The sequence below is a fragment of the Natrinema salaciae genome (genome assembly GCF_900110865.1).
GTDB lineage: Archaea > Halobacteriota > Halobacteria > Halobacteriales > Natrialbaceae > Natrinema > Natrinema salaciae.
The window spans coordinates 1,007,700-1,064,348 of record NZ_FOFD01000001.1; the positions used below are offsets into that span (position 1 = coordinate 1,007,700).

General features: G+C 58.7%; 59 protein-coding genes, 1 tRNA gene and 2 pseudogenes (2 of these 62 running past the window's edge). 24 read left to right on the forward strand and 38 right to left on the reverse strand.

The features are described from left to right. Together BMX07_RS04860 and BMX07_RS24195 are read right to left on the reverse strand one after the other, a co-directional pair. Positions 1-524, reverse strand: partial view of a DEAD/DEAH box helicase gene (locus tag BMX07_RS04860; RefSeq protein ID WP_090614444.1) — the 5' portion only. 4,132 nt of this gene lie to the left of the window's left edge; 524 of the gene's 4,656 nt are visible here — the first part of the coding sequence; it begins with the start codon at positions 522-524; the stop codon falls past the left edge of the window. 155 nt (positions 525-679) lie between these two features. Then, positions 680-2,239, reverse strand: a complete 1,560-nt coding sequence (locus tag BMX07_RS24195) for an AAA family ATPase (RefSeq protein ID WP_175480039.1) — start codon at positions 2,237-2,239, stop codon at positions 680-682. A gap of 81 nt (positions 2,240-2,320) precedes the next feature. Here BMX07_RS24195 and BMX07_RS24200 point away from each other — a divergent pair, with 81 nt between their 5' ends. The 4 genes from BMX07_RS24200 (at position 2,321) to BMX07_RS24215 (ending at position 5,110) form a co-directional block, all read left to right on the forward strand. Then, complete coding sequence (locus BMX07_RS24200) at positions 2,321-2,842, forward strand: hypothetical protein (RefSeq protein WP_175480040.1); 522 nt, start codon at positions 2,321-2,323, stop codon at positions 2,840-2,842. Positions 2,843-2,902: 60 nt separating this feature from the next. Then, positions 2,903-3,586, forward strand: a complete 684-nt coding sequence (locus BMX07_RS24205; RefSeq protein WP_175480041.1) for a hypothetical protein — start codon at positions 2,903-2,905, stop codon at positions 3,584-3,586. Positions 3,587-3,601: 15 nt separating this feature from the next. Continuing rightward, on the forward strand, positions 3,602-3,802 hold the full coding sequence (locus tag BMX07_RS24210; protein WP_175480042.1) for a hypothetical protein: 201 nt from the start codon (positions 3,602-3,604) through the stop codon (positions 3,800-3,802). Positions 3,803-4,666: 864 nt separating this feature from the next. Beyond that, positions 4,667-5,110, forward strand: a complete 444-nt coding sequence (locus BMX07_RS24215; RefSeq protein WP_175480043.1) for a hypothetical protein — start codon at positions 4,667-4,669, stop codon at positions 5,108-5,110. Between the two features lie 79 nt (positions 5,111-5,189). Here the strand turns inward: BMX07_RS24215 and BMX07_RS24220 are convergent, their stop codons facing one another. After that, the gene (locus BMX07_RS24220) at positions 5,190-5,495 is read right to left on the reverse strand and encodes a DUF8122 domain-containing protein (protein WP_175480044.1); all 306 of its coding nucleotides are present in this window, start codon (positions 5,493-5,495) and stop codon (positions 5,190-5,192) included. A gap of 1,731 nt (positions 5,496-7,226) precedes the next feature. On the opposite strand from BMX07_RS24220, the gene BMX07_RS23580 reads away from it, so the two are divergent. Next, complete coding sequence (locus BMX07_RS23580) at positions 7,227-7,571, forward strand: hypothetical protein (protein WP_139210811.1); 345 nt, start codon at positions 7,227-7,229, stop codon at positions 7,569-7,571. 34 nt (positions 7,572-7,605) lie between these two features. On the opposite strand, the gene BMX07_RS04875 is transcribed toward BMX07_RS23580, so the two are convergent. Further along, positions 7,606-9,603: a DUF5591 domain-containing protein gene (locus BMX07_RS04875; RefSeq protein WP_175480045.1), complete on the reverse strand. Its 1,998-nt coding sequence runs from the start codon at positions 9,601-9,603 to the stop codon at positions 7,606-7,608. 206 nt (positions 9,604-9,809) lie between these two features. On the opposite strand from BMX07_RS04875, the gene BMX07_RS23585 reads away from it, so the two are divergent. Next, a complete protein-coding gene (locus tag BMX07_RS23585) occupies positions 9,810-10,121 on the forward strand; it encodes a hypothetical protein (protein ID WP_139210812.1) in 312 nt (103 codons plus the stop codon). A gap of 151 nt (positions 10,122-10,272) precedes the next feature. Here the strand turns inward: BMX07_RS23585 and BMX07_RS24225 are convergent. Beyond that, positions 10,273-10,452: pseudogene (locus tag BMX07_RS24225) on the reverse strand (hypothetical protein). Positions 10,453-10,784: 332 nt separating this feature from the next. On the opposite strand from BMX07_RS24225, the pseudogene BMX07_RS04885 reads away from it, so the two are divergent. Then, a pseudogene (locus BMX07_RS04885) lies at positions 10,785-11,102 on the forward strand (hypothetical protein); the annotation flags it as partial. Positions 11,103-11,416: 314 nt separating this feature from the next. Here BMX07_RS04885 and BMX07_RS25615 read toward each other — a convergent pair. Further along, entirely contained in the window at positions 11,417-11,608 is a 192-nt protein-coding gene (locus BMX07_RS25615) for a hypothetical protein (protein WP_175480046.1), read from the reverse strand. Between the two features lie 410 nt (positions 11,609-12,018). Between BMX07_RS25615 and BMX07_RS23590 the strand changes: the two genes are divergently transcribed. After that, on the forward strand, positions 12,019-12,285 hold the full coding sequence (locus tag BMX07_RS23590) for a hypothetical protein (protein ID WP_139210813.1): 267 nt from the start codon (positions 12,019-12,021) through the stop codon (positions 12,283-12,285). A gap of 77 nt (positions 12,286-12,362) precedes the next feature. Here BMX07_RS23590 and BMX07_RS23595 read toward each other — a convergent pair whose 3' ends face one another. Beyond that, positions 12,363-12,614, reverse strand: a complete 252-nt coding sequence (locus BMX07_RS23595; protein WP_139210814.1) for a hypothetical protein — start codon at positions 12,612-12,614, stop codon at positions 12,363-12,365. Positions 12,615-13,063: 449 nt separating this feature from the next. Beyond that, positions 13,064-13,312: a hypothetical protein gene (locus tag BMX07_RS23600; RefSeq protein ID WP_139210815.1), complete on the reverse strand. Its 249-nt coding sequence runs from the start codon at positions 13,310-13,312 to the stop codon at positions 13,064-13,066. A 238-nt stretch (positions 13,313-13,550) separates the two neighbouring features. Here BMX07_RS23600 and BMX07_RS04895 point away from each other — a divergent pair, with 238 nt between their 5' ends. Continuing rightward, a complete protein-coding gene (locus BMX07_RS04895) occupies positions 13,551-14,255 on the forward strand; it encodes a site-specific integrase (RefSeq protein WP_090614462.1) in 705 nt (234 codons plus the stop codon). Positions 14,256-14,614: 359 nt separating this feature from the next. Here BMX07_RS04895 and BMX07_RS04900 read toward each other — a convergent pair whose 3' ends face one another. The 5 genes from BMX07_RS04900 to BMX07_RS04920 all read right to left on the reverse strand — a co-directional run bounded on the left by BMX07_RS04900 (position 14,615) and on the right by BMX07_RS04920 (position 19,393). Continuing rightward, a complete protein-coding gene (locus BMX07_RS04900) occupies positions 14,615-16,630 on the reverse strand; it encodes a helix-turn-helix transcriptional regulator (RefSeq protein WP_090614466.1) in 2,016 nt (671 codons plus the stop codon). A 725-nt stretch (positions 16,631-17,355) separates the two neighbouring features. Continuing rightward, positions 17,356-18,384 (reverse strand): tyrosine-type recombinase/integrase, encoded by a 1,029-nt coding sequence (locus BMX07_RS04905; RefSeq protein WP_090614469.1) that lies wholly within the window; start codon positions 18,382-18,384, stop codon positions 17,356-17,358. After that, a complete protein-coding gene (locus BMX07_RS04910; protein WP_139210816.1) occupies positions 18,381-18,659 on the reverse strand; it encodes a hypothetical protein in 279 nt (92 codons plus the stop codon). Before BMX07_RS04910 ends, BMX07_RS04905 begins: the two co-directional genes overlap by 4 nt. Then, on the reverse strand, positions 18,652-18,987 hold the full coding sequence (locus tag BMX07_RS04915) for a hypothetical protein (protein WP_090614476.1): 336 nt from the start codon (positions 18,985-18,987) through the stop codon (positions 18,652-18,654). Before BMX07_RS04915 ends, BMX07_RS04910 begins: the two co-directional genes overlap by 8 nt. After that, a complete protein-coding gene (locus BMX07_RS04920; RefSeq protein ID WP_090614480.1) occupies positions 18,980-19,393 on the reverse strand; it encodes a PadR family transcriptional regulator in 414 nt (137 codons plus the stop codon). Before BMX07_RS04920 ends, BMX07_RS04915 begins: the two co-directional genes overlap by 8 nt. Positions 19,394-19,627: 234 nt before the next feature. Here BMX07_RS04920 and BMX07_RS04925 point away from each other — a divergent pair, with 234 nt between their 5' ends. After that, complete coding sequence (locus BMX07_RS04925) at positions 19,628-19,891, forward strand: winged helix-turn-helix domain-containing protein (protein ID WP_090614483.1); 264 nt, start codon at positions 19,628-19,630, stop codon at positions 19,889-19,891. A 428-nt stretch (positions 19,892-20,319) separates the two neighbouring features. Here the strand turns inward: BMX07_RS04925 and BMX07_RS04935 are convergent, their stop codons facing one another. Next, complete coding sequence (locus tag BMX07_RS04935) at positions 20,320-21,330, reverse strand: Cdc6/Cdc18 family protein (RefSeq protein WP_090614489.1); 1,011 nt, start codon at positions 21,328-21,330, stop codon at positions 20,320-20,322. 142 nt (positions 21,331-21,472) lie between these two features. Here BMX07_RS04935 and BMX07_RS23605 point away from each other — a divergent pair, with 142 nt between their 5' ends. Beyond that, positions 21,473-21,970, forward strand: a complete 498-nt coding sequence (locus tag BMX07_RS23605; RefSeq protein WP_139210817.1) for a hypothetical protein — start codon at positions 21,473-21,475, stop codon at positions 21,968-21,970. 260 nt (positions 21,971-22,230) lie between these two features. Further along, positions 22,231-22,887, forward strand: coding sequence for a hypothetical protein (locus tag BMX07_RS23610; protein ID WP_139210818.1), 657 nt, complete (start codon positions 22,231-22,233; stop codon positions 22,885-22,887). 48 nt (positions 22,888-22,935) lie between these two features. Here the strand turns inward: BMX07_RS23610 and BMX07_RS04945 are convergent, their stop codons facing one another. Next, complete coding sequence (locus tag BMX07_RS04945) at positions 22,936-23,121, reverse strand: DUF8053 family protein (RefSeq protein WP_090614495.1); 186 nt, start codon at positions 23,119-23,121, stop codon at positions 22,936-22,938. Positions 23,122-23,210: 89 nt separating this feature from the next. Between BMX07_RS04945 and BMX07_RS04950 the strand changes: the two genes are divergently transcribed. From BMX07_RS04950 to BMX07_RS23615, 8 genes are all read left to right on the forward strand, one after another. Beyond that, positions 23,211-23,645 (forward strand): DUF8023 family protein, encoded by a 435-nt coding sequence (locus tag BMX07_RS04950; RefSeq protein WP_090614498.1) that lies wholly within the window; start codon positions 23,211-23,213, stop codon positions 23,643-23,645. 12 nt (positions 23,646-23,657) lie between these two features. After that, positions 23,658-24,191 carry a hypothetical protein gene (locus tag BMX07_RS04955; protein WP_090614908.1) on the forward strand — a complete coding sequence of 178 codons (534 nt, stop codon included), beginning with the start codon at positions 23,658-23,660 and terminating at the stop codon, positions 24,189-24,191. An 86-nt stretch (positions 24,192-24,277) separates the two neighbouring features. Then, positions 24,278-25,984, forward strand: coding sequence for an Env/VP5 family phage fusion protein (locus BMX07_RS04960; protein ID WP_090614501.1), 1,707 nt, complete (start codon positions 24,278-24,280; stop codon positions 25,982-25,984). A 2-nt stretch (positions 25,985-25,986) separates the two neighbouring features. Beyond that, positions 25,987-26,529, forward strand: coding sequence for a DUF8063 family protein (locus tag BMX07_RS04965; protein ID WP_090614504.1), 543 nt, complete (start codon positions 25,987-25,989; stop codon positions 26,527-26,529). Further along, positions 26,526-27,329 (forward strand): hypothetical protein, encoded by an 804-nt coding sequence (locus tag BMX07_RS04970; protein ID WP_090614506.1) that lies wholly within the window; start codon positions 26,526-26,528, stop codon positions 27,327-27,329. Before BMX07_RS04965 ends, BMX07_RS04970 begins: the two co-directional genes overlap by 4 nt. Continuing rightward, positions 27,326-28,498, forward strand: coding sequence for a P-loop NTPase family protein (locus BMX07_RS04975; RefSeq protein ID WP_090614510.1), 1,173 nt, complete (start codon positions 27,326-27,328; stop codon positions 28,496-28,498). The genes BMX07_RS04970 and BMX07_RS04975 overlap by 4 nt, the downstream gene beginning before the upstream one ends. Before the next feature lie 163 nt (positions 28,499-28,661). Continuing rightward, positions 28,662-29,045 (forward strand): PD-(D/E)XK family putative nuclease, encoded by a 384-nt coding sequence (locus tag BMX07_RS04980; protein ID WP_090614911.1) that lies wholly within the window; start codon positions 28,662-28,664, stop codon positions 29,043-29,045. Between the two features lie 231 nt (positions 29,046-29,276). Then, complete coding sequence (locus BMX07_RS23615; protein ID WP_139210819.1) at positions 29,277-30,257, forward strand: hypothetical protein; 981 nt, start codon at positions 29,277-29,279, stop codon at positions 30,255-30,257. 141 nt (positions 30,258-30,398) lie between these two features. Here the strand turns inward: BMX07_RS23615 and BMX07_RS04985 are convergent, their stop codons facing one another. Next, positions 30,399-30,689, reverse strand: a complete 291-nt coding sequence (locus tag BMX07_RS04985) for a DUF7692 domain-containing protein (protein ID WP_090614513.1) — start codon at positions 30,687-30,689, stop codon at positions 30,399-30,401. A 309-nt stretch (positions 30,690-30,998) separates the two neighbouring features. On the opposite strand from BMX07_RS04985, the gene BMX07_RS23620 reads away from it, so the two are divergent. Beyond that, positions 30,999-32,954 (forward strand): pentapeptide repeat-containing protein, encoded by a 1,956-nt coding sequence (locus tag BMX07_RS23620; RefSeq protein WP_139210820.1) that lies wholly within the window; start codon positions 30,999-31,001, stop codon positions 32,952-32,954. Between the two features lie 259 nt (positions 32,955-33,213). Here BMX07_RS23620 and BMX07_RS04990 read toward each other — a convergent pair whose 3' ends face one another. Beyond that, on the reverse strand, positions 33,214-33,792 hold the full coding sequence (locus BMX07_RS04990; RefSeq protein ID WP_090614516.1) for a metal-dependent hydrolase: 579 nt from the start codon (positions 33,790-33,792) through the stop codon (positions 33,214-33,216). Between the two features lie 726 nt (positions 33,793-34,518). Beyond that, positions 34,519-34,695 carry a hypothetical protein gene (locus BMX07_RS24235; RefSeq protein ID WP_175480047.1) on the reverse strand — a complete coding sequence of 59 codons (177 nt, stop codon included), beginning with the start codon at positions 34,693-34,695 and terminating at the stop codon, positions 34,519-34,521. Positions 34,696-34,834: 139 nt separating this feature from the next. Here BMX07_RS24235 and BMX07_RS04995 point away from each other — a divergent pair, with 139 nt between their 5' ends. Then, on the forward strand, positions 34,835-35,440 hold the full coding sequence (locus tag BMX07_RS04995; RefSeq protein WP_245742049.1) for a DUF8102 family protein: 606 nt from the start codon (positions 34,835-34,837) through the stop codon (positions 35,438-35,440). Positions 35,441-35,497: 57 nt separating this feature from the next. Here the strand turns inward: BMX07_RS04995 and BMX07_RS05000 are convergent, their stop codons facing one another. From BMX07_RS05000 to BMX07_RS05030, 9 genes are all read right to left on the reverse strand, one after another. Beyond that, complete coding sequence (locus BMX07_RS05000) at positions 35,498-36,553, reverse strand: hypothetical protein (RefSeq protein WP_090614523.1); 1,056 nt, start codon at positions 36,551-36,553, stop codon at positions 35,498-35,500. Between the two features lie 444 nt (positions 36,554-36,997). Beyond that, a complete protein-coding gene (locus tag BMX07_RS05005) occupies positions 36,998-38,617 on the reverse strand; it encodes a DUF7845 domain-containing protein (protein ID WP_090614525.1) in 1,620 nt (539 codons plus the stop codon). Continuing rightward, positions 38,617-39,141, reverse strand: coding sequence for a DUF488 family protein, N3 subclade (locus BMX07_RS05010; RefSeq protein WP_090614914.1), 525 nt, complete (start codon positions 39,139-39,141; stop codon positions 38,617-38,619). Before BMX07_RS05010 ends, BMX07_RS05005 begins: the two co-directional genes overlap by 1 nt. Continuing rightward, on the reverse strand, positions 39,138-39,659 hold the full coding sequence (locus BMX07_RS05015; RefSeq protein WP_090614528.1) for a PD-(D/E)XK family putative nuclease: 522 nt from the start codon (positions 39,657-39,659) through the stop codon (positions 39,138-39,140). Before BMX07_RS05015 ends, BMX07_RS05010 begins: the two co-directional genes overlap by 4 nt. Before the next feature lie 112 nt (positions 39,660-39,771). Continuing rightward, entirely contained in the window at positions 39,772-40,617 is an 846-nt protein-coding gene (locus BMX07_RS05020) for a DNA adenine methylase (RefSeq protein WP_090614531.1), read from the reverse strand. Further along, on the reverse strand, positions 40,614-40,748 hold the full coding sequence (locus BMX07_RS25405; RefSeq protein ID WP_281246927.1) for a hypothetical protein: 135 nt from the start codon (positions 40,746-40,748) through the stop codon (positions 40,614-40,616). Before BMX07_RS25405 ends, BMX07_RS05020 begins: the two co-directional genes overlap by 4 nt. After that, on the reverse strand, positions 40,741-40,980 hold the full coding sequence (locus BMX07_RS05025) for a DUF7563 family protein (protein ID WP_090614534.1): 240 nt from the start codon (positions 40,978-40,980) through the stop codon (positions 40,741-40,743). Before BMX07_RS05025 ends, BMX07_RS25405 begins: the two co-directional genes overlap by 8 nt. A gap of 59 nt (positions 40,981-41,039) precedes the next feature. Continuing rightward, positions 41,040-41,214 (reverse strand) — tRNA-Trp (locus BMX07_RS24240). Positions 41,215-41,266: 52 nt separating this feature from the next. Further along, entirely contained in the window at positions 41,267-42,184 is a 918-nt protein-coding gene (locus BMX07_RS05030) for a DUF5794 domain-containing protein (RefSeq protein ID WP_090614536.1), read from the reverse strand. A gap of 515 nt (positions 42,185-42,699) precedes the next feature. Between BMX07_RS05030 and guaB the strand changes: the two genes are divergently transcribed. Beyond that, positions 42,700-44,202, forward strand: a complete 1,503-nt coding sequence (guaB, locus tag BMX07_RS05035) for an IMP dehydrogenase (protein WP_090614538.1) — start codon at positions 42,700-42,702, stop codon at positions 44,200-44,202. A 26-nt stretch (positions 44,203-44,228) separates the two neighbouring features. On the opposite strand, the gene BMX07_RS05040 is transcribed toward guaB, so the two are convergent. The 6 genes from BMX07_RS05040 to BMX07_RS05065 all read right to left on the reverse strand — a co-directional run bounded on the left by BMX07_RS05040 (position 44,229) and on the right by BMX07_RS05065 (position 50,023). After that, positions 44,229-45,872: an AMP-binding protein gene (locus BMX07_RS05040; protein ID WP_090614541.1), complete on the reverse strand. Its 1,644-nt coding sequence runs from the start codon at positions 45,870-45,872 to the stop codon at positions 44,229-44,231. Between the two features lie 64 nt (positions 45,873-45,936). Continuing rightward, a complete protein-coding gene (locus BMX07_RS05045) occupies positions 45,937-46,449 on the reverse strand; it encodes a hypothetical protein (protein WP_394328375.1) in 513 nt (170 codons plus the stop codon). 6 nt (positions 46,450-46,455) lie between these two features. Next, positions 46,456-48,033, reverse strand: a complete 1,578-nt coding sequence (locus BMX07_RS05050) for a sodium/proline symporter (RefSeq protein ID WP_090614544.1) — start codon at positions 48,031-48,033, stop codon at positions 46,456-46,458. Next, the gene (locus BMX07_RS05055) at positions 48,026-48,535 is read right to left on the reverse strand and encodes a hypothetical protein (RefSeq protein ID WP_090614547.1); all 510 of its coding nucleotides are present in this window, start codon (positions 48,533-48,535) and stop codon (positions 48,026-48,028) included. Before BMX07_RS05055 ends, BMX07_RS05050 begins: the two co-directional genes overlap by 8 nt. Before the next feature lie 316 nt (positions 48,536-48,851). Next, complete coding sequence (gene cmk, locus BMX07_RS05060) at positions 48,852-49,463, reverse strand: (d)CMP kinase (protein WP_090614550.1); 612 nt, start codon at positions 49,461-49,463, stop codon at positions 48,852-48,854. Positions 49,464-49,543: 80 nt separating this feature from the next. Next, positions 49,544-50,023, reverse strand: coding sequence for a cupin domain-containing protein (locus BMX07_RS05065; protein ID WP_090614553.1), 480 nt, complete (start codon positions 50,021-50,023; stop codon positions 49,544-49,546). 132 nt (positions 50,024-50,155) lie between these two features. Here BMX07_RS05065 and BMX07_RS05070 point away from each other — a divergent pair, with 132 nt between their 5' ends. Then, positions 50,156-50,626, forward strand: coding sequence for a hypothetical protein (locus tag BMX07_RS05070; protein ID WP_245742050.1), 471 nt, complete (start codon positions 50,156-50,158; stop codon positions 50,624-50,626). 66 nt (positions 50,627-50,692) lie between these two features. On the opposite strand, the gene BMX07_RS05075 is transcribed toward BMX07_RS05070, so the two are convergent. The 5 genes from BMX07_RS05075 to BMX07_RS05095 all read right to left on the reverse strand — a co-directional run. Then, on the reverse strand, positions 50,693-52,456 hold the full coding sequence (locus BMX07_RS05075; RefSeq protein ID WP_090614559.1) for a YcaO-like family protein: 1,764 nt from the start codon (positions 52,454-52,456) through the stop codon (positions 50,693-50,695). A gap of 84 nt (positions 52,457-52,540) precedes the next feature. Next, entirely contained in the window at positions 52,541-53,779 is a 1,239-nt protein-coding gene (locus BMX07_RS05080; protein ID WP_090614563.1) for a cation:proton antiporter, read from the reverse strand. A gap of 169 nt (positions 53,780-53,948) precedes the next feature. After that, the gene (locus tag BMX07_RS05085) at positions 53,949-55,430 is read right to left on the reverse strand and encodes an MATE family efflux transporter (RefSeq protein ID WP_090614567.1); all 1,482 of its coding nucleotides are present in this window, start codon (positions 55,428-55,430) and stop codon (positions 53,949-53,951) included. After that, positions 55,427-56,062: a TetR/AcrR family transcriptional regulator gene (locus BMX07_RS05090; protein WP_245742051.1), complete on the reverse strand. Its 636-nt coding sequence runs from the start codon at positions 56,060-56,062 to the stop codon at positions 55,427-55,429. The genes BMX07_RS05085 and BMX07_RS05090 overlap by 4 nt, the downstream gene beginning before the upstream one ends. A gap of 187 nt (positions 56,063-56,249) precedes the next feature. Further along, positions 56,250-56,649, reverse strand: partial view of an RNA-binding protein gene (locus tag BMX07_RS05095; RefSeq protein ID WP_090614571.1) — the 3' portion only. Its footprint extends 53 nt past the window's final position; only the last 400 of its 453 coding nucleotides appear in the window; its start codon lies beyond the right edge, outside the window; the stop codon is at positions 56,250-56,252.

Consider the following 56,649-nt stretch of genomic DNA (forward strand, 5'->3'; position numbering starts at 1 on the left):
TCGTGGTCTCGAGTACCCACACGCGTTGGCGTGTCGGAGTCCCAGATACCGATTGTGATCCGGTCTTCAGGGTCGCGATACCGGTTGATATGATCGAGATACGTCAGAAACCGGTTGAGTTGGTCGACACCGAGGGTTTTCATCGGGTAGACAACTATTGATTTTAAACCCTCTTCGTCCGTTGACAGGCAGTCGTTGAGAATGGGCAGAAAGAACGACTCCGTCTTTCCAGAGGCCGTTGGAACCGCCAAGATGGTATCCTGGTTGGTCGTCTCGATAGCCTCAATCGTTTCAGCCTGATGCTGGTAGAGCGATCCCGCGGTGTCCCCACCGAACAGCTCCTCTACGATTGCGTTGTTGATTGCCTCGTCATACCCCAAATCGGCGAGAAAATCCATCGCAGGTTGATCGTGGAACTGGGGTGCGTCGACGAACTCAACGAAGGGACCCTTTTGCTCAATCAGATCTTCTGTGACGAACGACGTAGCATTGTCAACGCCATCTACGTCGTTGAGCTTGGTCATCCCACGGTTCCACCAAGTAATCTCTGCGGCACGGTCTTTCGCGCTCTCGAGGGTGTCGTGTGGTGTGTGCATCGTGTGAAATGTCGTCTATGATCAGTTGCTTCGCCCTTGTGTGTCAGTTCCTATAAGATGTTCCGCTTGGATATCACTCGACGTCACTCATCGCGATACCCATTGTATATTTCCACAGAGACGGATCGTCCCGGTGTCAGCTCCGAAGCGTCTTGATGAGTGACCGTCAGGTTCGCATCTGCATCGCGTTCACCGACCCCAAGTGCCCGATACAGCTGCTTCCACGCCTTCTGGTTTTCGTACTCCTCGACGTCGGGGCTCACTGCGCGGAACAGGGATTTCGAGGCGACGATGAACAGTTTGCGCTTCATCCGTGAGGCACCGACGTTGAAGCGATTTGCATCGAGCAAGAACTCCGAAACCGTATTGACGTACCCCTGGTTGCCTGCTGTCATCGACAGCACCATCACATCTTTTTCGTCGCCTTGGAATCGCTCGACCGTGTCTACAGGCGCGTTTAGTTCGTCACTCAGGCGTCGGCGCATCAGCCGGAACGGGACGACGACGCCTGCGGTCACTTCCTCGCTGGACGGCTCTTCATCAGCTGACACCGTCGGCAATGAGTCGAGAAGCTGCTCGGCGAGATACGCCTCGAGTGGACTGTCCTTCGTGAATTCGTCGTCGTCGTGTAGCAACAGCGTTACTCTGGCCTCAGGGTCGAGCGCAGCGTGCATCCACTCGGGCATCGACGAGTCGCGGACATCCGGCATCAGTTCGGCCGACGCTTCAGAGGTGAGTTCGATCCCGTCTTTGTGGTAGAACAGATCAGTTTCCATCTCCGCGACCGACTGCGGCAGTCGGTAAGTGGTTGTCAGCCGATCCATCGGCAGCACGTCGTCTGGGTCAGACCAGTCGGGGGCTTCTCGCTCAAGGTGAGCCAGCGTGTCTTCGGCAGTTCCGCGCAAGAATCGGAGGAAATCGAGCGCCGACACTGCAGGGGTGTGCGCTTCGATCGTTTCGCGATCCTCAGATACCCAGTCGTGCTGTTGGATCGGCTGCATCTGCCGGTGATCGCCAACGAGCAGCAGCTGCCGACTCTCGCGAAGAAACGCACCGAGGAGGAACAGCAGTGGAAGGTCGAGCATACTCGCCTCGTCAATCAACGCGAAGTCAAAGCGGCGAGCGCCGCCAGACTCGAATAAGTCTTCAGCAGTTTCTGCCTCGTCGTCAATCAGGTCCGCGACCGCGTTCATCGCGTTGCGGAGCGTGACCGGCGTCGCGAATACGAGGACTTGTTCACCGTCTTCCGACTTCTCCTCACCCATCGTGTTCTCGTAGAGTTCACGCCACTGCTCACGATCGTCGTAGTACTGCAGATCGATCACGTTCTCGGGGAGCGAGCGATCGCTTTCCGAAGAGCGGATTCGAACCAGCGTCAGATCATCGCAAACGCCTCGGTCGGCGAGATTGCTCACCGCGGTTCCGACCGCATCCGCGATTTCGTCCACGGCGTTGTTCGAGTGCGCTGAAACCACGCCTGCGAAGTCGCGTCCCTCGCGAGCGAAGGCCGAAACGCGTGAGAGAATCGCCGGCGTCGACGCGTAAGTCGTCTTTCCCGTTCCCGGCGGCCCTTGGAGCCCTGCAACCGAGTGATCGAGCCGCGTCACAAACGATCGCTGGTCGTCGTTAGTCGAGAACGGCATCACCTCGTCGAAATCCTTGAGGAACGAATCAACCGCGTCCGGTGAGCAAAACGGCGTCTCGTACTGGAGCGCAGTTTCAGTGTGCTCCTCGTAGAGGCGAAGAAGTCTGTTGTGGATGTCGTTCGACCTAGCCTGACGAAGCGCCTCTCGAGCACGGAACGCCGCGTAGTCGTCAATCGCCTCGTCGACGACGAACTTCGCTCCCTCTGTGATGAGGGTCTTCTCGTCCTCCTTGGGATCGGTCGTCCATCCGACGTGGTTGGTCATGTTCGGCTTCCGTTTCCGGTGGCCGTCCCATGGGATCGAGATGGAGACGAACCCACTTCGCGGATCTGCTGTTTGAACGACACCAAGAACCTGATTCGCGATCTGCTGGGGTTTCTCCACGTCTTCAGTAAGTGTCCCATCGCTCCCCGTCGTCAAGGGGGTGAGGACGACCCACGTCCCGCGTTCGATCGACAGCGGCGTATCGGTTCGAACCCCATCACCGTTATCGCCGCCGAGATCGCGGAGCATCTCTCCACTAACGACCTTTTGAGGTTCCTCACCGTTTCCGCCAAGCGTCGGCTGCGTCGTTACTTTGAACGGAACCGCCTGGCCTGAACTGACCCGCTGAGACAGCGGCGTCCGGTATCGGTTCTCCAGCCCACGTCGAGCTGTCCCATGCTCGAGTTGCTGATACTCGACACACGTCGTCTGGAGCGCCGAGGCACCCAGGGAATTCTCAGTGATGTCCGCCACGTTCACTGGTTGTTTCGGCGTCTTCGCGTCTTTGTCACGGATGCAGCGTTCGATGTACTCGTAGGCGTCACAGACTGCCCGAACACCGTCTTCAATATCGGCGAGCGTGATCTGGGGCGAGGTTTCGTCGGTGTAATGGCGATACTGGACGATTCGCTCACGCATCTCGGGCGAGTCCGCCCACTCGGGACTGAGTACGTCGAATTCTTCGCAGGCATAGAGGTACTCGAGTGGAAGGACCTCAGCGTGTCGACCGACTACCGGGTAGTAGCCGTCAACAGATTCACCACGAGCGAGGTACTGGTCGTCGGGAACCCGAAGTCCGTCGTTGAAGTCGAGAAGGATTCGGTTTCCGCACTCGGTGTATGGGACAGCCGTTTCGAAGAAGTCGGAACCGAAGATGGTCTTGAGAGACTCCTCGCTCGAGTCGCGATGGGTGTCCCACGCGAATTCACGATCCGAGCTGTAAAACTGGGCAACCGTCTGAACGAGCCCCAACCCGGGGTACCGGAAGGCGTGGCGCTGTCGGAACTCCGAACGGAGGATGCTGACCGCTTCTTGGTCGATATCCGCACGATAGCCGAGCAACGTCCGAATCGCCTGTGACGTCTCCAAGTCCTCGTGACGTTTCACGGCATCCATCAGTGCGTCCCGCTGTTGTTCACTATAGGGATAGAGATGGACGTACCCCTCTCCGGGATTTTCGCCCTCGTCCGTGAGGTCGGGAGCGACTTCATGGATGGCATCACCGAGACGGTCGAAGTACGACTCGAGGAGTCGCCGTTCTTCCGCCTCACGCTCGGAGGGCGTCTGCGGCAGTGATTGTGGACGAGCGATGATGAACACGCCGTCACCATGTTCCTCTTCATAGCGGGTGCAAGTCACCTTCGCTGCGAGCAGCGTGACTCGGTTACGGACGTGATCGTACTGAACGTAGGGATATACTCGAACGAGTGATCCCTTTGGGTACCCGTGCTTCGTGTCTTCCCACGGCGTCTTCCAGTCCTTGTCGTAGGGATTGTCATCCGGGAGGTTTCGTCCAGTCCCAAGTAACATCTCGGACCACGGTCCACCGTCCCACTCGTCGTCGAATTGCGGGTCGAGTTCGCGGCGGAACCGATGAGCAATCTGGACCAGGTCGAGTAGGTTCGAAATCTCCGTCTCACGTTGAATCCGCGCGACTAATTCCGGATCGGTGGCCGTCGGTGTTTCGTAGTTCGTAGCGCTAAGTTCCCAATCACCGTCAGGAAGCTCGTACAGGTCAGTGAGATCGCCGAGGGTGTCGATCCCGAATTCACGAAGGGACTCTTGAACGCCTTCGGTCAACCCGAGCAACGCCAAGTCGTGGTTCGTCGCCGCATACGCGAGACATTTCGCTTGTTTTGGACACCCATCACACCGTCCATCGAGGCGGAACGGCGGATCGTTCGAAGAGCTTGCCATACTGCCGTCGTAGAGTAACACGTCGTCGAGCGTCCCGCCGTCTTCAAGCAGTAGTCGGACATCGTTCTCTCGAGACGCAAGTTCGAACGTCGGGAGCCGACCAAGCATGATCGACCCTGTCTGCGACACCACGTTTTCGAGGCGGGTTCCCGACTCACTGGTGACGATGGTCGCCGAGATGTCGACGGGGTGTCCGGCGAGTAATTCCCGAAGCGCCAACGTATAGACTGCTGCCTGGATCTGGTGGTGCGTCTTTGCCGTTTCCGAAGATTTTATTTCGAGAACCCGAACCTCGACAACTCGTTCACCACCATCGTCCCTCGGAACGGCAAGGACGATATCCGCGTCGCCACAAATCGGCCACGCCTCAACCGTACACTCGAGGGTCGGCTGGAAGAACACAATCGGACGGTCACGGCCACCGCTGGCGAGCTCATCAACGAGTTCGACCAGTCGCTGTTGATCCGACGTTCCGGACCACGATTCATCGAACGACGTATCTATGGTGTCTTCTTCAATCTGGTCAGGGCCGACACTATATACGTCGGCCTCGAGCAACGCCTTGAGTTGACCGTGTTCGAACTCTGTACCCGCCTTCGCGTACAGCGGGCTGAGGGGAACGTCCTCGATAGTGCCAAGCGTGTCATCGATGTACTGCCTGAAGAGATACATCGAACACTGGTCTAGTTTGTAAAAATGTGCGATTGAGCTCGGTGCGATTACTTCACGGTCGATTGTCGATGCGTCTCCGTCGGTCGTCGTGGTATCACTCATTGGAGGGAACACCTCGATTTTCGTCGGTCGCGCCAGCCTCGAAACGTTCGCCATGGGAGTCATCACACCAGTGGCAATCGCGGTCGTCGGAACTCACTTCGTAGAGAAGTCCACACTCCGGGCAGCTGTGCAGATGGTCGTCGTTGACCTCCTGCTCTCCGCGATTGAGGACGGTGATGATGACGCCGTTGCGAGCGCCCATGATCGTTCCAGTCGGCGAGTGGAGACGCGCCCGGCCGAAAGAATAGTGCGGAAGCCCAACTGGAACACCTTCATGCCATGCCTCGAGTACGGTCATCTCGCCGCACACTCCCCTGCTGCGTTGTAACCACCGTAGTTGCGCGTGGTCCGAGGGACGGGGTAGCGTCCTACGTGTCGCTGTCGCCACCGACGAGCAAGTGCTCGTACTCACCGTCCCACCTCCAATACCCTCGCGCTGGACGGAGAACTGATTCCCGCGTGGGCGGCTGCGCTCGCATGTGGAGACGCGAGCGGTACTGTGACACTTGACTCGGCAGGAAGTAAGGTCAGGGACGGACTCAGACGCGGAGTCTGAGAAGAGATGGTTGTATGGGTACGATACCGCTTCGGCTGGTGGATGTCTCTCAAATTCATGATTTCGTGAAAGCCCAGCACGGATGCTCGAGTAACTCGCAGTGCTGGTATGCGAGCTGATTTTTTGCTAATGCGATACACAGAGCCGTCCGGTGACGGCTCCGTCTCTGCCACCACGATTCACGACGAGTGGCTCGTCGGTTCCCCTGGTGATGCCCGTGCTGTAATTTTGTGAGGTCACCCACCAGCCAGCAGAGAGCCTCTGCTAACCAGTGTACCAGTCAGTCGCCTGACCGGCGTTCCCGAGAGTTGTTCGTCCCGTGGGTGAGACGGTCCCCGGTTTTGTTTTACAGTGGGCCGCCTGCAGCCGGCAACCGCCACACGATGTTTTGGCGCCGACCACAGCCGTGCACGTCGACCAACACAGGACGCAGTGTTGCCACTCATAGAGCGCCAGATCTCCGTCACGAATTCGCCGTCTCGAACCCGTCGGTCGAACGACGTGCGGTGGGCGCGTACCTGGGTATCCGGAATAGGATGGCCGCTCGTATTCATCCCGGCCCTGTCCCCCATTCGAGCGATGGAGCGGCTGTGGAATGCGGTGCGAGCGTTCCGTCCGTTCTCACACTGGATACCGAGTGACGCATCTCTCAGCGATGAACAGCGAAACGCACAAAACCAAACCAGCCGTACTTAGTAGTACAGCGACGGTGGCTCGTACGTTTACGCCATCACGCTGGCTTCTGCCCGACACCGATACCCTGGCAGGTCACGAGGTGTCGGGCGAACGTCACAGTATGGTAATTACATCTCCGAGTACAAAAATATTTGTAACCGTCGATTTCAGGTATTTGAGCGGCTAAAAACCAATTTTAGGTTCTACCAATATTGTGTTAGAAAGGCCATATAGCTCGAAGTGAAGAGGGATAAATGCAAATTTGAGAATAGTATTTTAATCTGATTTGTTGGTTGCTTTCTATTTATAATATCTGCCCTACCAATAGTAGGAATAATGTCTCGAGATATATTTCCAGAAATTGTTTCGGTGCATAGAAATCTGATGAAGTACTCCTTCCTCTCTATGAGTACCCGTGCCGAGTATGGTGGCAAGAGGACGAAAATAGAACATACTCGTCTTAGACTACTCCTGCTGTAGATATGGCTGTGAGTATTCCCCCAAAGAGTATAGCTAAAGAGGAGTGAGCTGCTCTTTTTGCTTCAAACATAAATCCAGAGATTTCTATCAAAATTCAATCTCTAACTACCGTAGTATGGAACACATCACCTCTATCTTCTTGCGATTTCAAACTTTTTCTCACATTTGATAATATTATAAACAAAAAGTAGGAGGAACTCTTGGAACGTTGGCTGCATGTACTGTACAATCCGCTAACCAACAGCTAACCAACGCGCTATTCTTATCCCAACAATTTTCTACCGAACCTCTTGTAGTCAGAACTATAGAGCTCCTTCCATGACGCGTGATAACCAACCTAATCCGCCAGACCTCCCCGACTATGTCTGTGATGCGATCAGACGCCGCAGTTCAAAGGAGGAATTAGAGGCAGTAATTCAGTATGCAGAATCGCTACTCGAATATCGCCGGCAGAATCTGCAGCCGCAGGACGATGCGGACGAAAACAGGAGGTCTACTAATATCGATGACCTCCCGCGAAATGGCGCTCCTGAGCGGGCGACACTCACGAAAAAGCAAATCGATGGACAGGAATACTATTACTGGCAATGGCGGGAGAATTCAACGGTCGAGTCTGCATATTGTGCTCCTGTCGATGGGAACGACCTATCCGAAGAAGAATAGATTGTCGTCGGTGAGAAAATCCGATTATCTGCTTTCAGATGATGGAGTCCAAGTAATCGAGTAACTCTTGAATGTTAGTATTACGAAAATGTTCGGTAAGCTGGAGTGACTTTGGATTTCGAGGAAAGACGATTTCATCGCTCGCCCCAACATCAGACTCTTCGAGGGCTGTTTCGATAACATCACGATATTCTGCACTAGCGACGTATGCTACGATCTCGTCATAGTGATCACCGTAGGTTTCCAGATACGTCTGTAGACGTTCTGTGACCAAATTTATTTGCTCAGTGTCTTCACCGGTAAGCATATACTCATAGCCGAGAACCGGATCCTCCCGCTCTTTCTCTTCAGGAACGGGACCGTACATCCCCGAAAGAGTCACTTTGTGAATCAGATCGCGTTTGTCCTCGAGTTTTGTCTCGAGAACCGAGTGGGTTCGGGATTCCGAGTAGGGCTTTTTTTGGCTACACGGAACGAGCAGCAGCACCCGCTTATCAGCAGGTGGCTCATACCGCTGGGTGAGGATATTGAAACTGCTCGGATTGTACTTCAACGAAATACTCCGGGTTTCGGTGCTTTCATCGACGCCACCGCCCCATTTCGAAAGTTTCGTTTGATCACTCGTCAGCTCTGGCCCTGCAACTAGATCATATGCTTCCTTCTCTTCGAGATCACGACGGAGTTTCTTATCCCGAAGCTGTGCCTGCTTCAGTCCCTTCTTGATATCCGGGTTGTCCCGGGCAAAGTCGATGACGTACTCGAGAAGTGTACCTTGTTGGATCTGATCACGCACTCGCTGAAGTTCGGAGTTATAGACCTCGAAGTTATGTCTCGCAAGCGCTGCATAGTAGTCGCTCTTGATTGGGTCACCGTTGTCCTTACGCTCTTGACGCTCATCATAGCTGAGATCCATATTAAGCTCCTCGACGAGTGTGTTGTAGTCAACTCCACTCTCTGGACCACATAGCGTACAGTGATCGAGCATACATGGGAAGTCACCGTCATTCAGATACGGCTCGAGATCGTTGATATGAACTGTCTCCCACGTATCTGGGAGAGTATACTTTGCATAGGTTGCAGTCTGAACGTGGGTTGAGCAGTCGAAGGTGTCGACACCGAGTAAGGATAGGAGTGACACTTGTTTCCCGCCAACACCAAAAACGTGAATTCCGATTTCGTCTGCTCGAGAGGACGGTATCGCATCGGTTGCTCCCTGTACGATATCAATGAGAACGTCGATGCTACTTCGAAGTGGAACGAGTGAACCGATGGCGAACCCTTCAAAGGATTGCTCTACATTTGCCTCTTCAATTCGTTCAAGGAACGTACCGACGTACCAGTTTACTGTTTCATAATCGTGTCCATGGAGCGCTACGTAAACACCCGGTTCGTCACCGTCTCGCTTTTGTTGCTTCAGCCGCTCAGCTGCAGCCTCATTTTTCGGGAATCCCTCACTAAGCGTATCAGGTTCCTCGATAATCTTGAGACACTCAACTGCACTATCGATACTACGCTCCATCCGTTCGACCTTCTCCTCTTCGTTCAGCTTCGGAGGAATAGGGTAGTCGAGTGTTGCGATGATATCAGCTCCAAAATCAATCTGAAGGCCAAGAATACTCTTTGGGGTAGTGTATAGCCCCCACTCATTTTTGGCCCCACCCTCGACTGGTGCTTGGCCAAACGTATTCGAATTCATCAGTTTGAATCCGCCCGAATCGATGAAGACAGGGGCGTCGAGATCGGCAAAACGCTCGTGGAATGTTTCAGATCGCCAAAAGTCGTTTAGATTTTTCGGAGAAACACCATAGTCCGTGAAGCTCATTGCCTGGAACATAATCCCGTCTAAATGCGCCCCATCAATGAGGTTATCTCGTATGCGACGCCAGATTCCACCGGACTTCTCTGTGGTACCTCCGATGAAATTTATGACAGGAAAGAGAGCTGGTGTAGAAACGGGTCCATGTGGAACGCAGAGCTCACCGAGGCGACCATATCCATCTTCACCTTTCTCCTCAACTCGGAACTCCGCCATTGGTTACTGCTCTATGAAGGTCATATGCTGAAATATCTTCTTTGTTCTCCTTCAATAGATGTAACCTTTCACAAGAATCTGGTATGCATGACCGTTTCCGAGTTCCAGCAAGCAGAATTTGAGTGAGGAGGAGTCATAATCAAATCATCTACGTCTGAAGGAGAAGTTATGTTTATTACGCCACGAAGGGGCGGAGGCGAATATAGATGAAAGTTCAAATTGAAATTACATTACAAAGTGGAGAAACCACTCATATTAGCGGTAGCAAGCGGGACGACTGGCAGGGCCTGACAAACCCATGTCCAGAATGCGGGAGCTGTGAATTCAATCATTTTAGGGTAACTGGAGGGCACTACGGAAAGCAAGGCAGCTCTGTAATTATGCGGACAGACTACTGGAGCGTAGAACAGACCCTATTCACCCGGTGCAAGTCCTGTAATGAAATACTTTTCAAGCATCCAGCTTTCGACCTGCTCTTCGATCCAGATGGTGAGAATAACGCTGTGATCGAAATGTGATTTCAGAGTACCAAAGCGAATGCCACCACGTTCACGCGGGGGATGAAGCCGACGTGGTGATTGTCCCGCCCTGGCCGGCGGCTACTCCTTACCCATCTGGGTAAGCATGAAATCCTCTCGAGACATCTCGAAATTTCTTATTGAGTGACGTCTACCCAATCTCGAGTGCATCGACGCCCTCGCATGGTTCGACATCGTACTCGAGGAGACGATAGGTGGCCAGCTGCTAGGCCTGCTCGGCGAGCTTAGGATCAGCCTGTTCGTAGTGGACTAAAAACTCGGTCAGTGCAACGGCGATCAGGAGGTCCTCTTGACGATTGGTCAGGGGCATCGCCGCTTGTTTGGCTAGGTGCCGATACTGCTCAACGAAGTCGAGGAGATCGAGTTCCATAGATCAGAACCGATTTCCTCGGATTCGTCTTTCTAACCCGTGGTATCCGGTACTTTGACCGCTATTTAACGCGGCAAGAAAATAAATCGTGGGGATGTGTGGACGGCCGAAGCGCCGCGACCGGGTTATAGGACCGTGCTCGACATCCGTCCGGCCCATCGGGCCACCGAACCCGCTGTGGCGCTTAGCCTTCGGCAGGTAGTGCTCGTGCTCGAGCACCGTCAAGGCGTAGGCCGTCTTCGCGCCCTTGTTCCAGTCTTTGCGAGCGAACTCGCGACGAGTTCACCACTCGCTGTGACAACCCCCAACCACCGACCGCACTCGAGGCAGGTGGCTACTCGTTCGACGACCCACGAACCCGCCGTGCACTGAACGAGGACTTGGACATCCGCTTTGCGACAGTGGGTCCAATCTACGCGGTCGAGAGTGAGAGCGGAACTACCTACGAGGTTGATATCGAGGCAACGACGTGTACCTGCCCTGATTTCGAGCAGCGCGAGCCAGATGACGGCTGCAAGCATCTTCGGCGTGTCGACCTCGAGATCCGCACAGGACTTGTTCCTGCGCCAAATGGGACGTTCAGTCACTGACGAGAGGAGACTGAGTCAGTGCTCGAGACAGTTTGTCGCCCCGGAAGGGGTGCGGGGCTCGAACGGAGCCACCGCAGCAATCCATGAATATAGCAGATGGAGTAACAGCGTCGCCAGACAGTGAAACGACTCATTTCGACATCGTGGTGTCGTCTCATGACCGACTGTAACGAGTGTCGACTACCAACCTGTACGAGACTCGCCCGCAACCAAGTAGGGTATACCGGCCAATTCTGTTCGGACAGGTGTGAGGTCCGATATGAGCACCACCTGACAGACGCTCGAGACGTTGCTCAAGAGGACGCGTACTGATGCTAGAGCAGGTTGATCACCGTGGCAAGTGCTTCACGATCGATGATGCCATCATCGACGAAATAAGCGACGAGCACTTCCGACGGACAGATGCACTCGAACAGCAGGCCCAGCGAGAGGCTCGTGAACTCGAGCGTGCGAAGGCAGTCGCTGGACCAGACAGTGTAGGTTCTGATATCGGTGTTGTTTAACAAGTATCTTCCAGTTTTGAATCCTCAAATCACCCGAATATCTAGAGAAGTTGTACCCGCGAGTCAAAGACGCGTTTTGCGAGCGCAAACGCGGTTCATTGCTCGGTGTCGGCTGCGACCCCGAGGGGATCTTCGACTTCGCTCTGGCTGAGCCAGACCTTCATGTCCTCGCGGTTCTTGTGTTGCTGGAAATTTATGGTGTCCGGAATGCGCGTATTCCGGCCAATTCTGGGCAGAATACTAGTCTTTTCGGTGGGGTTCGGGCGTCGATCAGGGTAAATTCTGTCCGACTTTGGGAGAGTTCTCGGACATGCTTCTATGGTGTGGAAGTAGTTCGGCTACACGGGTTACTCTCGTTTTCTACTTTCACCTTTGTCCAATGGTAGATATGGATCAGCCTCGAATGTTAACCTATGACATCCGGCGATGAACCAGACATGGACGTTCGAAATCCGCCTACAGAATGGGAAGACGAGGATTGGCTGTTTGTAATGATGGCGCTTCAGGATTTCGCTGAGCAACCAGTCGAATCAGGTAATCAGATTGAGGATATAATGGAGATGTCCGGTGACGGCTATTCGGTCCGTGCGATTCAACTCAGAGACGGGATTGCAGACTATCTTGGAATCCGGGTTGGAGAAGCAGAAGAGCAGCTTCGAGGTGGATCTGGAGAACAGTAACACCGACCCTGATTTCTGGAGGTCACAGTACATGAGTGGGTCCGACACTGTCTGAGTTCTCGGACAGTGACTGTAGCCTATCTACCCTTAGATGACCACACCAAAATTCCGATAACAAAACTCGTCAAGCCGAAAAGAGACACAATTTCTACAAAACCCCCTCCGACGAACTGGACGAACTCGGAATAGCGACTTCCCAAAGGCGATCCATGTTCAACAGCGGTTGCTGAGATCACTCGAGGAAAAATACTCCCAAGAGCAACGATTCCAATAGTTCCACCAATAAGGAGTACAACGAGTTTGCCAGCAAGATCTCCCTGTGTACCCATACACAGTTCAATGCCATCTCCGATAAAATTGTTTCGTGGTGAAATACAGGAGTCTGAGAAGAGTTTGGGATCCTGTGTTGGCGACGATAGAAGAGACCGAAATTACTCTACTTCTCGGACACAGCGATCGCAAGAAGTACACACTGCGAGAGCAGCAAGAGCGACCGAGTGGTATCTACTTCAGAACTCGCGGTCCGCCTACACAAATCTCATTCCATTCTTAGAGCATCAGCGCGTAGCCTGTAATTGTGAACAGAACAAAGAACAACAGTATCCACGGCGCAGAATGATGCGCCCACGTTGCGAGCATTGCTCGGAAGGTGGCATTTGCCGACTGCATACAATCAAAAACCTACCAGGCGTTATTAAGCAACTAGGGTGGGGGTGGGTTGCCCGAGCGTCCGACCTTCATCGAATTCTCGGACACGGTCTTGGTTCACCGGATCAGGCTATTCGTCACTACTACCGTAGAAAACGTCGATCGATGCTTCATCTGGGTGTTCTTCGAACATCCGATCCTCTAAATCTGATTTCAGTTTCGATGTACTATCCTCAACTCTCTCGTATTGAGTTCGATACACACTTTTTGGGACATTGCCCTCGCCCGTGAGTGTTCGAAGTAGGTTTGATCGTGCATCCTGCAGCTGATGGATAGCTTCGGCGATCTTCTCCCACTCCACCATATCTGTTCGTTGCATCTTCAATATCGAAGACAGTCGCGTTGCATGTAATGTTTCTCTCACGGCGGCGGAAGTGATCGTAGAAAACGAGGTGGGTCCATGTCTCCAGTCTGTCGCAGAAGACAAGAGGGTACGACACTGGTGAGATTTTCAGACGAAGTATTCTCAAACACCATCTCATCTGTAGAGTGTTAGAATATTGATTGTGAAATGTAGGGCGTGTCAGATTTAACAGCGATATGCTGGAAAACCAGTCATGGTAACTGATGACCCGAATGGGCGATCCGCTCGATTGGACGCACCAACTAATCGGCAGTATCGGTTGATGAAGATCGATACGAACAGACACGTTGATCCGGAGTACCGGGAAGAGTGTATGTTCGTTCTCGTAACGATGGGGGAACTAGGGCTCAGAGCGGGCGAAGTAGCGCATATGCGCCGTGAATGGGTAGATGAATCGAACAAGTCGATCCAAATACCCCGATTCGACGAGTGCGATCACGGTGAATCGGGCGGAGTTTGTGGATACTGCACTGCTCAAGCGAAACTCTCCGTCGAGAATAATGGGATTCCGCTGGAAGAGGCACTGGAAAACAGGTGGGAACCCAAAATTGAGGCTTCTGCGAGAACGATTCCCTATCACTGGTCAGATGAGATTGTCCGGATATACGACCGATTCTTCATCGATCGTGACCGGTTCGATCTGTCTCGTGTCGCAGTGAACCGTCGGGTTAATCGAATCGCACGGGCTACGGATGTCATCGACGAGGACGATATTTATCCCCATGCTCTCCGCGCTCACGCAGCGATACATCACGTCAATAATGGTCTTCGAGCCTTCCCTCTTGCAAAATTCATGGGGTGGGATGGACCCAGTGGGGCACTGCCATATATCAAGCTCGCCTCGAAGGATGTGAAATCTGCTTTCGATCAGGCCTATAAGAACGATCCATTCACGTGACCAAAGTGCGGTGCTGGCCCCAAGCGACCGAAGCCCTCGCCACGCATAAGCGCGCGCTCCATCCCAGTTAGACGGTTCACTAAAATTTTTGCGCACCCGCAGGGGGTGCGTTTCACCTGGATCAACTGGAACTGCCAACCGAACAGCCGCCGCGGTTTTTTAGATTTTGTACCGTTAGGTACACGCGGTAAGGCCCCTTGCCCGGAAACCGGGAAATCACGGAAATGAGATACTACTCGAGCAGTGGCGATAGTCGTCGCTCGAGGGTCTGAAAACAAGTAAGGTTGTGAAGCTTCGCTACGGACGAAACTCTGCTTTCAGAAATATGGTCTCCGAACGGTGTTGCCACTCAGCGGTCGTCACTCAGCGGCGTTCCCGAGACAGAACAGTCGATCTCCGACGTAGTGGAACGGCTCCTGGTCCGGTCGCCGATTTCCATTCATCTGGTAGGTGAACGACGCGTCGATAAATCGTGCAGCAGTCTTCGCACCAGTATCTCGAGCGGCCTGGAGACCAGAACGGAGCAACTTCTGCAACTCGTACTTCGAGTAGCTGCCGGTCAACTCGACATCGAATCCATCGTAGTGCTCGTCCAAGACGGCGCCGTGTCGGCGGGCCCACTTCGCAAGCGGAGAGTCGTCGGCGATCTCGTCGTTGCCCTCGACAATCGCGTCGATTCCATTCTCGACCCACTCGGTGACGTCTTCGAGGGCGGCAAAGACGTCCTCAATCTTGTCCCGGACGACCTCGTCGGCTAAGTCGTAGGTTCCACGGCCGACCTTCTCGACGAGGCCACCCCATTTCTCGATTGCGCGGTACACGCTGCTGCTCGAGGTGTCCGTCTCGTCGACGAGCTGCTCGTAGTGCATCTGCCCACCGTCGGCCAGGGCCTTCACGACGGCTCGATCAGTCGATGTTAGATCCTCGCGTGCGAGTTGTGCACGCGTGAGGTCTTCCTCAGTCTCGCGGAGCTCCTCGGTCGGATCCGAGTGAACCGGTATGCTTCGCTCACTCTCGTCGGCGTCCCAGTACGCATCGGAGACGTAGACATCGGGATCGGCGTGCAACGGAAGGTCAGCAGCGTTCAGCGAGAACACGAGGTACTCGTCGAGCTCACGCTTCAGGTTCTGATAGTCGAACTCGTCGTCGGACTTGTACGGGACAGCGCTCCCGTCCAAGTAGTCGCTGTGACCGGTATTGAACTGAACCTCGATCTTCGGATGGTACATCGACGAGCCCGACGAATGCTTCTCTGGCTGCTTCGGGAGGTAACTCTTCAGCAGTTTCCCGACGGTGTGATCGCCGTAGAGCTTCTCGAGCGAGGTCTCGTTCATCGCGACAGCGTGGCGGTGACCGATGATCTTCTCGTTGTCCCACTTGTACTCGCCGCGACCGCGCCGAACACTCGAAAACTGCGCGAGCCGATCCATCACGCCGTTCGTATCGACGAAGCGCTCTTCGGAGAGTTCACGCTGGATCCGTACGTACAACCCGAGACCCCAGACGCGGGAGTAGTCGTGAATGCACTCGTCTTTGAAGTACCGTGTGTCGATGTCAAGTTCGTCCATCAGCGTACGGAGGACCTCGAGGACCTCCTCCATTTCGAGGTTGCTCGACTGCGCTTCGACGCGGATCCCGAGCGGGAGATTTTTCGGCATCGATTGAATCCGCTCGTCGGTCTCACAGTGTTTTGCGTTCGGCAGCGACGGGCGAAACTGGAAGGTGACCTTCTTTTCGCCGACGTCGTCAGCAGCGACGACACCGATCACGTACTCGTTGTACGAGTCCCCAGAGTCGCCAGACCGTGTCTTGATCTTCGCATCCTCGTCGCGATAGCTGATCTTGTTGTCCTCGTGGTTGAGGATCCAGGTATCGCCGGCAGCGTCGAACGCGCCAACGTCGTCTTGCCCGGTCTCGTCCATCATACAGCGGTCCCACTGGCTGACAACGGCGAAGTACGGCGCCATCCCGTCCTGTCCCCGGCGGAGATCCTCCTTGAGGGGCTCGAAGAGGAAGTTCGCTCGGAGCTCGTGGACTTGTGGATCGATCAGCGGACACCCGTCAGGTCGGAACTTCGGTGAACCTTCCTCACAGCGGTCCTCCGAGTGATGTCGACGTTCGGCGACGACGGTCCGAAACTCGCTCTGGCAGAACCGACACGCGGATCGAGCCTCCGTTTCGTCGACGTCGCGATCTTTGTCGAACTCGAGTTCGGTGCCACCGTCTACCTCGTCACCGCCAGCGGTCGGCGTCTCTTGCTCGATCGAACTCTCGATCTCGTCGTCTACACTGCTGACGGGCCGACCAGCATCGAGTAAGTCGAACGTCTCGTCGGCGGCTTCCTCGAGCTCGTCCCGATCGGACTTACGCGTCATCACCCTCACTGGCGTCGGTCTCGATTACCGTGGCGACGTCATCGGAAACCGAGACCAGCTCCTCGGCCCAGATCCGCTCGAAGAGTCGAGCATCTGCTGGTTCGCTCACAGCAACTCACCCCGAACGCGGCGGATCTCCCGAAAGCAGTCGGGACACAGTGGTCGGGTCGCGGGGACGGTTGCCTCGCACTGCGGGCACTCCCGTTCGACGACGCGGCTCACGCAGGATCACCTCCGGGGGTCTCGATCACCTCACTGACGTCGTCCGTCCACTGTGCCGCTGGATGAGCTATTGTCGTCCGACTCTCGACCTCATATAGCCAACTCGCTGGGACGAACCCAATCATCGCTGCACCTCCTCGCCGTCGGTCAGTGACGGACGGACTCGGTTCGAACCCGTGCGCTCGAGGCGACGAGAACACCCTCGTTTATGACCCGCTTCCGACTGACCGTCGAGCAAGAGGGTACACCGGGCACCGCATTCGTCACAGCGAAACTCGCGGCTTTTCGTCGGCAGCGGTGTGATCCCTAGATTGGTTCGGAGGCGCTTCGCTTCCGCGTCGGAAAGCGTCACGCCGACCACCCCGTCAGGTATAGATCCTTTCTGACAGTTTTAATTCGTACAAAACCGCAATGATTAAGGTCAGAGTGGGGTCGGAGGGCGCGACTCTCCCAACTTACACGATACTGACAGGGATCTACAGCGGTTATCTCTGGCGATTAGTTCACTCATCAGTCTTCTGGATGTCAAGTTTCAGAGTGACGTCAGCTCGCAGTTCTTCGAACTCCTCGTGGAGGCCGGCTTTGTAGTAGTGCCGCCGGATCGTCTCCGGCCGGGCGTTCACGCGCTTTGCGACCGTCTCGATATCGAGACCCTGGAGCAACTGCCAGGTGATCGAACCCGTACGAACGGCGTGGAGCGCGCGGCTGCTCGGGCACTTGCTCGAGAAGTTTCGCGCCGTATAGTCGCACGTCTCACGCCGGTTCGAATGCGGACAGTTCGTGATCAGACACGGCTGGGTACCCTGGTAGCTCCAGGCTCGAAACGTCGAGTTCGACGGGCGACCCTGACGGGCACAAAACAACGGTTCACGTCCGTTCTTGTCGCGTTTCTCGAAGCGCTCTCTTGCAACGTACGTATCCAGCGCCTCGACCACCTGCTCGGAGATCCCGACGACGCGTTCGCCCTGCTCCTTGTTTTTGAGACCGGTGAACGGTGGTCGGTGGCGGAACTCGAGCGTCTGGCCGTCCGGGTCGTAGTCACGGAGATCCAGCGCCCGTAGCCCGCTCATACGACAGCCGACGTGCCAAGCGACCTCGAGTACGGCGTGCTCCGGTCGACCCCGCCATATTCGCGACGACCGGTAGAAATCGATCAACTCCTCGGCGTCGTCGTGGGCGAGTTTCTGGTCACTCGATTCTTCGGACCGCGTGACCGTCGGAACGTTCACCTTGTCGGCAAACCCATCGTCGACGACTTCGACGGTCTCGCAGTAATCGAGTAGCTGTTTCAGGGCGACCATCGACCCGCGTAAGGTCGTCGGGGCAATCTCCGCAGCCTCCCGGTCGGCCCGAAACTCGTCGAGATCCCACCCGGAGAGTTCGGACATACGGCTAATATCTCGCTCTTCGCAGAACTCGACGAACCGCGTGAGGCGATTCTCGTAGGTTCGAATGGTTCGGTCGGTATTCTCAGTCTTCCGTCTCGAGATGAACCGATCGCGGGCCTCCCGCGGGGAGAGGTCTCGGCTCATGACCGATCACCATCCCCGACCGAGTCTCGACGGCTGTCGTCGAGGAGGTCGTTCATCTCGGCCATGTCGCCGTGAATTCGGTCGAAGACGTCTTCGGCGACCTCGGCGAAGTCCACCATCACGTCGTCGGTGATCCCGATCTCGACGGTCCTGGCATCGCCAATAAATCGAACAGTCTTCACGTCCTCCGCAACGTCGTAAACCTCCATTTCGCGGACGTAGGGGATCGATTCGTCGGGCTCCGACCCTCTGTTCTCAGAGCGATCGTCACTCATCGCGATCACCACTGGTCCAGTTCCCCGGACTACCCCAGCGGAACTCGGGGTGGTCGTCCTCGAGCTGGTCGCGTTCGAACAGGCGATCGTGAATCCACGTCTGCAGCGCGGGTCCGGACCGATCGTGCGGCGGGTGGTCCGGCATGTGATGCTCGTCGACGCGGGTCGAGAGATCGTCCAGACAGGCGACCATCTCGACGAGGACCGCGTTCTGGTAGCGCATCTCCGTCGCGATCGCCTCGAGGGCCGCCGTCTGTCGTTCGACCGCGTCGGCCTGGCGCTCGAGGACTTCGAGTTGGGCCTCGAGGGCGAGGAACTCGTCACTCATTACGACCACCGTCGGTCGCGCCGATCTCGATCTCGAAGGTATCTGCGAGCCGCTCGACGCGCTGGCGTAGCAACCCATGCGCATCGTCCGTGAGCGCGTACTCGTTCGTTCGCTTGTCGAATGCGGACTTCTCGACGAGCCCGCGCTCAACGAGCGTATCGAGGTTCGAGTACAGCCGTCCGTGATTTACCTCACCGTATTGGGGCTCGAGGAGCCGCTTGATCGCGAGCCCGTAACTGATCTCGTCGTCGTGCTCGAGGCGAGCGATCGCCTCCAGGGTGTCACGCTGGAACCCGGTGAGATCACCCCACGTCGTGCCGCCGTCGGCCTCGATTCGCTGGTCAGAAACGATCGATACGTCTGTCGTGTCGGGGCTTTCAAGACCCCGCGAACTGTCGTCGTACATGGCTTGCGTGCCTGGTTCACGCGAGCCGCGCGGACCCGGTGTCCCTAGCACCGGACCGCATTTTCCAAATGGGCCCGACGGACAGTCGGACCCGCGTGAAACTCGCGTTATCAGACTAGTCCCAACTCTACCACAATAAATCCTTCTACAGAATAGTAGAATAAGATGTTCTATATTGTATAGCTTGACCAATATTTCGAACGAGGTAAGAACCCCCTCGAAAACCCTTCTGTAATGAGAAAACCCGGTAGCTGGATGCAGAATCCGACTGACGAGAGGATTCTGGAAGTTCTCGGCACTGGGTTGGAACTGGGCCCGACGACCATTGCGAGAAATATTGATCGTCACAGGACAGGTGTGAATCGGCGGTTGTCGACGTTGGTCGAGTATGGGCTCGTAAAAAAAGTCGATGAAGGGTACTACGAGATCACTGATGCCGGCGAACGATACCTCGCTGGAGAACTCGATGCCGACGATCTCGAGTCGGCCGAGGACTGAATTACTCACGTTTCGACCCCCTCGAGTCCGATCCGTCGGAGTAACGGCTCGAGCCAGCTGGGAATTTCGTCGTCGACGCGCTGGCCGTTCGCGTTCAGCGTCATAATTAGGCCAGCGGTCTGGTTCTGGACTGCAAGAACCCAGTGCCGTCCACCTTCAACGCGAACATCGACCCGTTTCTTGTTCTCTGGCGACCCGGTGATCTCGACGTCGACGAATCGACCGTCTTCGAGTTCTCTACGCAACCGTGATTCGCTCGACCTCTGGTGGTCTGTTTGAACAGACATGAATGGGCGAAGGTAATGGCTATTGATAAGATCAGAGCGGAGATGAACGGAAAGCAGCCGAAAATGGCTCTCGAACCCGTTAACAAGCGGTACACGGACTCTATTCCGGTGAGCGGAAAATGGACGGAATGAACGGAAAACTCAGAAGTCGGGGACGGCGTAGACCTTCCCTCTCCCACTTCCGTTCGATTCGATCAGTCCGTACTTCTCCTCGAGGTTCGCGAGGTACCGTCGACGGGTGCTCTTCGCCTTCGGATTGTGCGCGCGCTGTTCGTAGGTCTCGTGCAACTGCGTGCCGGAGACTTCTCTCGCCGATTCGATGATGTCGTAGAGTAACCGCTTGTGCGTCCCGAGGTCTTCGACGCGCTCGAGGTGGATTTCTTCCAGAGCGGCGGTGCGAATCTCGCCGACGGTGCTGGTCGTGATCTGCGAGCGATCACTGTCCATTGAGACGGCCTTCGCGGCGCTACGGAGGATGCCGATCGCCTCGCGAGCATCTCCTGCAGCAACGTCAGCAATGTAGTCGATTGCGTCGGTAGAGATCGTTCCCGGCCGTAGTCCGGCACGGATACGAGCTTGGAGAATATCGACCAACTGCGTGTGCGTAAACCGGTCAAGTGTGATCGTCTCCGCGCTTCGGAGTCGACTCCGAACGCGAGAATCGAGGTGTGCGAAAAGGTCGTCCTCGCCGATCGTGATGGCGACGATCGTTACATTTGGAATCTCATAGAGCGCCTGAAGTGTTGTGTCGTCCTCGAGGACGTCGACCTCGTCGACGATCGCGACGACGCGCTTGTCGCTCTCGCGAAGTCGGTCGACGAACGCGCTCGTCGGCGAGCCCAACTTCTTGAGGTTCGCTCCGAGATCCGCATCGCGCATGATCCCGTGGAGTACCTCGGCTTTCGACGACCCGGAAATACAGTTGTGGTATCCCCAGCGGAAATCGAGCGTCTCGCGCTCGAGTTCGCGAACGACGAATCTCGCGAGGGTCGTCTTCCCCGTGCCACTCGGCCCGAAGATGAGAACGTTCTCGCCCATATCTCCGTCAGCGATGGGCCGGAGCGCGTCAGCCAACTGCTCAATCTTGGCGTCCCGGTGATAGAGATCGCTCGGGATATGAGACGGCCGGAGGGCTCGTGCATTCGTAATCATTAACGGTAGTTATTAATAGACCTATTAATTCCTGTCGGGTTAGATGTGTTATGAGCATTCTGTTTGTATGAATTACCAGAACTAGTTATCAATACAGATGATCAGAGAAAGAATCAAATTGGTCGACTGATATTAGCGACCAATGAGACGACGTATGTTCTTAGCAGGTGTCGGATCTAGTTCAATAGTCGGACTAAGTGGGTGTGCAGCCCTTAGCGATGATAAAGAGAAAGAAGAAGAGCTTGTAGAAAATTACTCTACGGCTCTCGACCTTTTTGAAGAAGGATTTGATGCGCTCAAAACAGGCCGAGATTATATGCAAGATCTTGAACATAGGGAAGCAGAGATTTGGTTTAATCAGGCAGACAATACTGTCGATGACGGACAAGAAGTATGGGACGATATGACAGAATTAGCCGCGGAAGCCGGTGTCTCTCAGGATGACTTCCGCCAAATGTTGGATTTAGAAAGTGCAAGGATGGCATTAGGGTCTGCAGTTGCTTCACATAAATCTGCAGTCCAAAATACGGATGATGGAGAAGAACTCCCACCATACACAGAAGAGTTAGCGACGGAAGACTATGTTGAAGTTCAGGAAGTAAATTATCTATCGGTAAACGAAGTCAAAGACCTTCTGTAAGTACCACTACCTTAAGATGCACGGAGATACAATCACGCAGCCGACCGGGCGCGTGCCCGAACTGATCCGCCGCGGAGATCGCGGGGACTCTCAACGCCGACGAGATGCCCAACAAGTATCAGTCAATTAAATTATCAGCGAATAGCAGTTCTTCTCAACCATAATATAGGAGTCATTTAGCAAGACCCGTACTCGTTCACCGTACGAATCAAAACCATATCATCAATAGAATTATTAATCAAGGATATAATTTCTTTGCTATGTCTATCCAGAATATGAGATATATGAAAAGACGGATAGCACCACACTTAGACTGGTTCACTACGATCACGATGGTTTTCTTGGTTGGTATTGGTATCTATTCTTGGTTTCAACCTCGTTTTTTGGGACTTCCTCAAATGGGTAGCTCTACTGCTGTCGCGATAATTTCTGGACTAACGGTTGGCTTGGCTGTTCACAGGCTAAGACGACCAAAAGAAGTAGAACAACCGTCTGTTAAACAAACGTTCAACTGGTCAGACCACACTAATATTGCTGATTTCGGTTTGAAAAATTATGGTAATGGGACAGCACACTATATACAAATCGAAGTGACAAATGCTAATTCGGGAAAGGAATTATTCAGTTTAAAACCTCGTGAACCTCCAGTTCACTTGGAAGAAGACGAGTTTTTTGGATTTATGTACGACAGAAGATCTGAAGATGATAGACTGTTAGCCGAAATTAGAGAGAAGAAAGAAATTGATGGAATGGTACATATCTATTATAGTTTTGTATCATCTATGGGTTCTCGAGCACCACCAGAGGCCTATTCAGAGCGTCCAGATGAATATGTCCTTGATAATGTTGTAGAAGTAGCAAAGATGGAACCTCGACGAATGGAGCTCAAAAGGATACAATCCCTCTGCAGAGATTAGATTAAAATTCATTCTCTCTAAGGACGTCAGGAGCATTCATTATTTTGATTACATCTCGACCCCATCGACAAGCTCAAGCCTCCATTGGCCGTCGTCAATGTGACGGATGTGGACGTGATGTTCGCCGTCGATCTCGCCGTCCTCGTTGAGCAGTCCCTCGAGTCGGAGATCGTCTTTCGGCAGTGTCACACCGGCAGAGTTCTGATCTAACTGTCTGAGTTTATTCAGCGCCATATGAAGAGGCGGGCAACCCGCCTTGGCATAAAGATTGTTGAACCCCGGTTTTGCTGACTTTTTCGGCGAGCGGCGATGCCACCGGCCGTATGGCACTTAGCCTACCACAAAACGCTGTGCCGAACGCGGTACGGCGTGAAGACGGAATCGACTTGATCGACAGCGTGCTCGCACCGCTGTTCGTGCTCGCGACGTTCTCTGTCGCGGCGGTCGGCACGTTCAGTCTGAACGAGCCGTTCAACACGGGCTTTGCCGGCGTCCTGTACTCGTCGCACGGCACCGAGATCACCTACGGCTTTGTGGTCTCGATCGTCACGGTCGTCACGGCCTGGGTCACGAACGGCCAGACGACCATCGACGACTACACCGACATGGAAACGGTCGTCCTGCTGCTGATGTTCATCCTGAATATCCTCTCGGCGCTCGTACCGGCCGTCGCCGTCACCCTCGAGTCGACGTGGCCGCTGGGCTGGTTCATGGTGTTCCTGAACGGAGCCGGCTTCTACCTCATCGCCTACAAGTAGGTGGTTCGGGATATGAACGACCACTCGTCGACGGCGAAACGAATCGGCTTTCTGCTACTACTCGCCGCGGTCGTTACCGTGGGACTCGCAGGAATCACCAGCGCACAGACTGGCGAGTACAGCACGAACGAGACGGTCAAACTCACCAACGACACCGATCCCATCACCGTCTCAGTCGACTGGAACGAATCGATCACCGACCCCGCGAATACCTCCGCGGCGGTCGTGTTCTACAACGAGACCGAGTACGCGGCTGATCCCGCGAACGCGACAGTTGCTCTTGAGAGCGTCATCCCATCCGATCCGGGCAACACGACCGAGGCCGAGTTCAACCAAACGGACTCTGGTCTAGAGCTGGGCAACGAGTACCGAGTGACCGTCACCGGGCCCGCGACGGTCGACGGCGCGTCGATCGAAGACAGTTCTGGGTTCCTTGGCGGCGTGATCGGCGGCGGCGGCGGGCTCGAAGGCAACGGGATGCTCGTCGGCCTCGCGGTGATCGGCCTCGCGGTGATCGGGGCGGCTGTGTATACGATGCGGGACTAACGAGGTGAAACCATGAATTTAGGAATTTTCGACAGTACGAACGCTGAGTTGTACAGGGACGCGACGATCGCTGCGGGGGTGCTCTAATGGCAGCCCAAAGCCCACAGCCCACCGAGTTAGACGCGGCCGGCTCGGGCATGACCCGGCGCGGGCTGTTCAAGCGCGCGGCGATCGCGGGCGGAACGATGGTCGCGGCTCCGGCGGCCGTCGACCAGTTCGCTCCGCGATACTCGCCGATCGGGCGTGCTGCTGCGTTCCCGCACCTGCTTGTCGGAGTTGCTGCGCTGGCTGCTGCAAGCTACATCGCAGGTCGCTACGACGGTTCGGACATCGAGGGCGTGCAAGGTGCGATGGAGTTCGAAGATCATCTCGAGATCTACAACGAGGCGCGAGAGATCCACGAAGTTAGCGATCCCGAACTGCTGGCATCGCTCAAACGCGATGCTCGGAATCTACAGGATGCCGTCCGGGAGGCGGCTATTATGACGATGTACGAGTCTGTCGCAACCGGTGCGAGTCGTTCGGAGGCTCGGGTTGCTGCGGAGGAGGCTGTTGCTGGTCGGTTCGCTGTGCCCCAGGAGTCAATCGCGACCCGTGTTAATTCCATCTCGGAGGGAATTATCCAGTCTGCGATCGATCTCGGAGTCCTGTATAGTGCGAACCCGTATACCGGTCGATCCGCCACCAATCCGGAGAATCACGGTGACTTGCGTGAACGGCAAGTGGAGTTGCATGATGGCTCTACGGTGCCTCTCATGTTCTTGAACAAGACTGGTGGGAATACTGACAACCAAATTGAGTGGGACCCGTTCAACACCCCCGGCACCAGCAACTACGAGGGCGGCAACTATGACTTCGTCGTCGTCGGGGTCGAGGAGCCTGACCCTGCCAACTACGACGGTGTCAACGCCGACGACTACGATCTTGATCACGTGGATGGTCGGCAGCCGATCGCGAACGCTGATGAGTACGCTGACGTGCTCGCTGAGATTCAGGACGGCTACAATGGTGTGATGAACGAGATCGATGCCCTGCTCGATACCCACTACGACGGAATCGCGGCGGGCGATCTCTCTGTGGCTGAAATGCTGTCTACCGATGCGATGCTGGACGTGGTTGCTGAGGCTGAGTCGTGGCAAGAGGCGGCGCTGTACTTCCGAGCGTTGGGTCTCTCTGAGGCAGTTGAGCCTGGCCGTGTTTCGTTCGACGTGTCGGAGGTTGAGACTCCCGACGGCGGCGGCAACGAGACCGACGGAAACACGACCGATAACAACAGCACTGACAACGCCACGGACCTGCCTGATGACGGTGTGGCGACCTACGACGGGAAGCTCGCATGGTCGATCTCCGATGAGGTTCAGGGCAGCGAGCTTCCTGTCGGGTCCCAGATCATCCCTGAGAGCTACCCCGGAGATTTCTACATGGCTCTGGAGTACGAGGATTCGGACGGCAATATGGTCGGAGAAGTCGTCCACTTGACAACGCCGTTCACGATTGAGGGCACTAACGGAGGTGGCAACGTGCTCCCGTTTGAGGCTCGCGACGTCGTCACTAGCGATACGGACCCCTCGGATGCTCAGGAGATTTTCCGCGAGAACCGCAAGAGCGAGCAACAAGCTCGTGAGCAGACGATCGAGGTAGTTATTGATGAGAGCGGAGGCGGCGGCCCGCTGTTCCCCGACGGATTCGGACTCGAGGGGGGCGGTCAGTGGCTCGGACTCAGTATCATCGGTGTCGTCGTGCTGGCCGTCGTCGGCATCGTAACCGACGCGATTCCGGGGATGGGGAACTGACCATGCGCCGGCTTTTCATCGTTGCCACGGTTGCAGCAGCGGCGCTCGCGATGGGCATGGGCGTTGGGCCAGTCGCCGCGCAGGATAGCAACGTGACCAACGAGACGGTCGCACAGGCCCCGGACGACTCGATGCAGACGATCGACAACGAGACGCGGGTGATCGATTGGAGTTACGCACCCGGTCGATTCTCTCTCGAGATCGAAGCCGACGAACCGACCACGATCTCGCTCACCGAGGCGGGGGCCTTCGAGGAGGGAACGACCAGCTTCAACTACGCCGAGAGGAAGCTCGAGCAGGGCACCCAGACGGTCACTTTCGTCGTCGCCGATCGGGACGGGGCCGCCGTCGCGATCTCGACTCGGAAGTCCCTCGAGCAGGGCACCGGTGCGATCGTCTCGACCGGGACGACCGAGTCGAACCCGTTCCGTCACTTCGGCGGTGAGACGGGACTGTTCTCCGGTGTCGTCATGACTGTCGGGTGTGCCGCGCTCGGAGCCTGGTACGTCGTTCGTTCCGAAGAAAACGGGGTGATCGAGGCGTGAGCGGTACGAGCGGGACGTTCGCGAACTGGAAGGACCGAATCACCTACGTCGTCGCTGAAGCGCAGTTACTCGTGTTCGCAGTGCTGTTCTCAGTCGGCGTAGCGATCCTCTGGATTCGGCCGTCGGTCCCCGGAATCCCGCCGATCGTCTTCGGTTGGTTCGCGGCGGCGATCCTCCTGGGACCGCCGCTGATCGCGATCTTCGTTACCGGTACTCGGAAGCTCCGAAACCGACGAATGGAGACCGTCTACCACATCAACGGCGTTGACGACACTCGTCGGAAACTCTACGTCGCTCCCGAAGTCTGGAAAGAGAAGACAGTCGAAGGACCGTCGCCGTACCACTGCAACGACGGCGACGCCTTCGAAGTCCGCGAGTTTACCTATCACGAGGACACCGACCAGCTCGTCGTTCGGGGATGCTATTTCAGTCAGCTTGCCGACTCCAAACTCGTCACGATCAAAGCCATGCTCGAGGACGTTCACGGCGACCTCGTCGACGCCTTTCTCGAGTACAACCGACTCCGCGGGCGGATCTCGAAAATGGGTCTCGAGATCCAGCGCGACGTGGTCAACGAGGAAGCCGAAGCTGACGAACGCGGGCTGATGAACCCGCGGACGGCGGTCAAGGATCGCTTCGAGGCGGCCAAGAGCAATGCCGAAGACAGCGATATCGACGAGATCAAAGATATCTCGCAGTACGTCGACGACTATACCGAACAGCACGGGCCGCGCACGCCCGTTTCAGCCGACGAACAGACAGCGGAGCCCGCAACAACCGACGGAGGAACGGACCGATGAGCGACGAGCAAGATAACTACACGGTCGGCGGCTTTCGCGAGTACCAGGATAATAACCACGAGCGCGATCCCGATGAAGTGCTCCCCCACTCGGGGTTCGTTCGGGACGAGCAGATCGATCGTCAGCTTTCCGTCCGAGCGATCCATCACGATCCCGATCGGTGGGACTCCAAGCCAGCAGCCGACTATCTCTCGGTCGGAAAGAATCGCGATATCCTCAAAGCGGAAGGTGGTCATACGGCCCGGAAGGCACTCGAAAACGGAGACACGGTCACACTGAAACACTACATCGGCGACCCGAGCCAGCAGGCCGACCTCGCCGGCATCAAGGCCGTCACCCGCCTCCAGGAGATCGTCGCCGGGCCCGCGCCTGTGATCGTCATCCTCGGAGAGATGGGTGCCGGGAAGTCGGACTTCGCCGGCCTCCTGGGCCAGCTCCGACAGCGGTGGGTCGACGGCGATCTCCTTGTCGGCTCGAATATCCGTACTCTGGATCGCAACGACGACTGGGTTCGCGACGATGGCACCGTCGAAGACGGTTGGATTCCGCACTATCCCCTCCTCGAGGAGTGGGTCGCCCAGGACGGCAACCCGGTTGAGAACCCCCAACGACCGAAACTCTTCGTCGGCGACGAGTTCAGTTCTGCGGGAGACGGTACTGGTGAGAATGGCCATCTCGTGCGGAAGCTGATGGGGCCGCTCGTGTTCAAGATCCGAAAGTACGGCGGCGCGCTGATCTACATCGGCCACGACGAGTCGTCGATTCATCCGATGCTCTGGCGCGTCGGCACCATCATCAAGAAACAGTCGAAGAAGCGGGCGGTCGTCGCCGATCGCATCTCCGGTGGGAAGCTCGTCGATGTTGATCCCCGACCGCTCGAGGGTATCCCACCGACCGACTGGTCGATGGCGACAGAGGAAGCGTCGGACTGGTCGTGGACTGCACCTGACGGTGAAGACGTCGACGAGGACGCCCTCGAGAAAGACGACGTGAAGCAGGTCGCGATGTGGACGATCAAAACCTGCGTCGACGAGGGAATGTCGCCCAATCAGGCATCGACCTACGTCCCGTTCAGCAACACGACCGTCTACAATTGGTTGGAGGATTACAACGACGGGGACCGCGAGAAGCGCGACTGGGTTGAAAGCGTCGAGCAGGTGATCGCATGACTGCGACGGGGTTCCAACCTTCCAACTTCCACCAACCCCCCTTTAGAACGGTTCGAAGCCCATGGCATGCGCCGCTCCCTGAGGGGAGCGACGCGACCGATGGGCGTGCGCCTCGAGGCCAGCGGAGGAGTATATATAACAGCGCGCGATGCGCGTGGGCCACGTGAACCGCTCGAAGCGAGCGAACCACTTCGGGACCGCCGTCGAGAAGCGGATGGCCGAAAAGCGACGGTTCGATCTCGAGCGGGCCAGTTGGCACGACGCTTGGTTCGGCAATGGAACGCCGGTCGAAATCAAGAGCACGATGCACGAACACGCAGACGGACAGCCCGGGAATTGGAAGGTCTACCGCGAGTACCACGAGAAACTCCGGCGTCACGACGGCTGGTATTGCTTCGTCGTCTATCGGCCACACGGCCGTTCGGGTTGTACAATTCTTCAGGACAAGATGGTCCGCTCGTGTGATCTTCCGTTGCTCAGGTGGCACGGCGGCGGCGATCACCGCGGGACCGAACAGGCGAAGATCGCGATCAGCGATATCTTCTGAGCAGTTCGCTCAAATGATGACGAGCATTTCGACGACTGGTTCCCCGCTCATTATGAGGAAGACATTATTAGTCGCACAGACGGTATACACAAGAACATTGATACACCGATTATCGCCACTCCTGGTTTACCCAGTTCAGATCGTCGCGATGCTCCTCAAGCCAGCGCTCGAAATCAAAGGCCGTCGATAATTCCCGAAACATGTATCACTGTCCCATCCAGTCACAGTGATATGAATCGACGAACGATACTGGTGGGGGCTGGAGTTTCAATAACAAGTGTGCTTGGTGGTTGTCTATCGAGTTCTGACGACGAGGGAGATAGCTCTCCCGACTCAGATTCCCAAGGGAGTTCGGCAAACACTGAAGCGCTAAATGAAGCGTATGACCACCTTGAGACTGCTGGAAATGAATTCGCAACACAAGCTGACGTGACGTTTGAGACAGATCCTGAGAATCCACTTTCCACTAGTGGACTTGAAACAGCAATTGGAAATGCAGAATCAGCACTGGAAGACATCAATGAGGACGAAGCGAGTGACGAACAATTAGACCGTCTTGAGAATGCAGAACATGCACTATCCCTATTTGAGGATTTACTATCTGTGTTAGTCGAGCTTGAGGCTGGTTTCAATGCTGTAGCAACAGCTGATTCATATTCGACCAATGATCGCTTCAGTGACGCAGGAGACCAATTGGAGATTGCGGCAGAACACTTCCGTGAGGGGGAGTCTCTCTTGAGCGATGCAAAAACATCGTGGGATAACCTGGATGCCAGCCAGTTTGAGGCAAATGACGTAGAGTTAGCGACTGGGTCGGACGATCTTGAGCATCTTGGCGATGTCTGCGACGCTTTTTCGCGGTTCTGTACGGCAACTGTCGATCTCTATTCAGGCGTAGAATATTATGTCGAGGGTGCGAATCTCATCGAACAAGAACGCTATGGTGCCGCCGCATCTGCATTTGAAGACGCATCTAATACACTAACAGACGCGAATAGCCAGTACCAGGACGCCGAAACAGCAGTTCCCCAATCCTTCCGAAAAGACTTCATCGACTTCACTTGCTTAACTGATGCTTTTATTGAATCTAGCGACCTATTTAAAGAAGCGAGCGAAGCGATGGAACGTGGGGATTGGCAGACAGCAGACACGAAAGCTACCGAGGCTGAGGAAGCGCTAAACGCCAGTTGTGGGGGAGAGAACATAGTATAGTCAAAGACGGACAGCAACGTTCAATCCGCACACTGTTGCGCTTCGTCCGGTCGCAGATGTCTTGGATGGCCTCGTTGACCGACTGTGTTGAGGCCGGCTGTTTCCGCTACCAGCTAAAAGCTCAGTGTTTATTTTCTCACGTTACATCTCTCCCTTCGTCGTCACTGAGACGGAACTCTCGAGGTCGAAACTGACGGCTCGAGTGCTGAGAGTCTCGGCGATCTCCTGACGTTGCTCGCGAGTGAGGTCATCTCGCTCAAGAACGCGCCGAGCTGCGGAGACCAACGCGTCTACATCGTTGCATGCGAACGCGATCGCGTTCGATCGGTTGCAGTCGTAGAAGCGGGAAGCTTTCTGGATGGCGTTGAAGCGCCACTCGTTACCGTCGTCGGTCCGGATGCGTACCGATCCGGGAGTCTCGTTGTGAGACATGGCCGTGAACACAACCCGCCTATCCTAGTTTTTTCGGTTCACTCAAACGGTCACAGTTTATAAAGAGAGGTTCAGGTCCGTCATGATCGGCGCGGCTACTGGCGCGATCTTATGGGGGATGAGCCGAATATGAACACGACTGGTACGCGGTTCGTGTTCATATTGAGGAAACCGTTCTTCGTGACGCGCAACTCCGAGGGCGGGAGGATAGTAGACGATAAGATCTATAGAAGGGACATAGGATCTAGTTAGAAATCATTAAGGGAGACAACTAACACATCTCACAGACACAGAACACTTCTAAGGAAGATGTGCCAATTTGTATTTGATCCAGATCTCTGGTTTAACGAGGTTCGATATCTCGAGGAAAAGTGGGAATGCCCCTATCCCTCACTACCAGGTTTTTCGCACTGTATATTCCACATACTCCCTCATACTAGAGACAGGATTTTTGATTCTTACGCAGAAATAGAGCTAGAATTTATAAAAGCGATACGATCGGTTGGATTTATAGATATAATATGTACTACAGTTAGGGTATTGGACCTGGGCAAACTTTCGTTAGTAGCTAGCTTGAACCGAAATATCCAGTTAGGGTATTCTACCGTAGTCAACGAACTCGATATTAGCAGGAGCCAAATTGGGAGGAGAACATTCATAGAGGATTGTTGGATAGAGTCGCTCAATGCGACTGATACAGTGTTTGAATCTGATTTCCTGTTAAGTGGGTCAAAGGTTAAGAACGCCCACTTTCTAAATGCTGATTTTAAGAGGACCAGTCGGTTCCGAGACGTTCGATTCGGTAAGACAGATTTTACCGAAGTAGAATTTAGAAACGTCGTTTCTTTCTGTGAATCAATACCCGAAGAGGCCAATGTTTATCAGGTAGAGAAACACTTAGGAAAAAACCCGAGTGTTTTCAAAGAGACACCCGATTTTATGAATGCCAATTTTCGGAACGGTGCGATTTTCTCAGGAACTTTATTTAAGAAGGCGGGTAACTTCTATCACGCAAATTTTGAAGGGGGCTGTACCTTTCACAACACGGAATTCAATATTGGCTGTTATTTTGACTTTGCCACCTTTGATAGCGAAACAGAGTTTGTTGAATGTGAATTAGGTATAGCGAGTTTTGAAAAGTGTGTATTTGATGGCCCAACAATTTTTGATAAGTCTAAATTAGGGGGAGAAAAAGGATATCTACAGGAACAGAGCATCGAAAGCCATGCTATCTTTGAAGGAATATCTAACCATAAATCAAATAATATAAATAATATTTTAGTAGATAGTATACCAGCACATAATTTTGAAGAGGTCTTACCTCACGCTGCATCCTTTACAAACTGCCAATCGGAGGATTTGTTATCATTAGAGGGTGTAAAATCAAATGGATCAATAAAAGCATTCACAAGTGACCTAGATTTCATTGAACTCGATTTCGAATTTGAGACATCATCTCCAACGATATCTTTCCATGGATCGACAATTAGAGGTGGGACTATAACGATATCAAGAGAAGATTCCTTCTACGAACTCGTACGGTCCACCATTGGGGACGTAAATATTAGAACAAAGTCAAGCAAAAACCCTTTCAAAAATCTCTATATCCAGAACACCAATTTTGATGGTTTTAATTTCTCTGACTATAGGGAAGAACTGCGAGATGTCAACTGGAAAATTGACGGGTATGTTCACAATGGAGAACATAACCCTTCGGATAAAAGAGAAACAACCTATTCAAAGGCCAAAGCAGGGGCAGAGCAGATCGGCGATACCTATGCAGAATCAAAGTTCTTCATAATTGAGAAGAGATTGCGGAGAGAAAATCATAGAAAGCAAATCAGCGATCCCAGGGATAAGAAGGATAAGATAGCTGGATTTTGGGGATATTTGTCCAACCTCGCCTATGACTATACTTGCAGGTATGCGGAAAGTTCTTCAAGAGTAGTTGGCACATCAATTACTGCCGTCCTAGTATTCTCACTACTATATCGTTTAACGGATATTGATTTGGCCTATGAATCTAATTTTGTGCTACGAGCCCCGAGTTTCGTGCCAGCGCCAACTATTCCCAGTAAATATGTTGACGAGCTTGGGATCGAGTATTTAATATTCAGTCTAGAATCGTTCACCTCTTTTGTTTTAGGAGGGGGACCAGAAGTCACGAACTCTACAGTACGGCTATTAGCAGCCCTTCAGAGCTTTTTAGGCGCCTTCCTAATTGGCCTATTTGTAGCTACATTAGTTAGAACAGTTAAAAGATGAGCATATTTATATTTGAGGTGGAGATACCTATATTGAAGTTCCTTTGATAATCTCTTCTGTGGTTCGGATCAACGATCCGGTACTTGAGCGCCGGCTCGCCGAGGCTGTCGACGATGAGTTCAACCGAATTCGCTTAGCAGTTCTTTCGAAATAGCGTCGCAGTCGGGCCTTTATTGAGTAAACCTTACTCGTCGTCCCTAGGTTGGCAAGAAGACGGCGAAGGAAGTGCTTGATAGGGCCTGGGAGTAAAAGCAGCCCCTCAGCTGACTGCATCTACTGAGAGGTGAACAATACCTCCGAGAGTGACGGCGACTGCAACGGGTATAGCCGCAAGCGTCGGTAGTTCTCCCCACTGCCACAGCCCTAGGAACGCGATGAGGCCACATCCGATTACGAACTCTTTCGAGTGTATCAGTCCCCGATGATCTGTGAGTTCATCCAGGCCGAACCCGATCGTTTTCGCGATACCCAGACCAAGCACGAGTAGTGTCACGGCCCCGATTACCTCGGTTGAAACGCTACCAATACTTAGGATCGTGGCGGCGAGACTACCGATTCCATACAGTCGTGCTGGTTCTGTGATCAAGAAATATAGGGGCGCAACTGTTGCAACAGCGAGAATTCCTTTCCCGAATAGACGGCGGGGAATCGAAGACCACACGTCGATGTCAAGTAGCACGCCGAATACTACGACGCCGCCAAACGCGAGTACAAGATATAAAATCCGATGCTCAAGCGTCATCAGAACACCGTGAGCGATGAGTTTCGGGAGTGTATATGCTGTGAACAGTGCCCCAACGACAATTGCAACTTTGAGATGCCCGTCGAATCCAGCCATAGTTACACCACCGACCGGATTATCGACGCGAACACGGCTATGAAGATAGCAATCATCCCCACATAGATGAGGAGTGTGAAGTCATTCACAAACTGTTCTGTACCGTAACTGACCGCTCGAAGGATTGTTTGCTCTACCATTGTCGATCTGGTTGCGTCTTCGGTATCAGTGCAACCAGTTGATTAGTCTACGTCTGTGTATTTATACTTCTAGTATAGAACAGGTCCGGAATATGGAGAAACCGGACATTGCGAACCCGCTTGTCGGAGATTGAGATGTGAACAGCCTACACTAATCCTCCATCATAGTCTCATTCTCTAACCTCCTAAGCGGACTCGACAACCCTCGTTATCGAGGTCCTATCCTCACATCCTGGTGGAGCAGCACCACTGAACTGTCCCAAATCGGCCAGACCATCTATTCGTGAGCGCGGCGCGCGCTCTGCGCGCCGCGCAATTGCCCTGCCCCCTTAGGGGCATTTACAGCGATCTCCACTTTTTTCATTCAGGTAGACGATTTCGAAGAGGCTGATAACAAGACGTGCTTATCGAGCAGCGATGGTGCTATCAGCTGTAAGTAATGTTCCGGGAAGCGTACTAAATAGACCGCGCATCTCGGTCAGGAAGGTCGGCACGGAATCACATCGCTAAAATTTATTATGGGTCATCTGTCTCTGTAGTTGACGCCGCGCTCTGAAAAGGGCCTGTATAGGGGGATGATCGGTGTCTACCGGGTTCCGGCCATCGCTTGCTCAACCGTGATGTAGCTGGCGATGCCGACGACGAGCGCAACCAGCCAGACGGCGAGCTGAGCGTCACCAGTGAAGGTGGTCGGGAGCATCCCCGCGAAGATATTTGTCAGTGCGAACATCGCTACCGCCGCGAGTAGTCCAATTTCGGACATACACACCAAACCAAAACAGGAGTGAAATTTAACAGATCTGTTGCCTAAGCCTAGAGACTAAGTTTAGGGGCACATATATTAGCTGACGAGCTAATACATGTCCGAAGAATTTGATTGGATTGAACGAGATCGAGGTATCTTGACCGAGCGCGACCGGGAGATCCTTCTCGGTAGAGCTGGCGAGAATCTCGATAAGAACGCTCAGAATGTACGTCGGTATAATATCCGAGAACGGATCAAGAACGCTCTCTACGACTTCCACATAATAGCCCAGAACCTCCCTCTCGCAGACATCCAGCAGCTGTTTGAACCCGCCTACGACTGGTCGAGGGAGCGTCGACGGTTGGATGAAGAGGGGCGGACATCGACACCACCGGATTTAGATCAGTTGCTCTGGAGTTGGTTGTCCGTCTTTGAGTTCTTCAGCTACGGAATGTATGCTGGAGGAAAACAGGAGACGCAAGTCCTAATGCAAGGGCTTGTCGAGGGAGGTATTGAACGGGGATACCGTGAGTACCAGCACGACAACCTCCAGACGTATCGAAAGATCGATGTAGACCTCAGACTCAACTACGGGAATCTTGTACTGCGGAACAACTACCTACGGGGAATTCAGCAAGATTTGCCGTCAGAAACGTCGGAAATCGCCGAGGAGGTACTGCGACTTCGCCGACTGAGGAAAATCTCACAGGCAGACGCGTCTCGCTGGTTCGATGAATACGTCCGGAAACCGGAATTCGACTGAGCGAATGCCCTCAATTTGACCACGGAATGCAGAATCCATAGTGATACGGCAGCCCGCTCAATCAAGCCGCTCCTGCAGGAAAGCGATGAATTGCTCTGTATCGGTAAATACCTCTGTGTCAAATGTCTCACCAATATTGAACTTGTACAGCATCCCACCAAAGAACTGCTCGGTCACGACAACGTCGGCATAAGGGGCAGCCACGGCCAGTTGGCTGATGTCGAAAACGTCGTTGAAGTCGGGGCTGTTGTTTCTCCGAGCATCGGCGGCAAAACACAGAGTTGCGTACGTATAGAACGCCGGGAACTGCTGGAAGAAGGCCTCGAATGACCGCTGATAGGGATCTGTCGCCACTATTTCTGCCGGGTGAAGTCCCAGTTCGAAAGCGTACTGCCTGAGGTCAGGCATCATTCGTTCGCCGAAGACATCAGCAAGGTATAGACTCCTGTCTTCATCACTATCGAGATCTAACTCTCCCTCCGTCTCCTGAACGTTCTCCCGGTACCGTTCCTCGTACTCCTTCTTTTCCTCATTCGGAACCCCGGGAGCTTCCTCGCTCAGCGCCCGACTCTGGAGCAGCCGTCGGTTTATCTCCTCGTCTCTGAGTACCTTCTCGAACTCCTCCTCGAGACCTTCCGGCACCTCCATACCTCCCTCTGTCTTAATTTTCCAGTCGCCACCGACGTGGACGAGACCCTCTCCAAAGACGAACGACTGGGTGTCCAGCTCGGGCAGCAGCTCATGCCACTTACAGATGTAGCGCCGCACCTCGTGGTCAAACACGTCGAAATAGTTCCTGATAGAGAGGTTCCCAGACAAGTCCATCATTATGTCGAACAGTTCGGTCTTGAATTCCAGATCACTCGCAGAGGTAGTTTCTACCAGATTCTCTATTGAGAACGGGTAGACGAAATTCAGTTCATCAGCGGAACGTTTGGCCAGCGTGTCGAGAGTAGTCGCGTCGGCGCCCACGGAATTCGCGGCCTCCCATGTTGCGCCCCAAGCCTTCTGATCGAAGTAGATGACAGTCTTGTCCGATAGGTCGGCAACAGCCTCGTTATTGGGGCTCGCGACTGCATCGTCGATCAGCTCCTTTGGGATTTCCTCATCCATAGTAGACCATATAGGTAGATTACTGATAGGTTTTGCCCGAGAGTAGATGATTGTTGGGTGGCGTGCGGCTGCAGGAGTAATCTGACTTGCTAACAGAATGCGTCTGTCCTCAATTTCCTCGACCAGGGATATTGACTCCTAAACCTTACTCCTCCAGATCGGCATTGATCACGAACCTCCGCTTCGTTTGGATCAACTGGAGATTTTTGTACGGAGATGGGAGTGGGGCGCTGTAATTTTTTGGTTCAGTCCCCTTGGGGACACCCGCCAAGGGGGCTTTCGCGCGAAGCGCGAAACGACCCCGCAGGCGTTGCGGTGCGATCGCGGCGATCGCCACAGCCATCCCTCGCCCTGATACAACTCAGGTTGTGAAAATCAGCGATTGATGAAAGTATAGTTGCGCAAACGAAACAGAGGGGTAGTGTTGCCACTACTCAGGCCGGTTCAGCGGTCGGCGACCGCGCCGACGAATCCGGTTTCAGTCCCGCCGCCGGGAGTCTTCCAGGTCAGCTCCACGCCGCGGAGGTCCATCGGATCGTTCCCTGACTTCGACCACTTCTCGAGGGCCTCGCTGGCGATCGTCGCGACGTTCTCGAAGCTGTCCGACTTCAACCGGGAGAGTATCGTGTCGATCCGCATCCGTCGGGGCTCGCCGTTCTCGTCGAACTCGAGGTCGGCCCCGTTCTTCGCGAGCCACTCCTGGAAGGGAGAGGACTCGGCGACGTGATCGGCCAAGCCCATGATGTGCTGCATCCGATCGGCGTAGCTCTCGATCGCGTACTCGGCCGACTCGACGAGCGCCCGGAGTTCCTCGCGGTACTTCCGGGCCCGAAACGAGATCTCGCCCTGGTCGAGCTCGAGGACCTCGCCGAGATCGTTGATCGCTCGGTAGATCGTCGCGGGGTGTTTCCCCAACTCGTCGGCGAGGCCGTCGACCGTCGCACCGCCGTCGGTCGCGACGGTCTCCGTCACGTCGCGGGCAGTCTCGCCCATGTCCCGCAGCGTCGTCATCAACAGGTGGTCCGACTTCGCTTCGAGACGCGGCGTCGGATCTTCGTAGAGTTCGACCAGGTCGTCTCGAGCGACCGCGTCGAAATGGTCGTCAGCCACGTAAACGCCGCTCCCATCGGGTCCGAGCGGGATGTCTTCCCAGTGGAGCGCGTTCAACAATGTCTCCTCGATTTGCTCGGTCACTTCGTGACGATCGGACCACGCCCATGCCTCGCCGCCGTTCATCGACTTGTTCACCAGGACCTCCACCTTCGGATGATACGACGGGTGATCTTTCGACACTGCGTCCGGATCGGCCAGCTGGTAGATCTCGAACTTCCGCCCGTAGGTGTGGCCGGGTAGCAACTCGCTGGCCGACGTGGGGTTCAAGAACAACCGATTCTGGTGGTTGACGATCTCCTGATTGTCGATGTGGAGTTCGGCCTTCACCCCCTCAAGGTCGGAGAGATAGTGCGCGACCTTCTGCAGTACACCGGCCGACGAGAGCTTTTCTGCCCACTCGCGACGAATCCGAACGTACCGCTCGTACGCCCACATCCGGCTCGCCTCGTGGGGCTGCGTACGGAAGTACTCCGAATGAATCCGCTCGCCAGCGTGGTCGAAGATCGCCGCGAAGAACTCCGGCAGCAACTCGAGGCCGCGATCGGGTTCGATGTTGCTCGTGTGGAACTCGACGTCGACGCCGTCGACTTCACCGACCTGATTCTCCCACGGGAGTTGCAACCGCTCGCCGCTCTCCCAGTGGCGCATGTTCGGGAACCGCGGGCCGATGTTGTACGACGCCTTTCGCTCCCCGCGCCCACGGCCCTTAATATCCCACTCGTAGAGCCGCTCGGCGTTGATCCCGTCGGACAGCCGCGGAGCGAACCCCGACTTGCTGTAGCTCACCTCCAGGTGCCAGGGCTCGCCGTCGACCTCGGTCGTGATCTCGAGGTAGCCTTCGAAGGGCGGCCCGAGCATCACCGACGACAGCGCGTCGTAGGGCCCGCGGCCCCAGTCGGGCCACTTCCAGCGCCCCTCGATCTCGTGCGGCGTCGTCTCGACCTGAGACATTACGCACCTCCGGCCTCGGCGAAGTCGGCGAGCGTCGCATCCGGATCATCGTCGGGCTCGTCGTCACCGGTGTCGACGGGGATCGTCGACGGGTTCGGATGATGGACAACCTCGGTGTCTTCAAGTTGAGCGACGACCGCGTTCGCGAGCAACCGACGGTGACACCACCGGGCATCTTTTTCCCAGCAGACGAGCCAGATATCCCGCTCGCGAGCACGATCCGCCAGCTCCGCGATCACCGTCTGTGGGCCCGGTTGCTCGAGGGATTCGAGATACCGCCGCTCGTAGTCGACGGAGTTCCACGCGATCGCGGCCGGGTTCGGTTCGCCGTTTTCCTCGGCGGCCTCCTCGACGGCCTTGTACGCGTTCAGGAGATCCTCTGGTGGCGCAACGGCAGGGATGTTCCGATCGGTGACCCGTTTCACGAAGTCCCGCGGGTAGCGCACGACGCCGAATACGGCATCCTCGTCCCCGGGTTCGAACCTCGAGTTGAGCCCGCCGAAGTACGTCGTTCGGACGGTCACCACGAATCACCCACAGTTACCGACGGATCGACGCTCGCCGGATCGATCACGTGCGACCACGCGAGTTTCGCGACCTCTTGCTCGGAGCGCGAGCCCCCAACCTCGTACCATCGGCCGGACAGCAGCTCGTCGACGAGCGTCGCCGGCACGATCGCGCGGGCGACCTGTGGCAGTCCCGGCCGCGGGAGGTAGACGACGAACAGGTACATCCCCGCCGTCTCGACCAGTCGCTCGTGGGCCGCTCGCTTGACGTAGAATCGACCGCGAGTCGAACTATTCCCGTTGCTCGTCTCTATCTGACAGCCTTTGATCTCGACCGGAACGTCCGGTTCGACGAGGACGATTCCGTAGAACGGCAGCGACTGGCACGCCTCGAGGACGGCCGTCGTTCGGGCGTCGTGCCACGTCGCAGTGTGATCACTAATGTACTCGAGTTCGTCGACAACCTGGACGATCTCCGCCTCGAGCGCGTCGCCGCTGGCCTTCGAACTCTCGAGTTCTGACGCTCGAGAACTCATAGCGGTCCCTCCCGCGCGTCACGCACCGCGCGTGTACATTCGGGACAGAGACGCCGGAGTGCGTCGACGCGATCACCACACCGTTCGCACTCGTCGGATTCGACGAGTCGATTCACGCCGACTCACCACCGGTCGAACAGACATCCGCAAGCGTTCGCTGATTGAACTCACGCTCCGTCGACGGCTCGAAGTTCAGTATCAGGCGTTCGTTGGCAGTTTTCCCGTTTCCTGCAGCGGAGTGGGTAACCGTCCGCTCGACGATGTTCCACTCGTCGCCCTCGTACAGTCCTGGTGGGATATCCGTGTACGAGACAATGGCGTAGCCCTCGATTTCACAGAGCGTATGCTCAAGCGTGGTGTGATCAGCAGATGCACGATAGAGGTCTTCTTTCTCGTAGTACGGCGGGTCGAGGTAGAACGCTGTCTCGGGCGAATCGTATCGCTCGACGACGCTCTGGAAATCCTCATGGACGACAGAAACGCCACGGAACCGTTCTGCGACTTGCTGGATGCGCTCAGGAGCGTTAACCCAGTTTCTCGCGTTCCGGCTTCCCTTCTCATCACGTGGGCTCTCCCGTTTGAATCCGCTTTTACGCGAAACCTTCCCCGCATACTGACTATAGCGGAGAAACAGCCACTTCCCGGCATGCTCGATGTCGTCACTCGGGCGTTCGCCAGCGAAGAACTCGTCAGCCCACTCAGCATGAAGCTGTTCGGAAAACGGTGTATACCGGCACCATTCCGCAAGTTCGTCCGGACGCTTTCGAGCCACCCGGAAGAACGTCACCACGTCGCTATCCTTGTCGTTGAAGACCTCGACGTTGCTACGAGGCTTATTCAGGAGGACAGACGCGGAGCCGCCGAACGGTTCGACGTACGTAGTATGTTCAGGCAGGTGTTCAATTACCCACTCCGCAAGGCGGGTTTTCCCACCAATGTACGGGAACGCGCTTATCACGCCACTTCACCTCGATTCTCGAGCGCGCGGCGAACATCCTCATCAGTCGCCTGATGGGCTGGATGAGCGATGGGCGTCCCGCTCTCGACATCGTACAGCCGACTCGCGGGCACGAAGCCGGCTTCACGCATCGGCCTCACCTCCGTGGCGGCCGGGCGAGGTTTCCGGATCTGGAATCCCAACGTCGATGCCAGCGGCGGAGCCGCGGCTCAGTCGCGCGTAGGAGTCACAGTCACCGCAGCGGTGGACTCGGTCGTCGTCGTCACCGAAGACCCGCCGGAAGCGGTCCGTGACGTGAGCGCCGCAGTGCTGGCACGTCGAGTGATTGACCGACGACCACGGGGCGACCGTCACGCGGACCACCCCCTGTTCAGACTATGTCGAGAATGCGAGAAAAGCCGCTCAGGGCTTTTTATTTCAAATGGGGTCGGAGGGATTTGAACCCCCGATCTACTGATATCTCCGGTGCGCCTCGGAACTCCAGAGGGTCATCACACGAGCACTGATCAGGTGCCCGATCAGTATATCAGTCTGGAGTGTCGTCCCGGGCGCGTTGCCTCTGGAGTCAGCCGCCATGCCTGGCTTGGCCACGACCCCTCGAGTCTCAGTTGGGCTATCGGCCCTAAAGTGGTTTCGATTCAGAATCGCGTTACAGCCACGGGGCTCGGCCCGCCGTGTCCGTCCCGTCGTCGCCAGGATACGCGCCGGGCTCGGTCTCGGGATTGGGGTCGGTGTCGGCGTCGACCGCCGGCGACTCGTCCGCCTCGCCGCCGTCGGCCACCGCCCCCATCTGGGCGGCCGCGTCGTCTGCCCCCACGCTCGAGTTCGCGTCCGAATCCGAGCGGAAGGGGAAGTCGACGGCGAACAGGGCGGCGACGATCAGCGCGGCCAGCGGGGCTTGTCCGAACCCCATCCCGAGCAGGGACAGCGGGAGCAGGCCGAGGGCGACCGCGCTCCCGAAGCGGAACCGGTCGATGTCCATGTACTCGCGCAGGTACGGGCCAGCGAGGGCGATGGTCAGCGCGAACGCCACCCCGATGGCCGCCGCCAGCGTCGCGTTGGCCACGAGTACCGGGTTGGTCATCACGACGAAGTTCGCCCCCGAAGGGTCGACGCTCGCGACCAGCCCCAGCCCGATGACGACGACGGGGTTGGGGAGGTAGTCGCCGATCGTTGCGCTGGCGGTCTTGGCCGCGATGGCGGCGATCACCAGCGCCGCGAACCGCTCGAAGATGACGATGTCGAGCACGCTCTCGATCGCCGGTGCGAGCGCGGCCTGGACCACCGCCAGCAGTATGAGCGGGATTCCGACCAGCAGGACGACCGTGGCCTGCTCGCGGGGCGTGCCGTCCATCTCCGCAAGGATCACGGCGACGGTCGCGCTGCCGCCGAAGATGAGGAGCCCGACCTGGATCGCGCCGAGCGGGTCGTCGAGCGCGCCGGCCAAAATTAGTGCGGGGAAGACGCCGTCGACTAACGGCAGCATCATCACCAGCGCCAGGAGCCTGGCGTCACCCCCGACGATGCGCTCCATCTGGAGCGCGACTGGGTGCTGTGACGTACTCATCGGTCAGGGTCGATGGCCATGACCCGAGGCCGGTGGGCGATAGGAGGGACGGTCCCGTACCAACTGGTCCACACACCAGTCGATCGCATTCGGGGAGGGGCCTCGCGCTGTGAGTTTCTGTGTAAAATTCCCGAAGGTGGCGACGGAGTCGAAGCTCGTCCGGCCAGCGGTTCGGGCGTCGGCTGCACTCACAGCGTACATACCCAAACGCACGAGAGGATTGTCAATAAACGTTGCGTGAGACAGGATTTCACGACCCGGCACTCTTTCGCCAGTAGCGGACAGATCCGGACGGGAATGCACAGATCCGGTTCCGATCCGGGAACCCGTCGCGGCCGATCGCTTCACCACGTGACGCTCGAGCGACGAGTCACCGGTCCGGGCGACGACGGGCCGTGTGTGTGAGTGGCACTCAGAGAGAGAGAGCGGCCGAAACCCCCGGTTCGGGCCTCGTCAACCGTTCGCATCCGATTATATCTCGCAACGCTTTTGCCTCGGGGGTTCGGACGGTTTACATGGCGAACGACGTTCCCGAGCACGAGCCCTATTCTTCGAAACTGCAGGTACCGGAAGCGCTAACGTTCGACGATGTCCTTCTGCGTCCGAAGGAGAGCCGCGTCGAACCCGACGACGCCGACCTCACGTCCCGCGTCTCGAAGAACGTCGAGGTTTCGGTGCCCATCCTCTCGGCGGCGATGGACACCGTCACCGAGAGCGACATGGCGATCGCGATGGCCCGCCACGGCGGCCTCGGCGTCCTCCACCGCAACATGAACATCGACGAGATGGTCGAGGAGATCGGCCGCGTCAAGAGCGCCGACGAGTTGATCATCCCCCTCGACTCCGTCGTCACCGCGGATCCGGAGATGACCGTCCGCGAGGTCGACGAGCGAATGGCCCGCCAGGGCGTCGGCGGCGCGCCCGTCGTCAACACCAACGGCGAGGTCCTGGGGATCATCTCGAGCACGGACATCCGGCCACACCTCGAAGTCAACGAGGACGACCCGGTGACCGAAGCGATGACCGACGAGGTCATCACGGCCCACGAGGACGTCGACGCCCGCGAGGCGTTCGAGCTGATGTACGAGCACAAGATCGAGCGGGTCCCGGTCGTCGACGACGAGAACCTCCTCGTTGGGCTGGTGACGATGCAGGGCATCCTCCAGCGCCGCGAGTATCAGGAGGCCGTCCGCGACGAGGACGGACGCCTCCGCTGTGGCGTCGCGGTCAGTCCCTTCGAACAGGACCGCGCGCTCGCGGCCGACGAGGCCGGTGCGGACATCCTCTTCATCGATACCGCGCACGCGCACAACCTGAACGTCATCGACGGCGCTCGAGAGATCAAGGAGTCCGTCGATGCCGACGTCGTCGTCGGCAACATCGGCACCCGCGAGGCGGCCGAAGACCTCGTCGACTTCGCCGACGGCCTGAAGGTCGGTATCGGCCCGGGATCGATCTGTACCACGCGCGTCGTCTCCGGCTCAGGTATGCCGCAGATTACGGCCGTCGCGCAGGTCGCCGACGTGGCCGCCGAACACGACGTGCCGGTGATCGCGGACGGCGGCATCCGCTACTCCGGCGACGCGATCAAGGCGATCGCGGCCGGCGCGGACGCCGTCATGCTCGGCTCCTACTTCGCCGGCACCGACGAAGCCCCCGGTCGGGTCGTCACGATGAACGGCAAGAAGTACAAGCAGTACCGCGGCATGGGATCGGTCGGCGCGATGAAGTCCGGTGACAGCGACCGCTACCTCAAGGACGAGCCCGACGAGGAAGACGAGTACGTCCCGGAGGGCGTCGAGGCGGCGACGCCGTACAAGGGCTCGCTCCAGTCCGAACTCCACCAGCTCGCGGGCGGCATGCAGTCGGGCATGGGCTACGTCGGTGCGGAGACGATCCCTGGCTTCAAGGAGCGCTCGGAGTTCGTCCGCATCTCGGCGGCCGGACAGGCCGAGAGCCACGCCCACGACGTCGTCATCACCGACGAAGCGCCGAACTACTCGCCCGATAGCGAGTAACGACCGCAACCCGCTCGAGCGAAGACTCACCCCAGTTCGGTCCGCCGAATCTTTCCCGTCGTGGTCGTCGGCAGTTCGTCGACGAACTCGATCTCGCGCGGGTACTCGTACTCAGCCACCCGCTCTCTGACGAGGTCGCGGATTTCGCGACGTAGTTCGTCCGTTCCCGTCTCCCCCGCGACCGGTTGGACGACCGCCTTGATGATCTCGCCCCGCGTGTCGTCGGGAACGCCGACGACGCCGACCTGTTCGACGGTCGGGTGCTCGAGGATTGCCTCCTCGACCTCTCGGGGCGCGACGCGGTACCCGCTCGTAATGATGAGGTCGTCGTCGCGAGAGACGAACCAGACGTAGCCGTCCGCGTCGCGTTTCGCGAGGTCGCCGGTGAGATGCCACTCGTCGAGCGTCACCGCGGCCGTCTGCTCCGGAGCGTTCCAGTACGCCTCGAAGACGGCCGGATCGTCGCCGCGCCGAACCGCGATCTCGCCGACCTCGCCCGGTTCCACGGGATCGCCGGTGTCGGGGTCGATGACGGCCACGTCGTGTCCAGGAACGGGTTTCCCCATGCTGCCCGGCTTCGCGGGGAACCACTCCCGGCAGTTCGTGACCAGCAGGTTCGCCTCCGTCTGGCCGTATAGCTCGTTGATGACCGTCCCCGCGAGTTCCTCGTCGGCCCACTCGAGGATCTCGCTCGTCAGCGGTTCGCCGCCGGAACAGATCGCCTCGAGCGACAGGTCGAACCGGTCGGTCGGCTCGTCGACGGTCGTGAGCATCCGGATGGCCGTCGGCGGGACGAAGGCGTTCGTCACGTCGAACGCCGCGGCGATCTCGAACGCGGTCTCCGGATCGAACGATCCCATCGGATAGCCGACGACCGGCCGGCCGTAGTGCCACGCCGGGAAGACGAGATCGCCCAGCGCGCCGATCCACGCCCAGTCGGCGGGCGTCCAGTAGACCGAGTCGCCGCGGACGTCCCGCTCGAAGTACATCGAAAACGCCGGGCAGTGGCCGAGCCAGACGTCGTGGGTGTGGAGGACGCCCTTCGGCTCGCCGGTACTCCCGCTCGTGTACATGACGATCGCCGGCGTGTCGGCGTCGGTCTCGACGGGGTCGTACTCGCTCGAGCGGTCCTCGACGGCTCCCTCGAAGCTCCTGACGGTCGCCTCGCCGACGCGCGCCGCCTCCGGATCGGCGTCGACGACGAGGACGTGCTCCAGGGCGGGGCAGTTCGGCGCGACGGCGCGGATCGTCTCCCACTGGGCGGCGTCGACGACCGCCACTCGCACCTCGCTATCTCGCAGCCGGTACCGCAGCGCGTCCGCCCCGAACAGCACCGACAGCGGGAGCGACACCGCCCCGCGTTTCCAGCTGGCGAGGTGCGCGAGGACGTTTTCCGGTTTCTGCGGGACGACGACCGCGACCCGGTCGCCTCGAGCGACCCCCATCGACTCGAGCGCGTTCGCGACGGCGTTCGACCGCCGATCGAGGTCGTCGAAAGTGTACGTCTCGCGGCGACCGTCCGGGTACGCCTGGAAGAGCGCCGGCCGGTCGCCGTCCGGGTGCTTCCCGACCAGATCGGTCGCCGCGTTGAACCCCGCTGGGACGTCCCACGAGAACGCCTCGCGCGCCGCGTCGTACGACTCACCCTCGAGCGTAATGTGCCATGCCATACCACGACGTACCACGGAGGCTGGAATAAACGGCTGGGCCGGACGCGACCGGGGGCCGCCCGACTCAGAGGCGGGGGAACCGCGGCGCGTCGACGCCCACGTCGACGCCCTCGAGTCGCGGGTCCGACGCCAGTTCGGCCACGAGCTCGCGTTGCGGGTCCGCGGTTCGCGACTGGTACAGGGTCCGTTCGTCGGCTCGGCGGTCGTCCCCCGCCCGCCAGCCGACGACGAGCCGCGCGCGGCGCAGCCGCGTTCCGGTGACGAGCCGGAGCCGCTCGAGGTCCGCGAGCGGGACGGCGAGGTTCCGCTCGTCGTATCCCGCGATCGCCGAGGGCGACAGATCCGCGACCGCGGCCCGGTTGCGTTCGCCCATGTCCGCGCGCAGGAGCACCGATCGGAACGACTCGCCGACGAAACACCACAGGAGCCGCTCGTCGGTCAGGACCAGCTCCCAGAACTCGATCGAGTTCGGCCGCTGGCGGAACCAGTGCGTGAGTCTGGCGATGACGGTCTCGTTCGCCGTCGGCTCCTCGTCGGCGGCGTCGGTCGCCGGTCGGGTCGGCGTGTCGTCGGTCACGTGCGATCACCGCTCGAGGAGCGCGTGGAGGTCCGCGGGCAGTTCGTCACCGTTCTGGGTCGCGAGCGAGACGCCGACGAACAGGACGGTCGCGACGAGTAACGCCACGGTACCGACTGGGAACACATCAGGATACGGATAGGTCGCCATGATCCCGCTCGTGAGTCCACCGTAGCCGGCGACGTCCGCGGCCATCGGGAGGGCGCTGTAGACGACGTTGATCACGAGGCCGCCGACGATGGCGGCGATCGCACCCCACTCCGTCGCGCCCTTCCAGTTCATCCCGAAGACGACGACCGGGACGAACGCCGCGGCGAAGAAGCCCCAGCCGATCGTCCCGAGGATGCCCACCAGCGCGTCGGAGAAGTAGACGACGCCGGTCGCAAGCACCGTCAGGCCGGCGAGGGCGGCCTGCGTGACCCGGAGTTCCGTCCTGTCTCGCTCGATCGGGCGGCCCAGCGCTCTCGGAATGTCCCGAGAGACGGCCGCCGCGCCGATGTTGAGAAACGAGTCGCTCGTCGACATGATCGCAGCCAGCAGCGCCGCGAGGATGAGCCCCGCGACGACGCTCGGCGTGTACTCGAGGACGAAGACCGGGCCGACCTCGCTCGCGCTGAACGTCTCCTGAATCTCGCCGGCCTCGACCATCGACCGCATCGAGAGCCCCGCCGAGAAGGCGATCAGGCTCGAGACCGCATAAGAGAGCGCGGCGATCGGCGCGCCCCACTTCAGGATCTCGAGGTTGCGGCTCATGTAGAACTTCGTGATGAGGTGGGGCTGGCCGGCCGCGCCGACCGAGAAGAGGATCCACCACGCGACGCCGACGAGCACGGCCGCCGTCGGTCCGCCCATCGCGCCGAACGGCGAGACGAGGGCCGGGTCCGCGCTGGCGAGGTTCCGCGAGATAGTCCCCATGCCGCCGCCGAAGGACATCGCGTAGACGAAGACGAACACCGCGCCGGTGATCATCGTCAGCGCTTGCAGGAAGTCGGTCCAGACGCCGGCGATCATCCCGCCGAGCATGCTGTACAGCAACAGGATGAGCGCGCCGCCGAGCAGGCCCCAGACGACCGGTACCCCGAAGATCGCGCGCATGACGAACTGGAGCGCAGCGAGGTTCGTCGCCAGATAGGCGATCACGCCGACGACGACGGCCAGCCCGGTGAGTCCGCGCACCCAGTCGCTCTCGTAGCGGACGTACATCCCGTCGGCCAGCGTCAGGACGTTTCGGACGTCCGCGAGCAGGCGCAGCCGTTTGGCGAGGACGACCCAGGTGAGCAGAAAGCCGAGCGGCGCGGTAAAGAAGATCCAAAGCGGCGTCGTTCCGAACGCGTAGACGAGTTCGGGGCCGCCGACGAAGCCGAACCCGGACTGGATGACCGAAAAGGCGGTCATCGCGAGGACCCAGGTCCCGATGCTCTTGCCGGTGATGAGGAAGTCGCCGGTCGTCTGGGTTCGCATGTATCCCCAGACGCCGATCAGGACGACGATCAGCAGGTAGACCGATCCGAACGCGAGGATGATCGGGTCCTCGGCAACCGGAATCCCCTCCGTCTGCAGCGGTAGCGGTTCGAACTCAGTCATCGTCGCCCCCCGCGTCGGCCGGTCCGTCGACGCCGTCCGACCTCGCGGTCGCGTCGGTCCGCTGTGGGGCCAGCGGGAGATCCGTTCGCCGCTGTCGGTTCCGCGCCTCGGTGATGATCTCGTCGACGATATCCTCGCTCCCGATCCGATCGAAAATCACCGAATAGTAGATCGCCGCGAGCGCGGGTCCGAGCCACAGGAGCGCGAAGTAGACCAGCGTCGGCCGCGGCACGCCCAGCGCGTACGTGTAGCTCGTGACGCCCGGGCTCCACAGCAGCCAGATCCCCGCGAGTCCGGCGACGAACAGCACGGCCAACCCGGCGACGAGGCCGGTGTAAGGCCCGAGCGACGACCCGCGGTGTTCGACCGACGCGGACGCGATCACGGCGAGGATGAATACCGCAGCGACGGCGGAGAACGTCCGGTACAGGCCGAGGCTCGCGGTGACGAGCGCACCCACTGCGAGTGCCCCGATCCCCGTCATCAACGCGTTTCGCGGCATACACACCCCCGTTCGTCGCGCGTCGAGTCACCCTCGATTTCGTTTCGCGCGGCCGCCACCCTCGAGCGAAACGGCCGGACGAACGCGTGCCGTGCGACGGCGGCTGTATCTGTGGTATCGATGACCATGTTCCCTCATCGCATACGGGAACACGAACACCTATTTCAATGGTTCGACGGTAGGGAGGCAATGACCGCGGAAAGGGCGTATTATTGCACCGCTCGCGTCGCGGACGAACGGTCCCCGCTCCCTCGAGCCGTCGTCTGGTAATCGCTGTCGCGTCGCATCGCGTCGTGGACGATCCGGCCTCGACCGGTCAGACGCCCATCGCGGGCGTTCGGAACGCGCCCTCGTCGAGTTCGGGATCGTACTCCTCGATCGCGGACCCGACGATGGTGAACACGGCGCGCTTGCTCCAGCGGGCGGTGTTGAGGTGAAGGTCGTAGAACGAGCGGTCGCCGATATCGATCTCGTAGTAGGACTGATAGCGGCCGGCCTCGCTGACCTCGCGGACTCGCATCTCCGCTTCGGTCTCGATGCGCTCGTCGATGCGCTCGAGGCGAACCTCCTCGGGCGCGTCCAGCCAGATCCGCAGATCCGCGCGGTCGCCGGCGAGCCAGCCCGCCAGCCGGGACTCGAGGATGAATGGCTTGCTGGCCGTCCCCCACTTCTCGGCGATCTGCTGGAGCCGCTCGTCGAGCGCGCGGTCGATCTCGTCGGACTCGTCCGCTTTGGCAGTGAGCTGGTTGAGGCTCATGTCGCGGTCCTCGGCGAGCTCACGGAAGATGTCGCCGCCCGAGACGTACGGACAGCCGATCGCGTCGGCGAGTTGCTCGCACAACGTCGTCGCGCCACAGCCCGGCGGGCCGGAGACGGTGATGAAAAGCGATGTGTCGAGCTCCTCGATCGATCTGCCGTGGGCAACCATACGGTGATCCACTCGCCCCCCCGTGAAAAGGTTCCGGCTACGAATCGCCGTCGGTCGCGGCGGCCGCCGCCGCGACCCGACTACCCGAGCGTGAACGCGTTCTCGCACTCGGTGCAGGTCAGCCGGAAAGCTCCCTCGTCGGTTAGCTCGAGGCCGTGCCCGAGTTCCTCGTCGCACTCCTGACAGTAGACCATCGACTCGATCTGGTCCCAGTCGTGCTTGGACTTTGGCGCGCCGAAGGCGAAGCCGACGACCCGCTCGTCGGTGTCGTTGTACCCGGTCTGGAAGTCGCCGGGCTCGAACCGGATCACTTCGCCCTCGTCGACGACGACCTCGCCCTCTTCGGTGTCGAAGGTCGCGGTTCCCTCCTGGACGTAGAAGACCTCCTCCTGATCGTAGTGGGTGTGCATCCCGCCCGAGAAGGACTCCTCGGGCTCGAGTTCGAAGTAGTTCATCGCGAAGTCGGAGAACCCGAGCGCGTCCGAGATCGGCCGTCTAACCGAGTGGACATCCATCGGGTTGACTTCGATGTCGACATCGTCGATCGCAACTTTCTCCATAGCTGTTGATTCGGTTCATCTCGCAAAAATCCCATGGTTGAGGATATCTGGCGCGGGAGTCGATCTCGGGTACGACCGTCTCGCTCTCGTCGAAGAGTAACGCATACGGTCGTCCGCCACCGAGAACCGAACGTGAACCGCCGTACGGTACTTCGAACCGCCGGAGTGACCGCGACCGCCGGGCTCGCGGGCTGCGTCGAGTCCCTGCAGGAACACTATCAGGGGAGTTTCCAGGGACTGGTCCCGATCGAGCTCCACAGCGAGGCCGAGCGCCACCACGACGTCGCGCTCGAGGCCTTCATGCTGGAGGAAGACCGCCAGACCTACGACAAGAGCTTCACCGTCAGAGCCGGGGAGACGGTCTCCGCCCCGCACCTCGACGCGGTCGAGCAGCGCTTCCGCGCGACCATGTTCTTCGAACGGGAGGGCGACGAGCAGACGACCGAGGAGGCGACGATCACGCCGAACCTCGATCTGGTCTCCGTGTGGCTCTCCGACGACGGCCTCCGCATCGAACTCAACCGCGGCGACGAGGACGGCACGACGAGTCCCGCTGCCGAACCCGATTCGGGCGAGCCGGAACCGAACGAGACGGACGCCTGAGACGCCGCTGGCGATCCGGCCGTCGCGGAACGCGCGCCGCCGCGGACCGGCTTCGCGTCCGGCCGATCAGGGATACGGGTGGTACGCCCGCTCGAGGCGGGGTTCGAAGCCGAGCGCGTCCGGAACCGTCCGCGCTCGCTCGCCGAAGAACGGCTCGCCGGTAAACAGCGGCTGTGCGCCCGGGACGACGACGCGAACCGCCTCGAAGCCGATCCGGTCGACATCGCGGGTCGTCAGGCGCGCCGCGTACGGCGTCAGATCGGCGTCGGTCGCCCGCGAGCACAGCGCCTCGAGCCGCTCGACGCCCGTCGGAACGGGGTCTGGGCCGACGCTCGCCGCCGGAATCGTCCCGTCGACGTCGACGAACTCCCGAACCGGCTCCGGGAACGAGGCGTACGTCCCGATTTCGCCCCCCGCACCGTCCGCGTCGTCCGGCCCGAGACTCCGCAGCTCCATCCAGTTCTGCAGTGCCTCCGCGAGCGCCGACGTCGCGGCCGCCGCGGCGTCGAGCCCGGCCGCCGAGCCGACGGCGAACGCCGGCCACGAGTCGTCGGTCGCCGGGACCGTCTCGTCCGACGCGAACCCGCTGGGGTCGCGGTGCACGGCGACGGCGACGACCGGCACGTCGATATCCTGCGTGACGAGCAGCGGCGTCACCGACAGCCCCTCGCTCCGGGCGCGTCGCTCGAGCCGGTCGAACGCGGCGGTGTCGACCGACAGCCCGAGCGGGTCGAACGTCGAGTACCACGCGAGCATCGTCGCGTCGCGCTCGATCACCTCGGTCAGCCCGGACACGAGCGCGTCGACGGTCGACGATCCGAGACCCAGCCCGGTCGTGATCGCCGGCACCAGCGACTCGCCGGGCTGAGGGAACTGGACCGCCGCGGCTGGCAGGTGCGCCCGCTCGCCGGTCGCGAGGTTCTCACCGACCACCCAGCGGCGTTCGTCGCTCGCCTCGACGGCGGGCGCATCGGCGGGGCGCACGAGGGCCGTCGGCGCGACCGTGTTCTCGAGGGCGGCCGCGCTCGCGCGGACGAAGTCGTCTTCCCGGTAGACGCCGGCGCAGTAGCGCTCGAGTCCCTCGCCGACGGCTTTCATCAGCGCGGCGTTCCAGTCGTCGGCGACGCCGGCGGCCTGTCGCGGGGCGCTGGCGTCGCTGTACGCGGTCGTGTCCGCGACGGTCGACAGGTAGTAGGGGGCCGGGAAGGACTCGATCTCGCCGATGCTCGCGATCGGCCCGACGCGCTCGTCGATCGCCCCTTCGGCGCGTTCGACGGCGGCGTCCAGATCGAGGGTCTCGGCGTCGCGATCGAGCGTTCGGTCCCGGTCCCCGTCCGCACACGCACAGCCGGGGACGGGGAGGAACCGCCGCCGGGCGTGAGGCACTTCGCGCACGCCGCCGACGATCGACGGCTCGTCGCCCGAGAGGACGCGCACGCACTCGCGGCCGGCGATCGCGCCGGCGAGTCGCGCCGCGCTGCGATCGGCCTGCGGGCTCTCGGCGCGCTCCTCGAGGTTCGACGCGACGCGAGCGCGGAGACAGTCGAAACAGCCGGTCGCGGGGGCGAATCCGGAGATCGCGGCGTCGACGTTCGGAAGCGGATGGCCGCCGACCCCACCGATCTCGACGGCGATCCAGGGTGTCGCGCCGTCCCGCGCCGCCTCGTTCGCCCGTTCGAACGTCGCCGACCCGGCGACGCCGCCGACGATCGCGAAGCGGGCGTCGCCGAGCGCGGCCGGAGCGCCATCGCGGACGTCGACGTCCACGTCGTCGAGCGCGGCGACGACCGCCTCGCGGATCGGGTCGTCGGCCGCGACGTGTACTTGCATACTCCTACCTGCTGGCGCGGACGGCAAAAACGCCCCGTTCGAGCCCCGTCGTGTGGAGCCGCGAGCGGCGACCGACGGGCGCGATCAGTCCTCGGACACCGCCGCCGAATCGATATAGACGAGTTCGTCCGCTTCCTCGAGCAGACGAACCCCCCAGGTGACGGTCACGGGGACCAGCGCGGTCGTGAAGACGGCGATGAAGACGAGGATCGAGAACATCGACTGGTCGATGACGCCGGCCTGGAAGGCGACCTGCGCGATGATGATCTCGACGGTGCCGCGGCCGTTCATGCCGAAGCCGACGACCAGTCCCTCGCGGGAGGACAGCGACGTCGGGAGCGAGAACAGCCACGAGCCGACGATCTTCCCGACGAAGGCGATGCCGACGAGCGCGCCGAGGACGAGCAAGGAGTCGGAGAACACGCCGAACGTGATCTGGAAACCGACCGTGACGAAGAAGATCGGTGCGAACAGCCCCATCGCGAGGTCGTACATGACCGTGTGCATGTGCTCGTAGAGCCCGGGCTCGACGTCGGCCTGCCGGAGGAACATCCCAGCCATGAAGCCGCCGATGATCATGTGCAGATCCGCGAGCGTCGCGAGCTGGGCGAACAGCAGGGAGACGAGCAGCGCGAACGTGAACGCGGTCGTCCGGTCGACGAAGCCGTAGCGCTCGCGCTGGCCCTCGATGTACCGCCACGCGAACGGCAGGAAGCGATAGCCGATCAGGAGCGTGACCGCGAAGAATCCGAGCGCCTTGCCGACGATGTTCCCCATCTCGACGGGGTCGAGCGTGCCCGCCGTGACGTAGCTGTCGACGCCGGCGAACGCGATGAGCACGCCGACGTCGGAGGCGAGCGCGCCGCCGAGCAACACGTTCGCGATCCGAGTGTCGAGGAGATCGAGGTCGGCGAGGATGCGGGACTTCGTGGCCAGCGACGTGGCGGCCATCGCGAGCCCGAGAAAGAGCGCCGCGCCGGCGGAGACGCCGAGCCAGACGCCGGCCGCGTAGCCGAGTCCGAACGGGATGACGAACGCCCCGAAGGCGATCAGCAACGACTGCGGGCCGAGTTTGAACAGCTCCCGAAGGTCGACCTCCATGCCGACGTAGACCATCAGGAGGAACACGCCGAGTTCGGCCAACACCGTGAGCAGCTCGGAGGGCCGGAGGAGCCCGAGCAATGCGGGTCCGAAGGCGATGCCGGCGAACAGCTCCCCCATCATCGTCGGGTAGCCGAAGCGCTCGGCGAGCGCGCCGAACACCCACGCGACCGAGAGGACGAGCAGGAGGCTCAGGATGTCGATCGAGACGGCTTCGACCATCGGTCACCACCGTTCGTCGCGGCGCGCGCGGTCACGTCGCTGCACCTGTCCGTCGACCCGCCGACGGCGGAGCTGTTCGTGGTCTTTCATGGTGATCGAGTACGTCCAACGACGCCTCGAGCGTACTTCACTGGTGGAGATGTCACGGATTACTACAGGAAACGAGCGGTCAGTCGTCGGTGCTCGCCTCCCCGACCTCGAGTTCGTCACTCGCGGGCGGCCCCGCGGGTCCGTCCGTCACGTCGACCTCGCGCCACGTTTCGCGTCGGTACCAGCCGTACGCGAGAGCGGCACCGAGGACGTTCGAGACGGCGAACGCGAGCCAGATCCCGCGGTACTCCATCGTCGTCTGGGAGAGGGCCGCGGCGATCGGGAGCCTGACGAGGCCGTAGATCACGAGGACGATCGCCGCCGCGGTGAGGGTCTTTCCGGTGCCCCGGAAGCTCCCGTTGTAGGCCCGCATCACGCCGATGAATCCGAACGAGGGGGCGACGTATCGGAGGAACGTGACCCCGACCTCGATGACCTGCGGATCGTCGGTGAAGGCGGCGGTGATGGGTCCCGCGCCGATCCACGCCACGACGCCCAGCGCCCCGAGGACGACGAACATCGTTCTGGCGGCGAAATCGGCGGCGGCCTTCGCCCGGTCCGGTTTGTCGGCACCCACGTTCTGTCCCGTCATCGTCTCGACGCCGCGGGCGACCGCGATCGCCGGGAGGAAGATGACGGAGAACACGCGCGTCCCGATCCCGTAGGCGGCCACGACGTAGGTCGGGAACAGGCCGACGATCACGAGCAACAGATTGATCGATAGCGCCCGCCCCATTCCTTCGATCGACGCCGGAAACCCGATCCCGACGAGCTTCCTGGCGAAGGCGAGGTCCGGACGCATCTGTCGGAGTCGAATCCGGACGCCTCGCGTCCCGCGGAACATGATCGCCAGCCCGACGACGAGCGCGAGCGCGCGGGAGAACACCGTCGCGATCGCCGCCCCCTGGATGCCGAGTTCGGGGAACAGCCACCAGCCGAAGATCAGGAATGGGTCCAGGATCACGTTGAGCAGTACCGACCCGAACATTACCAGCATCGGCGTGATCGTGTCCCCGTAGCCCCGCATCAGCGCGATGAAGACGAAGAAGCCGAACATGAAGGCCATCCCGAGCGAGATGACCTCCATGTAGGCGGTTGCCAGCGGCAACACGTCCGGGGACGCGCCCAACAGCCCGAGCAACTCCTCGACGAACGCGTAGCCCACGAGTCCGAGGAGCACCGCCGCGAGTAGCGACAGCACCACGGTCTGGGAGGCGGCGTACTCCGCGTCGGCCTCCTCACCCGCACCGACGTGCTGGGCGACGAGGACGCTCCCGGCGACCGACAGCCCCATCCCGACCGAGATGAGCAGGAAGACCATCGGAAACGCGAAGCTGATCGCCGCGAGCGCGTCGGTACTGTACTGCCCCAGCCAGAACGTGTCGATGAGGTTGTACGCCGTCTGCAACAGGTTCGTCACGATGATCGGCAGCGACAGGTAGAACAGCGGTTTCGCGATGCCACCCGAGGTGAGATCGAACTCGTCGCGGCCCTTGAACAGGCCCGAAAGCCGATCGGACCAACGGCCGAGCCACGCGACGAGACGAGTCAGCAGACTCATTCACCGGCCTCCGTGTGGTCGCGGTTCGTCGATACCCCGTCCCCGCCGCTCGCGCCGTCCGCTCGCAGGACGTCGTCGATGTACTCGTGAACGTAGCGTCTCGTCCGCTCGGGCGATCGATCGACCGCCGTGGCGCGGGTCTGCGCCCCGTGGAAAACGGTCACGAGAAAGTCGGCCGTCTCGTCCGGATCGACGTCGTCTCGAAACTCACCCGACTCGAGGCCGTCCGCGACGATGGTCGCGATCCGGTCCCGGAGCGCGCGGTCGAACTCCGTCAGTCGCTCCCGGTAGGCCGCGTTGTACGGCGACTGCGCCTTGATCTCGAGGATCGCCGTCCGGAACTCGTCGGCCGATTCCGCGTCCGACGGCGTCAGCAGTTCGTCGAGGAACTCGTGAAGCCGTTCGACCGACGTCTCGCCGGGAACGGTCTCGGTTCGCTCCTCGAAGTCGTCGAGTAGATACTCCAGAAACGACTCGAGGAGGTCGCCTTTGCCCTCGAAGTGGTAGTGAAGCGTGCCCTTGCTCTTGGTCGATTCCGCGGCGATATCCTGCATCGTCAACTCCGCGTAGCCGTGTTTGCAGAGCGCGCAATACGTCGCATCCATGATGTCGTCGATGGTTTCGTCCGTCATTCGGGCCGTCTCTCCGTAACTTACTGACTGGCCAGTCAAAAGGGCTTCGTCACCGGATGATGATGGTCGGCGTGAGCCCGCGCCCCGCTCTCGCACCCACTGCTGCTCGAGAGCGGTGAGACTCGTCGGACAGGGCTACCCGAGACGCAAACCGAGCGAATCGATCGGCCGGCGGTCGGCGGGCGCGTTACTCCCGGTCGCGCAATCGCTCGAGGACTTCTTCGGCGTTCTCGACCGCCTGTTCTTTCTTCGCCGGGTAGGCCTCGACCTTCCCGCGGAAGGTGATACCCTCACCGAGTCGGACGTCCCCCTCGAAGGCGGCCTGCTTGTCCAGACGCAGGAAGAGTTCGGTGTTCTCGGTGACCCGCTCGTCGAGTTCGTCGATCAGTTCGTCGAAGGACTCGAGGTCGGCCAGCCGCGAGAGAACGTGGCGGATCTCGTCGGCCGTCTCGACGCGCGCGGAGAGGACGAGAATGCGGTCACCGTAGTGACCCTCGCTCTCGGCGCGCTCGATCTCGAACGGCTCGTCGTCCTCGCCGTCGGGGAGGAAGGTTCGGAGCGCCTCCTCGACGCGCTTTTCGTCCTCG

Coding starts and splice junctions, on each gene's coding strand:
- BMX07_RS24195 (WP_175480039.1), bottom strand. CDS start 2,239: ATGCCGTTCTCGACTAACGACGACCAGCGATCGTTTGTGACGCGGCTC.
- BMX07_RS24205 (WP_175480041.1), top strand. CDS start 2,903: ATGCTCGAGTTGCTGATACTCGACACACGTCGTCTGGAGCGCCGAGGC.
- BMX07_RS24220 (WP_175480044.1), bottom strand. CDS start 5,495: ATGACCGTACTCGAGGCATGGCATGAAGGTGTTCCAGTTGGGCTTCCG.
- BMX07_RS23580 (WP_139210811.1), top strand. CDS start 7,227: ATGACGCGTGATAACCAACCTAATCCGCCAGACCTCCCCGACTATGTC.
- BMX07_RS04875 (WP_175480045.1), bottom strand. CDS start 9,603: ATGGCGGAGTTCCGAGTTGAGGAGAAAGGTGAAGATGGATATGGTCGC.
- BMX07_RS23585 (WP_139210812.1), top strand. CDS start 9,810: ATGAAAGTTCAAATTGAAATTACATTACAAAGTGGAGAAACCACTCAT.
- BMX07_RS23590 (WP_139210813.1), top strand. CDS start 12,019: ATGACATCCGGCGATGAACCAGACATGGACGTTCGAAATCCGCCTACA.
- BMX07_RS23595 (WP_139210814.1), bottom strand. CDS start 12,614: ATGGGTACACAGGGAGATCTTGCTGGCAAACTCGTTGTACTCCTTATT.
- BMX07_RS23600 (WP_139210815.1), bottom strand. CDS start 13,312: ATGCAACGAACAGATATGGTGGAGTGGGAGAAGATCGCCGAAGCTATC.
- BMX07_RS04895 (WP_090614462.1), top strand. CDS start 13,551: ATGGTAACTGATGACCCGAATGGGCGATCCGCTCGATTGGACGCACCA.
- BMX07_RS04900 (WP_090614466.1), bottom strand. CDS start 16,630: ATGACGCGTAAGTCCGATCGGGACGAGCTCGAGGAAGCCGCCGACGAG.
- BMX07_RS04905 (WP_090614469.1), bottom strand. CDS start 18,384: ATGAGCCGAGACCTCTCCCCGCGGGAGGCCCGCGATCGGTTCATCTCG.
- BMX07_RS04910 (WP_139210816.1), bottom strand. CDS start 18,659: ATGAGTGACGATCGCTCTGAGAACAGAGGGTCGGAGCCCGACGAATCG.
- BMX07_RS04915 (WP_090614476.1), bottom strand. CDS start 18,987: ATGAGTGACGAGTTCCTCGCCCTCGAGGCCCAACTCGAAGTCCTCGAG.
- BMX07_RS04920 (WP_090614480.1), bottom strand. CDS start 19,393: ATGTACGACGACAGTTCGCGGGGTCTTGAAAGCCCCGACACGACAGAC.
- BMX07_RS04925 (WP_090614483.1), top strand. CDS start 19,628: ATGAGAAAACCCGGTAGCTGGATGCAGAATCCGACTGACGAGAGGATT.
- BMX07_RS04935 (WP_090614489.1), bottom strand. CDS start 21,330: ATGATTACGAATGCACGAGCCCTCCGGCCGTCTCATATCCCGAGCGAT.
- BMX07_RS23605 (WP_139210817.1), top strand. CDS start 21,473: ATGAGACGACGTATGTTCTTAGCAGGTGTCGGATCTAGTTCAATAGTC.
- BMX07_RS23610 (WP_139210818.1), top strand. CDS start 22,231: ATGTCTATCCAGAATATGAGATATATGAAAAGACGGATAGCACCACAC.
- BMX07_RS04945 (WP_090614495.1), bottom strand. CDS start 23,121: ATGGCGCTGAATAAACTCAGACAGTTAGATCAGAACTCTGCCGGTGTG.
- BMX07_RS04950 (WP_090614498.1), top strand. CDS start 23,211: ATGGCACTTAGCCTACCACAAAACGCTGTGCCGAACGCGGTACGGCGT.
- BMX07_RS04955 (WP_090614908.1), top strand. CDS start 23,658: ATGAACGACCACTCGTCGACGGCGAAACGAATCGGCTTTCTGCTACTA.
- BMX07_RS04960 (WP_090614501.1), top strand. CDS start 24,278: ATGGCAGCCCAAAGCCCACAGCCCACCGAGTTAGACGCGGCCGGCTCG.
- BMX07_RS04965 (WP_090614504.1), top strand. CDS start 25,987: ATGCGCCGGCTTTTCATCGTTGCCACGGTTGCAGCAGCGGCGCTCGCG.
- BMX07_RS04975 (WP_090614510.1), top strand. CDS start 27,326: ATGAGCGACGAGCAAGATAACTACACGGTCGGCGGCTTTCGCGAGTAC.
- BMX07_RS23615 (WP_139210819.1), top strand. CDS start 29,277: ATGAATCGACGAACGATACTGGTGGGGGCTGGAGTTTCAATAACAAGT.
- BMX07_RS04985 (WP_090614513.1), bottom strand. CDS start 30,689: ATGTCTCACAACGAGACTCCCGGATCGGTACGCATCCGGACCGACGAC.
- BMX07_RS23620 (WP_139210820.1), top strand. CDS start 30,999: ATGTGCCAATTTGTATTTGATCCAGATCTCTGGTTTAACGAGGTTCGA.
- BMX07_RS04990 (WP_090614516.1), bottom strand. CDS start 33,792: ATGGCTGGATTCGACGGGCATCTCAAAGTTGCAATTGTCGTTGGGGCA.
- BMX07_RS24235 (WP_175480047.1), bottom strand. CDS start 34,695: ATGTCCGAAATTGGACTACTCGCGGCGGTAGCGATGTTCGCACTGACA.
- BMX07_RS05000 (WP_090614523.1), bottom strand. CDS start 36,553: ATGGATGAGGAAATCCCAAAGGAGCTGATCGACGATGCAGTCGCGAGC.
- BMX07_RS05005 (WP_090614525.1), bottom strand. CDS start 38,617: ATGTCTCAGGTCGAGACGACGCCGCACGAGATCGAGGGGCGCTGGAAG.
- BMX07_RS05015 (WP_090614528.1), bottom strand. CDS start 39,659: ATGAGTTCTCGAGCGTCAGAACTCGAGAGTTCGAAGGCCAGCGGCGAC.
- BMX07_RS25405 (WP_281246927.1), bottom strand. CDS start 40,748: ATGCGTGAAGCCGGCTTCGTGCCCGCGAGTCGGCTGTACGATGTCGAG.
- BMX07_RS05030 (WP_090614536.1), bottom strand. CDS start 42,184: ATGAGTACGTCACAGCACCCAGTCGCGCTCCAGATGGAGCGCATCGTC.
- guaB (WP_090614538.1), top strand. CDS start 42,700: ATGGCGAACGACGTTCCCGAGCACGAGCCCTATTCTTCGAAACTGCAG.
- BMX07_RS05040 (WP_090614541.1), bottom strand. CDS start 45,872: ATGGCATGGCACATTACGCTCGAGGGTGAGTCGTACGACGCGGCGCGC.
- BMX07_RS05050 (WP_090614544.1), bottom strand. CDS start 48,033: ATGACTGAGTTCGAACCGCTACCGCTGCAGACGGAGGGGATTCCGGTT.
- BMX07_RS05055 (WP_090614547.1), bottom strand. CDS start 48,535: ATGCCGCGAAACGCGTTGATGACGGGGATCGGGGCACTCGCAGTGGGT.
- cmk (WP_090614550.1), bottom strand. CDS start 49,463: ATGGTTGCCCACGGCAGATCGATCGAGGAGCTCGACACATCGCTTTTC.
- BMX07_RS05065 (WP_090614553.1), bottom strand. CDS start 50,023: ATGGAGAAAGTTGCGATCGACGATGTCGACATCGAAGTCAACCCGATG.
- BMX07_RS05075 (WP_090614559.1), bottom strand. CDS start 52,456: ATGCAAGTACACGTCGCGGCCGACGACCCGATCCGCGAGGCGGTCGTC.
- BMX07_RS05080 (WP_090614563.1), bottom strand. CDS start 53,779: ATGGTCGAAGCCGTCTCGATCGACATCCTGAGCCTCCTGCTCGTCCTC.
- BMX07_RS05085 (WP_090614567.1), bottom strand. CDS start 55,430: ATGAGTCTGCTGACTCGTCTCGTCGCGTGGCTCGGCCGTTGGTCCGAT.
- BMX07_RS05090 (WP_245742051.1), bottom strand. CDS start 56,062: ATGACGGACGAAACCATCGACGACATCATGGATGCGACGTATTGCGCG.